Raw genomic sequence first — 56623 nt, forward strand, 5'->3', positions numbered from 1 at the left:
CCAATGAGCACCGATCTTTCAGGCATCGAAAGTTTTCTCGCACTGGCCGAGGCCGGAAGTTTCCGTGCGGCCGCCGAACGGCTTGGCGTGTCGCGCCCGGCGGTCAGCCTGGCCCTGCGGCGGCTGGAAGACCGCTTGGGCTTGGCGCTCGTGCGGCGCACGACACGCAGCGTCAGCCTGACGGAAGCGGGGCGCGAGCTTTACGAGCGGGTCGCACCCGCCATCGCGGAAGTGACGACGGCGCTCGAAGCCGCGAGCGACAAGCCGAAGCGGCCGAGCGGCACCTTGCGCCTCGCCGTGTCATCGATTGCCGAGCGCTTCGTCTCGGGGCCGCTGCTCGCCGGCTTCGCGGAAGCATACCCTGCCATTCGGATCGACGTGACGGTAACGGATGAGGCGTTCGACATCGTCGCGCGCGGCTTCGATGCCGGCGTGCGCTTGGGCGAAGTGCTGGAACAGGATGTGATCGCGGTGCCGGTGTCAGGCGACCAGCAGCAGCTGGTGGTCGCAGCTCCCGCCTATCTCGCGCGCCATGGAAGGCCTGCGCATCCGCGCGATCTGGTAAACCATCGCTGCATCGGCTGGCGGCCGGCTCCGGAAGTCGTGCCCTATCGCTGGGAGTTCACCGAAGAGGGACGCGATTTCGATGTGGCGGTCGCGCCCACGATCACCACCAACGATATGTGGCTGATGCTGCGCACGGCTCTTGCCGGGGGCGGGTTGACCTTCGGCGTGAGGGAAACCTTCCAGCCTTATCTCGACAGCGGTGCGCTGGTGGCGCTCCTGGAAGAGTTCTGTCCGCCTTTTCCGGGCTTTTTTCTCTACTTCCCCCAGCGCCGCAACCTCGCTCCCAAGCTGCGCGCGCTGGTGGATCATGTGCGGTTCAACGCACGCGGTTAGCTCGGCTTGGGACCGCGCGGCTTATGGCGGGGCTTTTTCGATGCGGCACCCTCGAATGAGCCCTTGCCGCCCCTCGGGCGGTCCTTGAAGCGCTCCTTCGGGCCGTCCTTCTTCCACTCCTTGGGCTTCCAGTCCTGCTTCGGCTTGCCCTTGAATGCCGGCTTGGAGGTGCGCGAGGAGGTGTCGCCCCCTTGTGTGATGCGCACACCCTTTTCCAAGCCTTCGCCGCTCTTCACCTGCTCGGCGAAGCCTTGAGCCTTGTCGGCTGCGATCTCGAACACCGTTTCTGTGTCGTGGATGCGGATGGCGCCCACATCGCGACGCCCGACGCCGCCAGCCTTGCAGATCATCGGCAAGAGCCATTTCGGATCCGCACGCTGCTTGCGCCCCAATGACAGGGTGAAGGCAACGCCGCCTTCCATGTCTGGCCCGCGTGGCTCGCGCGGTTCGCGGGGTTCCCGCTCCTCCCACTTGTCGCCCGCGCGCTTCTCGCGGCGGGGGCGGGTCGTGTCGATCGAAACGGGTGAGACTTCTTCTGGCACGGGCCGCGCAGCAAGCTGCGCGCGCAGGAAGGCGGCGGCGATCCGCTCGGGCGAGGCCTCGGCCAGCAGCGCGGCCACGAAATCCTTTTCCGCGTCTTCCGGCTCAGGCGTGGTCTGTGCCGCTTCCAGGATCTGCGTGCGGTAGCGCGCTTCGATCTCGCCGATATCGGGTGCCGCGCAAACCACGGCGTTGAGATTTGCGATGGAAAGCACGCGGTCGGCTGCACGGCGGCGGTTTTCAGGCACCACGAGCACGCAGACGCCCTTGCGGCCAGCGCGGCCGGTGCGGCCCGAGCGGTGCAGAAGCGTTGCCGGATTGCTCGGCACGTCGGCGTGAATCACGAGGTCGAGGTTGGGCAGGTCGATGCCGCGAGCGGCGACGTCGGTCGCGACACAGACGCGGGCACGGCCGTCGCGCATCGATTGCAGCGCATTGGTGCGCTCGCCCTGCGCCATTTCACCGGAAAGCGAAACCACCGCAAAGCCGCGATTGGCAAGGCGTGCCGTCAGATGTCGCACCGCTTCGCGGGTGTGGCAGAACACGATGGCGCTCTGACTGTCGGAGTTCAGAAGCGTGTTGATCACGGCCGGTTCGCGCTCGTCGCGGCGCACCAGCATCAGGCGGTATTCGATGTCCGCATGCTGCTCGCGTACCGCACCGGCTGCGACCCGCACCGCGTCGCGCTGATAGGTCTTGGCGAGTTCGGCGATGGCACGCGGCACGGTTGCCGAGAACATCAGCGTGCGGCGGTCCTCAGGCGCGGAGGCCAGAATGAATTCGAGGTCCTCGCGAAAGCCCAGATCGAGCATTTCGTCGGCTTCGTCGAGCACGACCGCGCGCAGATCGCTCAAGTCGAGCGCGCCGCGCGTGATGTGGTCGCGCAGGCGGCCCGGCGTGCCGACCACGAGATGCGCGCCGCGCTCGAGCGCCCGGCGCTCGTTGCGAATGTCCATGCCGCCCACGCAGGTCGCGGTGTGGATGCCGGCCTTGGCGTAAAGCCAGTTCAGCTCGCGCTGGACCTGAAGGGCGAGCTCGCGCGTCGGCGCGATTACCAGCGCCAGCGGCTTGTCGGATGGGCCGAAGCGCTCGGCGTCGCCCAGAAGCGTCTTGGCGATCGCGATGCCGAAGGCGACCGTCTTGCCCGAGCCGGTCTGGGCGGAAACCAGGAGATCGGCATCCTGATGCGCGTCTTCGAGCATCATGGTCTGCACAGGCGTCAGCTGCGAATAGCCCTGCGCTTCGAGTGCCGCGGCAAGCGCAGAGTGGATCGTGTCCGGCAGGGTTGCCGGCGAGATGTCTGTTTCGGTGGTCATGGTCGGGGTCTCAATCGGAGCCGTTTGTGGTGAACCCGCTCACCGGAACCGCCCCATCTCTTTTTGTTTGCCGCAAGCCCACGCGAAACCGTTTCACGTTTGGAGCGGAAATCTTTCAGGAAGCGCCGCATACCCCTTATCGGCGCTTCCCACCAGCCCTGCTTTGCCTGAAGGCCGTTCAGTCGCCGTAGGGAATCCAGATATTCTTCACCTGCACCGCGTGGTGCAGGAACAGCCGGCCCTCACCGGACGCCGGATCGAGCCAGTCGGTTTGGAGCCCGTGGTCCACCAGCATGCGCTTGAGATTGCCGACGGACAAGCGCTCGGCAGTGGCCGACAGGTCCTTGCCGCCGAACACCCAGAGCCCGTCGAGGTCGTCGTGCGACGCGAGGTCCTTGACCAACGCCTTCGGCTCGCCCGTCACGATGTTGACGACACCAGCCGGCAGGTCGGAGGTTTCGAATAGCTGATAAAGATCGGTCGCGATCAGCGGATATCGCGCGCTCGGCACCACCACCGTGCGGTTGCCCATCGCGATCAAGGGAGCGACAAGGCTGACCAGCGACAGAAGCGGCATCTCGTCGGGTGCGATCACGCCCACCGTGCCGAGCGGCTCGTTGATCGCCAGCGCCAGCCCGCGCAAAGGCGGGGAGTGCACCGCGCCGTCGAACTTGTCGGCATAGGCGCCATAGGTGAAAAGGCGGCTGATCACAGCTTCCACCTCGCGCTCCGCCTCGCTCGAACCGACGCCCGTAAGCCTGGCGATGCGCGCGGCGAATTCGGGCCCGCGCGCGGACAGGTTTTCTGCGAGATAATAAAGGATCTGCGCCCGGTTATGCGTGGAGGCGCGGCTCCAGCCTTCCGCCTTGCGCGCGGCTTCCACGGCGTTGCGGATGTCCTTGCGATTGCCTTCGCCGACCTCGCCCAGAACCGTGCCGTCGGCACCCACGACAACGCGTGAGCCGTTTCCATCGGGCCGCGCCTGCTTGCCGCCGATGAAGAGCTTGGCCGTGCGGTCGAGCACGGGCAGGCCGAAGCCGGAGGCGGAAGATTTGGGCTCGGGTTGGGCCGGCAGCTCTTCACGCGGCTTGCGCTTGGCCCAGGCATCGGCTTTCAGATATTCGTAAGCCCCTTCGCGCCCGCCCTCACGCCCGAAGCCGCTTTCGCGATAGCCTCCGAAGCCGACGCCCGCATCGAATAGGTTGGTGGCGTTGACCCAGACGACGCCAGCCGCCAGCTTGGGCGCGATGTCGAGTGCGAGCCCGATCGTCTCGCTCCAGATGCTCGCCGCCAAGCCGTAGCGCGAATTGTTGGCGAGCATCACCGCCTCGTCGGGCGTGCGGAAGGTCATGGCGACCGCGACGGGGCCGAAGATTTCCTCGCGCGCGACGGTCGCCGCCGGGTGCACATCGGTCAGAAGCGTGGGCGGAAAGAAAGAGCCTGTCTCGGGCACGCCCGCTTCCGTCTGGAACAATGTCGCGCCTTCCTTGACGCCGAGCTCGACCAGTTCGCGAATGCGCGCAAGTTGCACGGGATCGACGATCGCCCCCATGTCGATCGCCTTGTCGAGCGGCTGGCCGACGCGCAAGGTTTCCATGCGCTTCTTAAGGCGGGAAAGGAAAATGGGCGCGATGCCTTCCTGCACCAGGATGCGCGAGCCCGCACAGCAGACTTGGCCCTGATTGAACCAGATCGCATCCACCACGCCTTCCACCGCCGCGTCGAGATCCGCATCCTCGAAGACGATGAAGGGCGACTTGCCGCCGAGTTCCAGCGTCAGGCGCTTGCCCGATCCGGCGGTGCGTTCGCGAATGCGGCGGCCGACCTCTGTCGAGCCGGTAAAGGCGATCTTGTCGATGCCCGGGTGATCGACGATGGCCTCGCCGGTTTCGCCGCCGCCCGTCACCACATTCAAGACGCCCGCCGGCAGGCCGGCCTCCGTCGCGAGTTCGGCAAAGAGCAAGGCGGTCAGCGAGGTATATTCCGCCGGCTTCAGCACCACCGTGTTACCGAGCGCCAAGGCCGGGGCGATCTTCCAAGCCAGCATCAGAAGCGGAAAGTTCCACGGGATGATCTGGCCGACCACGCCGAGCGGCGAATAGCCGGCGAACTCGGCGTCCTGAAGCTGCGCCCAGCCGGCGTGATGATAAAAATGGCGGGCGACGAGCGGCACGTCGATGTCGCGCGTTTCGCGAACCGGCTTGCCATTGTCGATGGCTTCCAGAACCGCCAGCAGCCTTCCGTGCCGTTGCACCATGCGGGCCAAGGCATAGAGATGCCGCGCGCGGCCATGCCCGCTGAGCTTGGCCCAAGGCTCCTGCGCGGCACGCGCGGCAGCTACGGCCTCGTCCACATCCGTTGCCGTGCCGTTGGCGATCCGCGCCAGAATCTTGCCGGTCGCCGGCTCGAACGTGTCGAAGCCCTCACCCTCTTTCAGCGGTTTGAATTTGCCGTCGATGAAATGGCCGAAGCGGTTGTCGTGGCGCGCCAGCCATTCGCGCGCGGCACTGTCGGCTTCGGGGGCAGGGCCGTAATCCATGGAGTCGAAAAACTGCTGCACGTTCATGGGATCACCCCGCCGCATGCCGGTTGAAGGCCGAATAGCGGCCGGTCACATGGTGCTCGAGCTGGCGCTCGATGTCGGACAGGAGGCTCGACGCGCCGACGCGAAACAGGTCCGGCTCCAGCCAGGGGCGGCCCAGCTCCTCCTTCATCAGGATCTGGTAGTTGAGCACGTCCTTGGCCGTCGAAATGCCGCCCGCCGGCTTGTAGCCCACCTTGGATCCCGTGCGCTCGTGGTAGTCGCGAATGGCGCGCAGCATCACGAGCGTCACGAGCGGCGTGGCATTCACGCCTTCCTTGCCGGTCGAGGTCTTGATGAAATCGGCGCCCGCCATCATGCAGACGAGTGACGCGCGCGCCACGTTGCGCAGGGTCTTGAGGTCGCCCGTCGCAAGGATCGCCTTCACATGCGCCGCCCCGCAGGCCGCGCGGAAATCGCGCATCTCGTCGTAAAGCGCCTGCCAGTTGCCCGTCAGCACATGCTCGCGGGTGATGACGATATCGATCTCGGAAGCGCCGTCGGCCACCGAAGCCTCGATCTCGCGCAGCTTCACGTCATGGGGTGCCAAACCCGCCGGAAAGGCGGTGGACACGGCTGCGACCGGCACGCCGCTGCCCTGGAGCGCATCGACGGCCGCTGCGACGAAACGGTGATACACGCAGACCGCGCCCGTCGTTATGCCGCGCTCGCTCATGCCGAGCGCTTCGAGCAGGTCGTGCCGCACCGGGGTCACCGCCTTGGCGCAGAGCCGGCGCACGCGGCCTTCCGTGTCGTCGCCCGATAGCGTGGTAAGATCGATGCAAGTGATGGCCTTGAGCAGCCAGGCGGCCTGCGCATCCTTCTTGACAGTGCGTCGTCCGGGCAGGCCCGCCACCCGGCGCTCGGCAGCTGACAAGTTGACGCGTACGCCGCCCAGCCAGCCGAGATCGAGCGGCATGCCTTCATTGCGCGGTGCGTTGCCGCCATGGGCCGGCACGCTGCGTTCTTTTTCGTCGCGCGGGGCGACAGCCTGAAGCTGCATCCGCTTTTTTCCTCACACATGCCTCATTGCGCCAGAGCGCAGATGCCATCTCTACTTGATTGTGTGAAGCGACGATACCGATGGCCGGAAAGCGGTCCTGAGCGAAGGGGCCGCAATCCGGGCGAAAGGAGCTCCCCTTATCGCTCGTCCCGATTTGCGGTTTCACGGCTGAGCTGATCCACCACCGCATAAAGCGCGTCCCGATCCGAGCCGGGCTCGCCATTTCCGGCGGCATGACGCTGGAAGGTCGCGATCTGCATGTCTGCGCTTGTTCCCCGTTCCGCGATCGACCGTGCGCCTTCCACTTCTCTCACGCAGCCAAGGGCTTGGACGTCCTCGGCGACGAGGGCAAGCAGGGCTGCAAGCGTTTCGGAAAACGGCAGAGCGCGTTCCTGTTTCTCGTTGATGAGTTCCGCCTTCGCACCATCGGCCTGTGCGCGAAAAAGGTTCTCGGCCACCACGCCGCGTGAAGCGCCCGATAGCGCGCGATTGATCTCGGGCCGACGGCCGACGAGACGCACGAGGCAGCGGTAGAGTGCTGCGATCGTGATCGCATCGTCGAGGTTCGTGCAGCTGTCGGCCACGCGCAGTTCGAGCGTCGGATATTTGAGTGAGGGCCGGATCGTCCACCAGAGATAGGACGCGTCCTTGACCGCCCCGGCCTGCGTCATGATCCGCACATAGCGGGCATAGTCGTCGGCATCGGCGAACAGGTCCGGCAGGCCGGTGCGCGGCAACTCGCCGAAGGCCGAAAGGCGATAGCCCTTCAGTCCCGTCAGCCGCCCCTGCCAGAAGGGGGAGGAGGTGGAGAGTGCCAGAAGCACCGGCATGAAGGGCAAAAGCCGGTTCATCATCTCGACGCGGCGTTCGGGCTCAGGAACCTCCACATGCACGTGCATGCCGCACACCACATTGCGGTGGCCCAGCATGCCGAGCTCCTGCATCAGCTGCTGGTAGCGCTCGGCCTTGGTCGCCGTCTGCCGGCGCCAGCGTGCCACCGGATGCGTGCCTGCGGCAAAGACGCTGATGCCGTGTTGTGCACCGATCTCGGCAAGCGATGCCCTCAAATTCCCGAGCGTGTCGCGCGCCTCGGCAAAACTGGTCGAAGGAGGCGACGAAATCTCCACCTGCAGCTGCAGGAGCTCGGGTTCGACCCGTTCCAGCTTCCGCGCCGCCGCCTTGTGAAAGGCCACCGCCTTGTTCCCCGGCGTGCCTCGCGTTCGGGCATCGGCAAGAAACAGCTCTTCCTCGATGCCAAAGCGATAAGGAAAATCGGCCATACAGAAGTCCGGATCAGGCGGGCGTTGAGCTCCATAACCAGCGGCTCGGCCAAGCGTTGCGTGGAGACGTTCTACTCTCGATGCTGAATAAAAAATATGCGTTTGGCCGATCGCCTAAAAAGTGTGCAAGAGTTCTATTCTGACGGGCACATGCGTGCACTCACCTTTGGCGCTCAACTTCGTCCTGCCGGGATTTTGCGGCCATATGGCCTTCTTGCTTGTCTGGCACAGCTCTTGCAGCGCCCCTCCTGTATCGACAAGGAGGGTGGGACCCCATGCACCGTATTTCGAAATCGCTCACGGCGCTCGCGCTTGCCGCCGGGCTGAGCTTCGGCAGCGCCTATGGCGCGCTGGCGCAGGAAGACACGATCAAGATCGGCATTCTCCATTCGCTGTCGGGTACGATGGCGATCTCCGAGACCACGCTGAAAGACGCCATGCTGATGCTCATCGACGAGCAGAACAAGAAGGGCGGCGTGCTCGGCAAGAAGCTCGAGGCGGTCGTGGTCGATCCGGCTTCCGACTGGCCGCTCTTCGCCGAAAAGGCGCGTGAGCTGATCTCCAAGGACAAGGTCGCCGCCGTGTTCGGCTGCTGGACCTCGGTGTCGCGCAAGTCGGTGCTGCCTGTCTTCGAGGAACTCGACAACATCCTCTTCTATCCCGTCCAGTATGAGGGTGAGGAAAGCCAGCGCAACGTGTTCTATACGGGCGCCGCGCCCAACCAGCAGGCCATTCCGGCCGTCGATTACCTGATGAGCGAGGACGGCGGCGAAGTGAAGCGCTGGGTGCTCGAAGGCACCGACTACGTTTACCCGCAGACCACCAACAAGATTCTTCAGGCCTATCTCGAGAGCAGGGGCGTGGCCAAGGAAGACATCATGGTCAACTACACGCCGTTCGGCTTCTCCGACTGGCAGACCGAAGTCGCGGCCATCAAGAAGTTCGGCTCGGCCGGCAAGAAGACGGCGGTCGTGTCCACCGTCAACGGCGACGCCAACGTTCCCTTCTACAAGGAACTCGCCAACCAGGGCATCAAGGCCGAGGATATCCCGGTCGTCGCCTTCTCGGTGGGCGAGGAAGAGCTTGCCGGCATCGACACCGCGCCGCTCGTCGGCCACCTGACCGCCTGGAACTACTTCCAGTCCGTCGATACGCCTGAGAACGCAGCCTTCATCGATGGCTGGAAGAAGTTTATCAAGAACGACAAGCGCGTCACCAACGACCCGATGGAAGCCCACTATATCGGCTTCAACATGTGGGTGAAGGCGGTCGAAAAGGCAGGCACCACGGAGCCGGACAAGGTGATCGACGGAATCGTCGGGGTATCCGTGCCGAACCTGTCGGGCGGCTTCTCGACCATGATGCCGAACCACCACATCACCAAGCCGGTGATGATCGGTGAGATCCAGGCCGATGGCCAGATGGAAACGGTGTGGCAGACACCCGGCCTCGTGGTCGGCGACGAGTGGTCGGACTACCTCGCCGACTCCAAGGATCTCATCGCCGATTGGCGCGCCCCGATGTCCTGCGGCAACTTCAACGTGAAGACCGGCAAGTGCGGCGGCAAGACCACCAACTGATCTGAACCGGGCGTCGCGCGACCGAGCCGCGCCCGTGTCAATGGCCTCCGGGTGGAATACCTCCTCCCTTCCGCCCGGAGGCTGCTTTCACTTCTCTCTGGACGTCAACGATCTTGGCTGACCCGAACCTCCTTCCGGCTTGCGCAAAGCCGCTTTCCTTTCGCGAGGCGGACGAGAGGAAGGGTATTTCGGTCATCCTCGCCTTCCTTTCCCTTTTCTTCCTCTTTCTTTCTCCCGCCCAGGCCGCCGAAGCGCAATTGCGCACGATCCTGGCCAAACTCGCGGATGCCAAAGGCTTTCCCGCCGTCGAAGCGGTGGTTCGCGAGCTCGGTGCGACCGGTGATCCCGCCGTTTCAGGTCCGCTCGAAGCACTTTCCGCCGGCGATCTTTACTTCGCCAAGGCCGACAAGAGCATCGCGATCCTACGCGACGGCGCGATTCTCGACCCGCTGAGCGGCGCAAAGACGAGAGAGGGCGCCACGAGTGCGTTCACCAAGATCCGCGTCAACAACGGCTTGCGCGGCGCGATCCGTGACGTTCTGGGCTCGCTCACGCTTTCCGCGCCCGATCCGGCCGTGCGGTTGAGCGCGGTCGCAACCATCTTCAACCGTCCCGATCCGGAAGCGATACCTGCGCTCGATGCGGTACTTGCCAAGGAAACCGACGCCACCGTGAAGGCAAGGATGGAGGAAGCGCGCGCGGCGGCCGTGCTCGCTTCCGACCTACCCGAAGACCAGAAGCGCGCTGCCATCGAAACGCTCGGCGCCCGCGGCGACCGCGCCGCACTCACGCTGCTTTCGAATTACGCGCAAAGTGCTCAGGGCTCGCTGCGCGATGCGGCGGCAAGTGCCGCTGATCGTATCCGCACCGTGCTCGCCGGCTGGGATGTCGCGCAGAATGTCTGGTTCGGCCTGTCGCTCGGCTCCGTGCTGCTTCTTGCGGCCATCGGCTTGGCTATCACCTTCGGCGTGATGGGCGTCATCAACATGGCCCATGGCGAGATGGTGATGCTCGGCGCCTACACGACATTTGCCGTGCAGGAGGCGATCCGCGCTTCGGCCCCCGGCCTGTTCGACTGGTCGCTTGCGATCGCATTGCCGGCCGCCTTCCTCGTCGCGGGCGCGGTAGGTTTTGCCATGGAGCGCGGCATCATCCGCTTTCTCTACGGCCGCCCGCTCGAGACGCTGCTGGCCACTTGGGGCGTCTCGCTGATCCTTCAGCAGGCCGTGCGCGTGATCTTCGGGCCCAACAATCGCGAGGTCGGCAATCCGACCTGGATGTCGGGCTCCTTCGAGATCGGCCAGATGGCCATCACCTGGAACCGGCTCTGGATCGTGCTTTTCGCCGGCGCGGTTTTTCTGGGCCTGCTTTACGTCATGAAGCGCACGCCTTGGGGATTGCAGATGCGCGCGGTCACCCAGAACCGCCGCATGGCTGCCTCCATGGGCATCCGTACGCCTTGGGTGGATGCCTTCACCTTCGCGCTCGGCTCAGGCATTGCCGGGATTGCGGGCGTGGCGCTCAGCCAGATCGGCAATGTCTCGCCCAATCTCGGCCAGAGCTACATCATCGACAGTTTCATGGTGGTGGTGTTCGGCGGCGTGGGCAACCTTTGGGGCACGCTGGTGGGTGCCTTGTCGCTGGGTGTGCTCAACAAGTTCCTTGAACCTTACGCGGGGGCGGTGCTCGGCAAGATCATCGTGCTCGTGCTCATCATCCTCTTCATCCAGAAGCGGCCGCGCGGACTTTTCGCGCTCAAGGGCCGGGCGGTGGAAGCATGATCACGCAACGCGTCTTCGGTGCGGGTTTTACGCCCCGCGTGCAACTGGCTCTGGCGCTGATTCTTTTGGGCGGCGTGCTCGTGCCGTTGTCGAACCTCCTGCTTGCGCCCAGCAATCCGCTGCATGTGCCGTCTTATGCCCTGGCGTTGTTCGGCAAATATCTCTGCTATGCCCTGCTCGCTCTCTCGCTCGATCTGGTCTGGGGCTATGTCGGCATCCTGAGCCTCGGACACGGCGCGTTCTTCGCGCTCGGCGGCTATGCGATGGGCATGTATCTGATGCGCCAGATCGGCGCGCGCGGCGTCTATGCCAACCCGGAACTGCCTGATTTCATGGTGTTTCTGAACTGGAGCGAACTGCCCTGGTTCTGGCTGGGCTTCGACCGGTTCTGGTTCGCGTGCCTGATGGTGCTGCTCGTGCCCGGCCTGCTCGCCTTCGTGTTCGGCTGGTTTGCCTTCCGCTCCCGCGTGACGGGCGTCTATCTCTCCATCATCACGCAGGCCATGACCTATGCGCTGCTGCTCGCCTTTTTCCGCAATGACATGGGCTTTGGTGGCAATAATGGGTTGACCGATTTCAAGGATATCCTCGGCTTTCCCGTTCAGGCGGCGGGCACGCGCGGGGCACTTTTCGCGGCAAGTGCGCTGGCGCTGGCAGTCGGCGTCGCGGTCTGTGCGGCGATCGTCGGCTCGCAGTATGGCAAGCTGATGATCGCGGTGCGCGACGCGGAAAGCCGCACGCGCTTTCTGGGCTGGCGGCCCGAAAACGTGAAGCTCTTTGCCTTCACGGTGTCGGCCGTGATGGCCGGCATCGCGGGTGCGCTCTACGTGCCGCAGGTCGGCATCATCAATCCGGGCGAGTTCGCGCCGGCGAATTCTATCGAGGTCGTGGTTTGGACGGCGGTCGGCGGGCGCGGGACCATCGTGGGCCCCATCATCGGCGCGCTTCTGGTCAATTCCGCGAAAAGCTGGTTCACCGGTGCGCTACCCGATTTCTGGCTCTTCGCGCTGGGCGGGCTGTTCGTGTTCGTCACGCTTTTCATGCCCAAAGGCATCCTGGGCCTCTGGGACCAGTGGCAGAACAGGACGATGCGGAAAAAGCCCGCTGATGATCCTATAGAGCCTAGCACGGCACCGCTGCCGCAGCCGGCTGAGTGAGCGCCATGACCACCAAAGCCGGCACCATCCTTTATCTCAACGGCGTCTCCGTTTCTTTTGACGGCTTCCGCGCCATCAACGACCTCTCGCTCGTGCTCGACAAGGGCGAGATGCGTGCGATCATCGGTCCCAACGGGGCGGGCAAGACGACGATGATGGACATCATCACCGGCAAGACCCGGCCCGACAAGGGCGAGGTCTTCTTCGACGGCAATATCGACCTCACCCGCCATGACGAGCCCGGCATCGCGAATCTGGGCATCGGCCGCAAATTCCAGAAGCCGACCGTGTTCGAAAGCCACACGGTGGAAGACAATATCCGCCTGTCCCTGAAGGGCGAGCGCTCGGTCTTTGCGGCGCTTTTCGCCAAGAACAGCGTGGCGGATGATCGGCGCATCACCGAAATCCTCGAAACCGTCCGCCTCGATGGCCGTCGCGATGCACTCGCGGCGAACCTGAGCCATGGCCAGAAGCAATGGCTCGAGATCGGCATGCTGCTCGCTCAGGATCCCAAGCTTCTGCTCGTGGACGAGCCGGTGGCCGGCATGACGGATGCGGAAACGGCCGAAACCGCGCGGCTTCTGAAAGACATCGCCCGCGAGCATTCGGTGATCGTGGTCGAGCACGACATGCATTTCGTGCGCGAGCTCGACGTGAAGGTCACCTGCCTGCACGAGGGCTCGGTGCTGGCCGAGGGACCGCTGGACCATGTCGCGGCGGACCAGCGTGTGGTCGAAGTCTATCTGGGACGGTGAAGACGATGTGGCGGGTTTGCTGGGATCGCGTGGCGCTTGAGCGGTTGCCGCAAAAGACGGCGAAGGGGAATGGGTCGATGCGCTCTCGACCCCCGGCGGGCCGGTTCGAGCTCGCGCGCTGGGAAGCGCGAGCCCAGGAGCAGCTTCTCCATCCCAGGCTTGAGATCACTCGCCCGGCGGGCCTTTTGCCATGCTGACTGTTTCCGACGCCACGCTTCACTACGGTGCCGCGCGCGCCTTGCGCGGGGTATCTCTCGATGTTCCCTCGGCCAAGATCACCTGCGTGCTCGGCCGCAACGGTGTGGGCAAGACCAGCCTGATGCGCGCCATCGTCGGCCATCAGCGCCTCTCGGGCGGCACCATGGCGTTCGAGGGCAAGCCGCTGGGCAATCGCGCGCCCTACGATCGTGCGCGTTCGGGCATCGGCTTCGTGCCGCAGGGGCGCGAAATCTTTCCGCTTCTCTCCGTGCGCGAAAATCTCGAAACCGGCTTCGCCCCACTCAAGCGCGGGGACCGCACCGTGCCGGATTATGTCTTCGAGCTTTTCCCGGTGCTCAAACAGATGCTCAACCGGCGCGGCGGCGATCTGTCGGGCGGTCAGCAGCAGCAGCTCGCCATCGGCCGCGCGCTGACCATGCGCCCCAAGCTCCTGATCCTCGACGAGCCGACCGAGGGCATCCAGCCCTCCATCATCAAGGAGATCGGCCGCGCGATCCAGTTTCTGCGCGATCGGATGGGGCTGACCATTCTCCTCGTTGAACAATATCTCGACTTCGCCCGCGAGCTTGCCGACCATGTGGCCATCATGGATCGCGGCGAAGTGGTCTATGCGGGCGACACGGCAGGGCTGGACGATCCCGACGTGCGCCGCCACCTCATGCTGTGAGCGGCAATCCGATATTGAACGGGATCGACGCCTCTCCCATGCACAGCTTCACGCTGCGGGTAGATGCCGGAAGAGTGATCATTTGATGCCTTCCGTGATCCCCGGAACGAGCAACCAAAAGAGGGGTGGGACGCTTCTTGCTGCGATCGTCCGATCGGACTGATCCAAACGGGAGAAATCACCATGAAATTTCGGATTATTGCTGCCGCCGCTCTGGCATTTGCCGCGACCGGCGCGATGGCTCAGACCGATCAGCAATCGACACCCACCGATTCCCAGTGGCCCCAAGCATCGCGCGCTGCGGTGGCACCATTCTACACGGACAGCTCGATGAAGACGATGCGCGACGAGGCTGGCTTCACCGCCGCCATGAAGAACCTCAAATCCGAGGATCGCGAGGCCATCAAGAACGAGTGCGCCAATCGCAACACCATGAACACCAGCTTCTGCGACCAGTACGACAAGAACAGCGCGATGTGATCGGGTCGAACTGGCAAAGGTGTGATGCCAGCCGGTTCGTTACTCACTCTGATCTGAGATTTAGTGAGCCCGCCTCCATGAATAGGCGGGCTTTTTTAGGCGTCGGATGAGGTCCGAGCGCTTCGAGAGAGCATAAAGCGGAGGCTCGTCGTTCTCGTCCGGATTGGGGTTGGGCTGCTCGTCAGGCAGTTCATCCGGCTCCGGCTCCTCGATGACCGGGGTCCATGCCGGCGCCGGATTGGGCTCTTCCTCGGTCGGAATGTTCGGAACGGGTTCCTTTGGCATTTCGCGTCTCCAGGCGTGGTGGGGGATCGGCTGCGAATGGCTTCCCGACCGGACTAGCCGATCAGGCTTGCGGCTTCGACGATATCCTCGGGCCGGTACGGCTTGGTCACGAAGCCGATCGGTTGGATATCGAGTGCCATGGCGCGCACCCGAAAGTCGGTGCGGTCGGTCAGAAAGACCCCGGGCACGCCGAAATCCTTTGAAAGCTGGTCGGCGGCATCCAGACCGCTCTCGCCATTCCCCAGATCGACATCGAGAAAGGCCAGTTGCGGTTTGCTTTTCCTCGCAAGCTTCAAGGCATCGCCGACTGTCTTCGCGATGCCCACCACCGTGTGGCTGGCCTCTTCAAGGATGTTTCTGATGTCCTCGGCCACGAAGGTCTCGTTCTCGACGACCAGAATGCGGAGCGATGCCATATGTCCGTGTTCCTTGGCAGGTCTCTTCAGAGGACCCGCAGATTGCCAGCGGACATCTTGCCCGAGCGCTTGTCTTGAATGAGTTCGTAGGACAGTTTCTGGTTCTCGGTCAGGCCCTGCAGGCCCGAGCGCTCGACCGCAGAGATATGCACGAAGGCGTCCTGGCCGCCATCATCGGGCTGGATGAAGCCGAAGCCCTTGGTTGCGTTGAACCACTTCACTGTTCCGGTCGGCATGGTGTTTCTCTGAAGTTTATGGAGGATGAGGCGTCGACTTCGGCGGAAAGGGTATCGGTCCAGCCCCAGGAAGCGACGGCTGCGATATGGGGCTTGGAGCTGCACCGACAAGGCGTCATGCCGTGAAAGGGAAGCGGCCTATTCCGATGACTGCGACGAGGTTTCAGCGCCGACTCCCGTCGGGCCGTCCGCGACGCGACCGCTGGCGAAAATGGAGATGGCTGCGATTCCCGCCGCGATGAACAAGAGAAACAGGACGACGGCGACGCGGCGGTTCATGGCAGGGAACTCAATGGGGAAGAGGGGAAGAGGCGACGCGAGTCTTTGAAGGCGTCACGCGTTCCCACATATCTGACGCACGCTCGGCCATTATCCAGTCATAGGATGGCGATCATGTTTCGTGATCGCGAGACGTTCCGGCAGTTGGCCGGCACCGCAGGACGCGTGTCCTGCGGTGCCGGCCCGACCGATCATGTTACAGCGCGGGGAGGATCGCGATGTCGCGCACCGCGCCCTCGACGCCGGTGATGGTGGCGGCTTCGGTGGCGGCACCCGATGTGAGATCGACGCTGTAAAGTTTGGCGCCATTCATCAGCCAGGCTTCGTTGCCGCCCTTGCCGTCGGACAGGATGTCGAAGGCGACAGGACCGTCGAGAGCGACATTGAGCTTGCCGACCGACTTGAGGGTGCCGTCGTTCGGCGGATCCTGCTGGACCAGCGCGCCCGCGGTGCCGTCGATGTTGTAAAGCGCGGTCTTCTCGGTGCCCGCATAGGAATTGGTGTAGGCGCCGGCGACGATGTCGGGTGTCGCACCCTTGTTCATGTCACCGTCGCCAAAGGTATGACGGCCGTCCTCGGTGACCGCACCTTGGGCGAACTTGGTGCGCAGCGACGTGCCATCCGAACCCATGATGCGCAGCGCATCCGCCGCCGGGTTGAAATCGACCGTGACCGTCGCATCGGTAGGCGGCACCTTCTTCAGCGTATCGACCTTGGTGGCAGCACCCGTCGCAGGGTCGATGGTGGCCACCGTGCCATCGGCGAAGAGCCCGTAGAGCTTCTTGTCCGAGGGGCGTACATCGATGCCGAGCAGCTTGCCTTCCACACCGCTGACGGTTTGCGTGCCCGTCGCGGCCTTGGTTTCGGTATCGACCGTCACGAGCGTGTTGTCGCCAGTCAGGGCCACGACGGTGGCGGCGTTGGCGGTGGAGGCCCAGAGAGCGAGCAGTGAGCCTGTGGCAGCGAGTGCGATGGTCTTCATGGAATGCATCCTTCCGTTTGTCGGACAGGCCCGGCTTGGACCTGAAGCGGATACACGGCAGGTTGGCGAACGGATGCGGCCCGGATGCGATTTTCTTGAGGCCCTGCATCCGGCCGGCTTTCTCGCGTGTCTTCACATCGTGATGGACGGCAGGTTGAGGAGATGCTTAGCAGCTTGAACGGGACGGAGACCCACCACCTCATGCAGCCACGCGACCGCGCGAGCGCTTTTGACCATGCGGACGCGATCCGCCGCTGTGCCAGGGGCGACAAGGGCGCGCTGCGGCAGCTTTATGAGCAGGAGGCCGGCGCCATGCTGGGTGTCGCGATGCGGATCCTGAGGCGGCGCGAGCTGGCGGAAGAAGCGGTGCAGGATTGCTTCGTGCAGGTGTGGCGACGGGCAGCAAGCTTCGATGCCACGCGTGGGGCGGGCCGGGCATGGCTTTTCACCATTCTGCGCAATCGGGCGCTGAACATCCTGCGCGACGGCTCGCGTGAGGAGACGACCGGCGCCGACCTCCTGGCGGACGAACCCGACGACCGGCCGAGCCCTGAATCCATCGTGGTCCTGCTCGATGAAACGAGCCGGTTGAGGCGCTGCCTCGAACAGCTCGAACCGCTGCGACGTAACGGGCTGGTGCTGGCCTATACGCGAGGCTTGAGCCATGGCGAGGTGGCGTCCGAACTGAAGGTGCCGCTGGGCACAGCGAAATCGTGGATCAGGCGGGCCTTTCTCCAGGTGCGGGAGTGCATGCAATGAGCGCCTCGCGGGATGACCGTGTCGCCGACTACGTGCTGGGGCTGATGGAAGCCGCGGAGGCGGAGGCTTTCGAGCGCGAGCTCGCACAGGATGCCGATCTCGCTCGGATCGTCGCAGAGAGTGCGGCCCAATTCCACGAACTCGATGCAACCGCTGAGCCGCGTCCGCCAAGAGACGAGATCTGGCGCGGGATCGAAAGCCGGTTGGGCACGCAACGGCCACCGGTCGCAGTCGTGCGGCCGGAGTGGGCAGCGATATGGCAGAGCCTCCGGTTCTGGCGCTGGACGGGTTTCGGTGGTCTGGCAACAAGTGCTGCCCTGGCTGCCGCGCTGGTCGCCTTCGTGGCGCGGCCCGCGCCCGCGCCGCAATTCGTTGCGGTGCTGGTGCCGGCCGACAGCACCGCGCCGGGTGCGATCGTGGAGATCGATGCCCAAGGCGCCGCGCGTCTTATCACGCTCAAGGACATCCCCGTGCCGGAAGGAAGGGCACTCGAAGTCTGGACGCTGCCGAGTGTTGAGCGCGGGCCGGTCTCGATCGGTCTCATGCCGCGCGCCCAGAGCAGGGGGCTTTCGCTCACAGCCGTTCCGCCGACCCATTCCGACCAGCTCTTCGAGATCACGCTGGAGCCCGCTTCCGGCTCACCAATCGGACGGCCAACGGGACCGGTGCTCTACAAGGGCCTGACCGTGCAGGCGCTTTGAACGGTCAAGCGCGTCTTCTCGTGGGGCGCTTTCCGTGGCGGTTCGTCGATTGTCAGCGTCGGTGACGAAGCTGCGCGATCATCGATCATGCCGGGACCGAAACCGGAATTTCACGCCAGTGTCTGAAAGATTTGGACCTCCTCGAAGGCGCGGCGAGGGAGGTGAGTTCAAGGGCTGGCCACCTCGTCAGAGACCGTTCGTGACATCTTGGTCCGGCAACTGGAGCGAGCTCTGATGTCGATTTGGCTTTCGCACCTTCGAACGAGACATCCAACCTGCATCGCGAGTTCGATCCTCTGTTGATGTATCGTTCGGCCATGCGACCCAAAAATGAGAGGGCTCGGCACAGCACGAAAAGGCTCCTGCCGGATCAGACCAGCTGCCGCTCGTTCCTGATGAGGTCCGCACCCTTTTCGGCGATCATATAGGTGGCCGCGACCGTGTTGGCGGACACGATTGTCGGCATGATCGAGGCATCGATCACCCGCAGGCCCTCCAAGCCGTGAACGCGCAGCGTTCGAGGGTCGACCACCGCGCGCTCGTCACCTCCCATTGCGCAGGTGCCGACCGGATGGAACAGCGTGCCCACACGTTCGCGGATAAAGGCATCGAGCGCACCATCGCTCTGGACCTCCGGTCCAGGGTCGATCTCGGCATCGAGATGCGGCTCGAAGGGCTTCTGCCTCATGATCTCGCGCGCGAGCCGGATGCCGCGGCGCAAAGGCGCCATCGTGCTTTCGCCGCGAAAGAAATTATAGATGACCGAAGGCTTCTCGCCGGGGTCCGCACTTTTGAGTGACACGCGCCCCAGGCTGCCTGGCCGCAGTTCGCAGACATGCATCAGAAAGCCATGGCCGGTGAAGCCCGAGGCGTTCTGTGTGTTCGCGCGGCCGGTGCAGAAAAAGACCTGAAGATCGGGCCGCTTGGTGGCCGGATCGGACGACATGAACCCGCCGCCTTCGCCGGTGGTGGACGAGAAAAGCCCGCGCTTGCGAATCAGCCAGTCGGCGACATGGAGCATGTTGCGCGGCAGCGCCTTCCATGAAATGCCGTAAGGCGCAACGGATTTGGCGCGGTATTCGAGCGTGACGTCAAGATGGTCCTGCAGGTTCTCGCTCACGCCGGGAAGATCGTTGACCACGGCGATGCCATGCCGGGACAATTGCTGCGCGGGACCGATCCCGGACACCATCAGGAGGTGCGGCGAGGCGAAGGCGCCGGCTGCGAGGATCGTTTCGCGCGCGAGCGCTTGGCCGCTTTCGCCCTCACGGCGCCACGCGACCCCGACTGCCTTGCGGCCTCTGAACAGAATGCGCTCCACCTGGGTGTCGGGGATGACGGTCAGGTTGGGTCGGTTCCTGACCGGATCGAGATAGGCACCCTCGGCCGTGACGCGCTGGCCGTTCTTCTGGGTGAAGGTATAGAGGCCCACGCCGTTCTGGCGCGCGCCGTTGAAATCCGGGTTGAGGTCATGGCCGGCGAGTTGCGCGGCCTCGAGATAGGCACGCGCCATCGGATTCACGCTTCGCAACGGCGCGACGTTGAGCGGGCCATCAATGCCGTGCAGACCGGGATCGATGTTCTGATCGAGGCGCGTCTTGCCGAGCCGCAAATGCCTGCCCGAACCGGGTTCGGCCAAAAGCTCGAAACGTTCGAGCTTGCGGAAAAAAGGCAGCACGTCGTCATAGCCCCAGCCAGCTGCGCCACGCGCCTGCCAGTCGTCGAAATCCTCGCGCTGGCCGCGCATGAAGATCTGGCCGTTCACATTGGTGCTGCCGCCCGTTCCCCGTCCGCGCGGCAAAGCGATGGTGCGGCCTTGCAAGCCAGGTTCGGGCTCGGTCTCGTACCACGACATGAATTTCGGGCCGCCGAGAAAAGCGAGTGCGGGTGCCATGAAGCTGACCATGGCGAGAGGCACGCGCACGATGGCGCGCTGAGCGTTTCGATCCTGTCCGGACTCGACCAAGGCGACCCGCACGGTCGGGTCTTCGCTCAGCCGGTTCGCCAGAACGCAGCCGGCGGCTCCTGCGCCGACGATCAGAAAGTCGAACGGGCCCACGGGGTCAGATGTCCTGATTTTGGGGCAGGATCACCAGATCGCGGATGGTGACATTGGCAGGCCGCGAAAGCATGTAGATGACGGCATCGGCCACATCCTCGGAACGCAGGCCCTCGCGCGTAGCAACCTTCCCGGCAATCTTCTCCTCGCTCGAATAGCCCCACAATTCGTTGAGCACCACGCCGGGCGCCACGGCACCCACTCGGATATTGTGCTTCATGACCTGCCGCCGGAGACCGTGCACGAAGGACTGGATCGCGTGCTTGGAGGCCGAGTAGATCGGCTCCCACTGGATCGCCTGATGGCCCGAGATGGAAGAGGTGACGACCACATGGCCGCTTTCACGTTCGATCATGCCGGGCAGCGCGGCGCGAACGAGGCGGAAGACGCTGTTGACGTTGATGGCCATCAACGCGTCCCAGGTGGCCGGATCGCCTTCCGCCACATCGCCGGGGATGTAGAGGCCTGCATTGGGCAGGAGGATATCGATCGAACCGAAATGACCGAGCGTTGCCTCCACCACGCGTTCAACCTCGCCGGCTCGGGTCTGATCGGAAGCGAGAACGAGCGTTTCGGTTTCGATCGTGCCTGCGACGGCTTCGAGGCGCTCCTGCGACCGACCGACCAGCGCGAGTTTGACGCCTTCCGCGCCGAGCCCATGCGCGAGTGCGCGGCCGATGCCGGAACTGGCGCCCGTCACCAGTGCGACCTTGCCGCTCAGATCCTGCTTCATGGTCTTCTCCTCCAGTCCTGTTCCGTTGCCGCCTCTTCCGTGAAGTGCAGTGCGGCGGCACCCACCAGTCCGCTATCCTCTCCCAGTCCGGCCCGGCAAAGGATGGTGTCGCGGAATGCCGGCATGGCGTTGGTTTGCAGACGCTGGCGGATGAACGGTTCGAGCAGGTCGAAACCGTTCGACACACCGCCGCCGAGAATGACGGCTTCCGGGCTGAAGAGGTGGACGAGGCTCGCAATGCCCAGCCCAAGGACGTCGCCCTCCTCGGCGACCAGTGCGGCGGCGAGATGATCCCCCGCGCGGGCTTCGGCGAAGACTTCCGCCGGGCCGGCATCGGCGGCAAGGGCGGAACGGCTTTCCATGGCGACCCTTTGGCGAATGTTGCGGGCAAACGCCGTGCCCGAGGCATAAGCTTCCCAGCATCCCCGCGTTCCGCATGAGCAGAGCGCGCCGTCGCGTTCGATCCCCATATGGCCGATATGGCCAGCCAGTCCCTGCCGCCCGTGCAGGAGCCTGCCGTCCAGCACTACACCGCCACCGATGCCGGTGCTGACCGTGACATAGACGAGATGGCGCAGGCCGCGTCCGGCACCGAAACGCCATTCGCCGTGGGCTGCGGCGATGCCGTCATTTTCGAGCCGGACAGGCAGGTTGAGCGCATCGCCGATCATCCGCGCGATCGGCGCACCATCCCAGCCGGCAAGCGTCGGCACGCCGAGAGCGATGCCTTCTTCCGTGTCGATGGGACCGGGCGAGCAGACGCCGATGCCGGCAACCTGCCCGCGCGGTGCATGGGCGGAAACGATCGCCACGAGCTCGCGGATCTGCGAGACCACGGCTTCCGGCCCGTCCTTGGCGGCCGTTCGCACTTCCTGTCGCGCATGGAGCCGCCCCGTCCGGTCCACGAGTGCTGCCCGCAGGCGCGTGCCGCCGATGTCGACCCCGATGGCGAGCGGCTCGCTCATTCTAAAGCGCGTGGAGCCAGCGCATGCGGGCGAGCAGGTCGTCCGCTCCGAAGGCGAGCGAACCCATCACCACGGTTTCGGCACCTGCCTGGCGCAGCAGAGGCACCGTATGCTCGCGGATGCCGCCATCCGCTGCCAGCACGATGCGACGACCGCTCGGCTCGATCAACCGTCCCGCTTGTTCCAGCCGATCCGTCGCACTGGGATCGAGGCCTTGGCCCTTCACGCCGATGGCGGTGCCGAGAAGCGTCAAAAAATCGAGCCGGGACAGGAAAGGCTCGACCTGCGGAACCGGCGTCTCGACGCGCAAGACCATGCCGGTGGTGCACCCGCGCGTTCGGATCAGCTCAAGCGCCTCGCCGGCATTGGCATTCTCGGCATGGATGCTGATGAGATGCGCGCCGGCATCCGCGAACTGCCCGATCTGTTCAAGAAGAATATCGTCCGCGCACATCAGGTGCACGTGGATCGGGACATCGGTGACTTTGGCGATAGCGGCGACAAGATCGGGAAAGAACAGGAGAGCCGGCGCAAAATGACCGTCGGCGACGTCGATATGGAGCAGGTCGGCGTGGGGTGCGATGCGGGCGAGATCGTCGGCGAGGCGCAAGAGGTCGGCCGACCACAGGGAATATTCGGCGAGAAGCCGGTGGGCGGGAAGCTGCGCAAGCCAGTCGGATGGGGCGGCCATGGTCAGAAATCCTGCAGAAAGGTTCGCAGCGCACGGTGGAAATCGGCGATATAGGCTGCGCGGTCGCGGGCCTTGGGCGTCAGCATTTCGAGCTGCGCGCCGGGGATGAGTGCCGCAAGCTTTTCGGCGTGGTCGAGAGGATGGATGAAGTCCTCTTCCGTGCCGAGAACGAGGGTCGGGATGGGCAGCGCCGCGAGTTCCGCTTCCGTGATGCCGGGTCCGTCGGCCGCGATTGCTGAAAGGAGGTTCGCCGTTACGGCCAAGGGCTCACGCGAAAAGAAGCCTTGCAGCGATTGGAGATTATCCGGCGAACGAGCGGACAAGCGGCTGAAGGTTTCACCCCGTTCGAACACCGCCTGCGCTTCGTCGGGCGATAGCCGTGCGAGAAGCACGCCGACTTCGGCATTCGGTTGCATGTTCTTCGGGCCTGTTTCGGTTATCCAGGCCGGCCGGGCAAAGATCAGCCCGCGCACCAGTTCGGGTCGTTTGACGGCCAGTCGGCTGGCGATTGCCGCGCCCATCGATATGCCTCCGATCATCACCGGTCCGAGCCCGAGAAAGGTGATCAGCGCAGCCACGTCATCGGCAAAGGTGGCGATGGAATGTGTGCCATCCGTTTCTGACCGACCGTGCCCCCGGCACTCCAGCGTGACGAGGCGGAAGGTTCTATTGTCGGGAAAGGCTTCCGCCACCTGCCGCGCGTCGCCGCAAAGGCCGTGCTGGAAGACGACAGGCAGCCCGTCGCCGCCTGCATCATATGCCGCGAGCGCGAGGCCGTCGCGTTGGAACGTGAAGGCTTCGAGCGCTTCGAGGTTCACGCCAGCAACTCGCGAAGAAAGCGCGCGGCGCGCGGCGCCTCATCCGCTGAAAGTCCATGCGTGACGAGATCGCCGTCGAAACCGGCACGTTTCAAGCAACCGATGTAATGCGGATAATTCAGCACGCCTCGTCCGGCCGCCACGAAGCTGCCATCCGCGGTGCGGTCCTTGGCGTGGCCCATCGCGATGCGGTCGGCAAGCAGGTCGATGGCCTTCGCCACCGTCTGCCGCTGTTCTTCGAGCGTCGCCTGCTCGAACAGGTTCGCCGGGTCGAGCACCACGACGAGGCGGGGGGAGGCGAGTTCATCGATCAGCTGTCGCGCACGTCGTGCGCTGTCCACCACATTGGCGAGTTCGGGCTCGATGCCGAGGCGGATGTCGTGCGCCTCGGCAATCGCCAGAGCCTTTTCCATCTCCCCGCGCATGTCGCTCCAGGCTTCCGGCGTGGCGTTGTCGGGGTGATGGCGCCATTGGTCGTCCGGATCACGCGTGCCGGTGCAAAGTGTCACGAGATCGGTGCCGATCCTCTTGCAGGCGCCGGCTATGACTTCGAGCCGGCGCAGGCCCTCCGCCCGCACGGCTGGGTCGGGATGCACCATGTTGTAGGTGCCGGAAACGGCTGCGATCCGAACTTCGTGCGCCTGCGCGGCATCGGCTACCGCTCGGGCGGTGTCGGGCGAAATGGCGTCGGGCATCGCGGGCAGGCCGGAACAGGCCATGTTGTATTGAGCCGCCGCAAAGCCGGCTTCGCGCACCGCTCTGAGCACGGCATCGGGGTCCTGGCCCGGAAATGTCTTGGCGAAGATACCGAGCCGCATCAGACTTCGCCTGAAACCTGGTCGAGGCGCACCGGCTTGCCCGTTTCCACTGAGCGGGCAATCGCCACCATGGCACGCACGGAGGCAACACCGTCCTCGATCGACGCCCCTTTCATCGGCGCGCCATGGAGGATCACATCGGCGAAGCCTTCCAGTTGCCGGCGATAGAAGTGTCCATCCGCGCCTAGCACACGGTGCGTCGCGCCATCCGCCTCGCGGAAGATATCGACCTCGCTCGTCTTATAGTACCAGGGGTTATAGGTCCTGCCGAGAACCGAGCCGTTCTCGCCATAGATATGGAAGCCCTCGTGCCAGTCCATGCGGACGGCGACCGTCAGATCGAGATGGCCGAGTGCGCCGCTTTCGAACTCCACATCCACGAACCAGCACCGCATGCCGCCACGCCGCGACTGCCGCGCCTCGACCGCCTTGATAGGACCCGCGAAGAAACGCGCCGTGTCCACCAGATGACTGCCATGGGCGAGCATGTAGTAGCGGTCGAGATCGGCCTTGGGGTCGCCGGAAGGTTTCTTGGCGTGCTTGCTGGATACCATCAGCGGCTGCACGGCATCCGTCATCGGGTAGCGATGGGTCGAATCGCAGTACCAGGCTTTCAGGGCGGCCAGCTCGCCCATTTCACGGGTGATGAAATCATGCGCCGCTTCGAGCCCGGCATCGAAGCGCTTCATATGTCCGACCTGCAGGACCCTGCCGCTTTGCCGGACGGCTTCGGCGAGTTTTTCGGCCTCTTCCACGCTGGTCGCCGCCGGCTTCTCGCAAAGGACGTGCTTGCCTGCTTCCAGCGCCCGGATGCTGGCGGGAACGTGGAAGGCGTCGGAGGTGGCGACGACTACCGCATCGAGATTGGGATCGGCCAGCATCGCGTCATAGTCCGCGAAGCTTTTCTCTGGCGCATGGGTCCAGGCCATGCGCTCGCGCAGATCGTCAGCCACGTCGCAGATGGCGTAGAGGTCGGCATTGCGCGCCTTGGTGCAGCTTTCGAAATGCGCGGCCTGTGCGATGGGACCGCAACCAAGCACGCCCACACGCAGTCGCCGCTCTTCCTTCTTCGGCAATCGAGTTTCTCCTTGAAGGTCAGCCGCCCACCATCAGCTTGACCACTTCGTCATGCGTGGTTTCGCTGATCTTGCGCTCGCCCGCCGTCACCCCGCGGCGCAGCACGACGATGCGGTCGGACACGGCGAAGATATCCTGCAGGTTGTGCGAGATGAAGATCACGCCGCGTCCCTGCGCCTTGAGCTGATGGATCAGCGAAATGACCTTGCGCTGTTCGGGCACGCCGAGGGCGGCCGTCGGCTCGTCCATGATGAGGATCTGCGCATTCCAATAAACGGCGCGGCCGATGGCGACCGCCTGCCTCTGGCCACCCGAGAAATTGCTGACCGGCGCTTCCATGCGTGACACGTGGAAGTCGAGCAGCGCCATGGTTTCGCGCGCGGCCTGCGCCATCTTCGGGCGGTCGAGCACGGGCAGAACGCCCAAAATTCTTCGCATCGGCTCGCGGCCAAGGAAGATGTTGCCACCGATGGTCAGATTATCGGCCAGAGCCAGGTCCTGATAGATCGTCTCGATGCCCTTGTCGCGCGCCTCCTGCGGCGTAGAAAACGAGACCGGCTCGCCTTTCAGCCTGATCTCGCCGGCGGTCGGCTTGTAGACGCCCGAGATCGCCTTGATCAGCGTGGTCTTGCCCGCACCGTTGTCACCGGCCAGCGCCACCACTTCGCCGGGGCGGATCTGCATCGAGAAATCGCTCAGCGCACGCACCGCGCCGAAATGCTTGGACAGGTTCTGGACTTCGAGAAGCGGCTGCACGGCTTCACTCATCGACGCGACCTCCGCTGAACCGGCGCTGGGCCTGATCGATCAGCACCGAGATGATGATGACGACACCCACGCTGATGAACTGCCAGAACGGCTCCACATTCACGAAAACCAGCCCGTACTGGATGACGGCGATCACGAACGCGCCGGCGACCGTGCCGAGGATCGTGCCCGAACCGCCGAACAGGCTCGCGCCCCCGATCACCACGGCGGCCACACAATCGAGCAGCAGTGGCTCGCCCGCCTGTGCCGCGCCGGCATTGAATCGTGCCGAATAGAGAACTCCTGCCAGCCCTGCGCAGCAGGCGGAAAGAATATAGAGGCGCAGGAGATGCCTCTTGATGTCGATCCCGGCGCGGCGCGCGGCCTGAACATTCGCGCCGATGGCGTAATTGTGCTGTCCGAAGCGGGTCTGGCTCAAGACATAATGCATGATGAGCACGAAAGCGGCGGTGATCCAGACGATGATCGGGACGTTCAGGAAGCGCCCATTGCCGAGATAAGCGAAGAAGGAATTGCTGATCGGCACGGTGGTGCCGCCCGCAAGCAGGAACGCCACGCCGCGCGCCACGCCGAACATGCCGAGCGTGCCGATAAAGGGCGGCACGCGCAGGCGCGACACCAGAAGCCCATTGATGATGCCCGGAACGCTCGCGACCAGAACGGCCGCGACAAAGCCTGCCATCACCGCGGCCGGCATGCCGATGCCAGGTGTCAGGCCGTTGATCACATGCGCCGCGACGACCGCCGCGAGGCCCATGATGAAGCCCATGGACAGATCGATGCCACCGGAGATGATCACGTAGGTCTGGCCAATCGCGAGCAGGAGCGGGGCCACAGCGAAGATCGCGATGGATTGCAGGTTGAACGGGTTGAGGATGAAGGTGCCGCTGAAGGCGGTGCGTGCCCAGATTTCGAAGCCGAGGATCAGCGCCAGGAGAAACAGCCATGCGCGCAGATCGGCGATGCGCTGGACGACTGTCTTGGCCGTGTCCGAATGGTCGGCCTGCGGTTTGACGTGCGGCGTCGGCGCGTCTGCGACGGTTGGCGGGGAAGAAACGCTCATCGGGTCACCTGCGTGAGGCCAATCATTGGTGGGTGCCGCGAAACGGTGCGGCATCGCATGGCCGGCATCCGGATTTCATCACGGATGGGAGAGGGAGCCGGCCTCTGTGATCGGCGAGGCCGGCACCGGTTCTCAGTCGGAGTAGACGTACTTCGCGACGTTCGGGTCATCGACATTGCTTTTGTCGATGATGGTGAAGCCCGTGCCGATCGAAACGGGGATCGACTGTCCGCTCAAATGCGCAAAGGCCGACACGACACCGTAATAACCGATCTCGGCAGGGTGCTGTGCGATGGCCGCATCGACCAGCCCGTCCTTGATGTTGGCAACGATCGAAGTCGGCGCATCGAAAGCGATGACCTTGATGTTGCCGGTCTGGCCCGCCTGCTGCACGCCGTTGCCCGCACCGAGTGCCGAGAACAGGTTGGCGCCGAACACGCCCTTGAGATCCGAGTTGCGGGCATAGACGGCCTGCAACTGGCTTGCCGCCTTGTTGGCGTCGTTCTCGTTGAACTGCGTGTCGAGCACGGTGATCTTCGGGAACTCCTCGGCCATGGCGGCCTTGAAGCCTTCTTCACGCTGGTCGGTGGTGGAAATGCCGGGCTTCACGTTCGAGACGTAGACCTTGCCTTCCTCGCCGATGGCCTTGGCAAGCGCGCGTGCCGCCATGCGGCCGCCCATGACATTGTCCGACGCGATATAGGAAAGCGGGAAATCGGCATCGCCCGAGCCGGTCTGATATTTGCCCTCACCGATGAAGGTGTCGACGGTGATCACCGGAATGCCGGCGTCCTGGGCCTTGCGCAGGGGTTCGACCAACTGCGTCGTGTCGGTCGGTGCGATCAGGATGGCGTCCGGCTTGCGGGCGATGATGGCATCAAGCACCGGCACCTGGACGACCGGATTGAACTCGGGCCCTCCCTGGAACACCAGTTCCACGCCGAGCGCGTCGGCCGCGGCCTGCGCGCCCTTGCGCATGGTGATGTAGAAGGCATCGGTGGTCAGGCCCGGAATGAGGGCCACGGTGTATTTCTTGTCCTGCGCGTGCGCAGGCAGCGATGCGACGCCGGTGCTGGCAAGAATCGCCAGCGCGGCCGCAGTTTTCAACAGTGAACGGCGCTTCATCAGTTCCTCCCTGGATGAGCAGTTCCTCAACACGCTCATGAGCGGCTGATGAGGCTGCTCACGGAACACATGATTGTTGCGGCACCTTCACTCGTCAAGCGCAATTTTTTGCTGAAATGAATTTCAGATGGGAGGGTATGAGTGGGCCAAGCTTCTCAGGCCTCTTCAAGAATGGCTTCCGCAGTTTGGGTATCCGTCACCAGCGCTGAAATCAGGCCGGCACGTGCCGCGCCGCATATGCCAGCGCTTTTGGACGGGCCGACGGCAACGCCGATGACGAGCGGCGTCTGGCGCAACTGTTCAGGCCTCATGGCGATCATGCGACTTTCGCCTTCCCAGTCGATCAGTGAGCCGTCGGAGCGGAAATAGTGCCGGATCACGTCGCCTGCGGCCTCGGTGATGGCCTGTTCGTCCGGCGTCGCGACACGCGCTTCCGGTGCGGTGATCGATGGCGATACGCCGATGCCGACGATGGCTGCATCCACCTTGTTCCAAAGTGCCACGTTGCGGGCGATCTCGGGGTCGGCCAGGAATGCCGCGCGGCTTTCGCGCGATGGCAGATAGGGGGCGTGAATGAAACGCGGCATGCCGCCGGTTTGTTCGGCCGCCTGACGGACGAATTCGTTGACCTGAAAGTGCAGCGCGTGCTGCTGCATGCCGCCATTGGCCGACACGGTGGTGACCGAACCCAAAGGCGGCAGCCCGGCTTCGATCACCGCGCGAACCGCACGGCCCCAGCCGATGGCGAGAACCGAGCCGGACTGTATATTCTGCTCGCGCAGCATGTCGCCGACCGGCTTGGCGAGGCTTGCCAGCGCGCCGACCGTGCCCGGCGTCTCGACGACCGCCGCTTTCTTGAGCCCGAGCTTCTCGACGAGCCCTTCGACCAACATTTGCGGCGAGGCCAGGTCGCGCACCTCGATCCGCACGATGCCTTCGGCACGGGCGCGCTGGAGTAGCCGGGAAACGGTCGCGGCGGAAAGCCCGAGCCGTTTGGCGACGTCGGCTTGCGTCATATCGTTCTCGTAATGGAGCTTCGCCACCGTGTGGAGAAGTGCGCGGGACGCAGATTGATCGCTGCTGGACACGGCTCTATTGAAATTCCTTTCTGGAAGATGTTACATAGCCTGCGATGAAGGCAGGACACAATGCGTCCGCCTACCATGTTTGCATTCCCTGCATCCATCTGGAGGTTTCCCATGTCCCGCATGACCACGGCCGAACTGCGCGGCTATCACCAAATCTGCGGAGCCGACGGAGCGATGATGGTGATCGCCTGCGACCAGCGCGGCGGCATGCGCACGCTTCTGGCCAGCGATCCTGGCGAGCAGGCGAAGATTGGTAATGATGTGCTGGGCCAGACCAAGGCCGACATCACGCGATATCTCGCCAGCCAGGCAAGCTGTGTTCTGGTCGATCCGATCTGCGCCGTGCCTCAGCTTGTGGATGACGGCGTGATCGACCGCAACACGGCCCTTCTGATCGGGCTCGATGCATCGGGCTGGGACACCTCGCCCGAAGGTTACCGCCTGTCCAAACTGGTGGAGGGCATCGATGCGCGGCGTGTGCGTGCGCTCGGCGGCACGGGCGGAAAGATCATGGTCTATCTGCGTTCGGACGTGCCCGCGGCCAACACGCACAATATCGAGATCCTGCGTGACGTGATCGCGGATTTCGCCAAGGAAGACCTGCTGCTCGTGGTCGAGTTCCTGACCTACGCCCTCGAAGGCGAGAGTGAGGAGGATTACGCGGCGAAGATTCCGGAGCTGATCCAGGGCGGCACCAAAATCTGCCTCGAACTCGGTTCCAAGCTGTTGAAGCTGCCTTACCCGGGCTCGCCCGAATCCTGCGCGGAAGTCACCCGTCTTGCGGGCGATGTCCCATGGGCGGTTCTGTCCGCCGGCGTCGACCACAAGACGTTTCTCGGCCAGGTCGAACATGCCATGGCGAATGGTGCGTCCGGTGTGATCGCGGGCCGCTCGCTTTGGAAGGATTGCATCTCGCTCGATCGCAATGTCACCCGCGAAAAGCTGCAAGGCACCGCTGTGCCGCGTTTGCGCGAGATCCAGGCGGTTGTCGCGCGCTACCGCCAGCCGGCAGCGAAAGTCGCCTGAACGCCTATGCCACGCACCGCGATCGGCGTCGATATCGGCGGCACCCGCCTGCGGGCCGCGCGCGTGGCGGAGGACGGTGCGATTCTGGCACTCGCCAAAACGGCGAGTTCACCCGACCCGCAAACGGTACTCGAGCGCATCGAGTCACTGATCGGCCAAGTCGATGACCCCTCGGTGGAAGGCATCGGCATCGGCGTGCCGGGCCGCGTCGATTTCGAACGGCGCATCGTTCTGTCCGGCGGCTATGTGGATCTCTCCGCAGTCCCGCTTGCGCAGGCCATCGAACGGCGTTTCGGGCGTCCCGTCCTCATCGACAATGACTGTGCGATGGCGCTGGTCGCCGAGCAGGCCTGTGGCGCCGTGAAGAGGGCGCGCGATGTGGTGATGCTGACAGTCGGCACCGGCATCGGCGGAGCCATTCTCGAGGGCGGCCGAATGCTGCGAAGCCGGGGCACGGCCGGCCAGCTCGGCCATCTCGTGGTCGTGCCCGATGGGCGCCGCTGCGCCTGTGGTCGAAGCGGTTGTGTCGAAACCGAAAGCTCGGGCACCGCACTCGGTCGTCACATCTTGGAAGCAGGCTTGTCGCCGCACACAACGGTTGCAGACCTTTTCGAAGCCGAGCGAAATGGCGACGCAATTGCGGCTCACGTTCTTCAGGCTTGGGCTGCGCCCTTGCGCGCGGCCATCGACAGCCTTCAAGCGGTTCTCGATCCAGAACTCGTGGTGCTCGGCGGTGGCCTGGGCGAGGCGGCGGTCAGCGCCTTGGCGAGATTGGCTGAGATCCCGTCCTGGTATCCGACGCGGGTTCTGGCAGCGCAGCTCGGCGACGATGCCGGCGTGGTGGGCGCGGCGCTGGCCGCCTTGCCGCACAATGCACCCAAGCGCCTCGTCATGGTCAACGGCGTCCCGGCCAGCGGCAAAAGTTCGGTGGCGCAGGGCCTGTCCGCGCTGACGGGCTGGCCGGTCTTCTCGCTCGATGCGGTCAAGAACCCGTTTCTCGAAGAGATTGAGGGTGTCGATCGCCCGTTCAATCGCAAGCTCGGCCGTGCGAGCATGGTAGCAATGTTCGCGCTGCTCCGCGACGCGCCAGCGGGTTCGAGTGTGATCATGGATGCCTGGTTCGGCTTTCAGCCGCGCGAGTTTGTTCTCCCGCTGTTGGCCGCTTCAGGGGTGACCGCGATCCACGAGATCTGGTGCGAAGCTGCGCCGGAAACGGTCGGCGCGCGCTATCGCGCCCGGGCCGCCTCCCGGCTGCCCGGCCATCCCGGCCCGGACTATGCCGGTGAGCTCGAAGCGCTCGCCAGACGCGCCGAGCCGTTCAGGGCGGGTCCGCTTCTGACGGTCAGCACGGAGAGCATTGTCGATCTCCACGCCGTGAAGGCATGGCTCGACGGAACGTTGGAGCTGGCATCACGGCCTCCCCGCTGCGATGCGGCCTGACCAGCTCTCGTCTCAGAGATCGAAGCTCTGGGGCAGGATGACGAGGTCGCGGATCGTGACATTGCGCGGCCGCGTCAGCATGAAGAGCACGGCTTCCGCCACTTCTTTCGGCTCGATCAGGTTGCCGGCCTCGAGCGCTTTTTTCAGGTTCTCCTTGGGCCAATCGTCGAGTAGGGGCGTCACCACCGGGCCGGGCGCCACGGCGCCGACGCGAATGCCCTGCTTCGCCACCTGCCGCCGCACGGTATGCACGAAAGCCTGCACCGCATGCTTGGAGGCTGTGTAGACCGGCTCCCAAACGACTGGAATGAAGCCGGCGACCGAACTGGTGATGATCACATCACCCGTCTTGCGCTCGATCATGTGTGGAAGCACGGCATGGACGCCGCGAAACACGGCATTGACGTTGAGGTTGAGCATCCGGTCGAAAGCGTCCGGGTCGCCGTCCACAAGGTCGCCGCCGATATAGGAGCCGGCATTGGCGTGAAAGACGTCGAGCTGTCCGGCCTTTTCCAGGATCTGCGGCATCATGGTCGCGACGCTCGCAGGGTCGGTCAGGTTGATTTTCAGCGGAATGGCATTGTCGCCGATTTCGTGGACCGCCGCATCGAGCTTCTCGTCGTTGAAATCGACCAGCACCACGCGCGCGCCGGCCTCGGCCTCCCGCTTCGCGCATGCAAGGCCGATGCCCGAAGCGGCGCCCGTGATTGCCACCACCTTGCCGTCCAGTTCATGTCCCATGGTTTCCCTCCTCAAGAACTCGGGTTTCAGCGTGTGAGATAGCCGCCGTCGATCAGAAGCACGGATCCGGTCACATAGCTGGCGGCAGGCGAGCACAGGAACAGCACGCAGTTCGCCACTTCCTCGGCCGTGCCATAACGGCCCATCGGCGTCTGCCTGCGCCAGACCGGATCCCAGTCCGGATTGGAAAAGCCGCCGCGTGACATGTCCGTGTCGATATAGCCGGGTGCAACCGCGTTCACCCGGATGTTCTCGGCGGCGAATTCGGATGCCAGGCTCTTGGTCATCATGTGGACCGCCGCCTTGGAGCCGTTATAGGCGACCTGGTTCTGCGGGATGTTGGTCGCCATGCCCGACATCGAGCCGACATTCAGGATCACGCCTTCACCTTGGTTTCGCATTGCGGGTAGCGCCGCGCGTGAGAAGCGGAAGACCTGCACCACATTAGTGGAAATGATCTTTTCCAGCCTCTCGTCATCGAAGTCGGGTGTGTCGCCATGCACGGCCACGCCCGCATTGTTGACGAGGATGTCGATACGCCCGAACCGGTCGAGCGTGTGCTGGACGATGCGCTCGGGCGTTTCCGGATCGGTGGCGTCAGCCGAAACGAAATCGAACTCGTAGCCGGCATCACGCAGAAGCGCGTCGCCTTCCGGATTGCTGCGGCGTGCGGTGAGCACTGATTTCGCACCCGCTTCGCCGAATATTTGGGCCACCGCGAGCCCGATCCCGCGATTGCCGCCAGTGATGAGTGCGACTTTTCCGTCCAGTCTGAATTGGCTGAGCGACATGGTTCCTCCCTTTTCGCTTCGCAGCCGTCCGGCCGCGCTCTTCTCGAAGTTCCAGTCCGCTCAGCCGTCTCCTCAGTCGGCAAAGCGGATTTCGACCACTATCCTCCCGCCCCGGCCGAAGCGCCGTTGGTTCTGGATGCTCTGCTTGAGCGGTGGCCCGAAGCGGATTTTTCCTCCTGGGCTCCCTCATCGGCGAAGCGACGGTTGTCGAGCGAAAGATAGCGCTGGTGCATCATGCAGGCGGCACCGAAGGCGGAGCCAAGGCTGGCGCCCTCGTTGAGCACGATCGTGGGCAGAGGAAAGCTCGAATCCTGGCACGCAGCGAGATGGGCGGCCACCCGGGCGGAGACGAGCGGATAAAGAGCTGCCACCGAGCCGCCGAGCACGATCTGTTCCGGGTCGATCAGGCGGCAGGCCTGTGTGATGCCGAAGGCAAGCGCCTTGCTCCAACCTTCCGCCACCGTCACGGCTTCAGGTACCCGGTCCTGCACATCGGCCAGAAACTGACTCAAGGCCGTTATCTTGCCGGTGACATGGCGATAGCCCGATAAAAGCGCTTCCAGACCGATTAACTGCTCGAGGTCGCGCCCGTCTCCCGCCATGCGCAGGTGGCCGATCTCGCCCGCGAGCCCGTTGCCGCCGCGAAACAGCGCGCCATCCACCGTGATGCCGCCACCGACACCCGTTTCCATCACCAGAAACAGCGTCACGCCGCGCCGCGCCGTTTCGCGCGCATAAGTGGCGCCGATCGCGAACGCATTGGCGTCGTTTTCCACCCAGATCGGCACGGCGGCCGGCAGCAGGGGACGGATGATGTCGGCCGGATAGAAGTCGCGCCAGCCGAGCAAGGGCGCCAGTCGCACGAAGCCGCTGCGTCCCATTTGCGCGGGCAGTGAAACTCCCACTCCTTCGCAGCGGGCCCATTTCTCGGATGGCAGGGCCTCGATCGCAAGCGTCACGGCGCGCGCGAAAGCTTCTTCGCGCGGTACGACCGAGCAGTCATAGGCTTCGATCGTACTCGCAACGACGTTTCCGGCCAGATCGAGCTCGACGAAGCTCAGATGTTCGACGCCCACCTCGATGCCCAGAAAGGTGCCGGCTTCGGGCGCGAGTTCGAGCATGATGCCGGGACGGCCCGCGCGCGGCTGGCCCGATTGGAGAACGCTGCCGCGTGGTGGGATGCTTGCATTCACTTCGCGCACGAGGCCGCTTGTGGTCAACCCGGCGATGATGTGACCCGAAGATGACCGGTTGAGCTTGAGCCGGCGTGCGAGCTCGGCGCGGCTCATGGGACCGAAGCGATGCAGCGCGCTGAGTGCTGCCACCTCATTGGCCTGCCGGATGCGCCGGGGGGAGCTTGCGAGGGAAACCGGGTCGGGCACGTGGTCCTGTTGCTTGAAAGATGAAGTTGCGCCGCCTCTATCACGCCGCTTCGCATTCCGGCGAACGCGTTTCCGCGAGGCGCCTGTGCCTCAAGGGCGCGCATTGGTTTCGCGTCGCCGACGGGCTTCCTCCTGCTTGAGTTCGATGAAGCGCTTGGCGTGGCGGGCGAGCGGCATGTTCTCGGTCCAGGTGTCGCGCCAGATGGCGCAGGCGAGCGTCAGCCCTTCGTCTACCACGGCGCTCGAAAAGGATTCGAAGGTGATGTCGCGCTGGTAACCCACGTCGAGCAGGGCATCGAAGATGCGATCGAAGTCGATCACGCCATCGCCCAGATAGCCGCGATTGCTTTCACCGATATGGAAATAGCCGATCCTGTCGCCCGCGAGGCGGATGGCGGCGGCCGGGTTCGCTTCCTCGATGTTCATATGGAACGTGTCGAGATGCAGTAGCACGCGATCCGAGCCGGTCGCTTCCGCGAAGCTGAGGGCCTGCGCCGTGGTGTTCAACAGGTTGGTCTCGAAGCGGTTGACGACTTCGAGCACGATGTCGATCCCGGCACTTTCCGCATGCTCTGCCGTTTTGGCGATAGCCGCGATGCTGTTTTTGCGGCCCCGGTCGGTGGGAACCGACGCGTATTTCGTGTGGGCCGAATAAAGAATGCCGCCGAGCTTGGTGCCGCCGATATCGCGCACCGCCTTGACCGCGTTGGCGAGCATTTCTTCGCCGGCCTTCACGGCGCTCGGGTCTTCGCTGGAAACATCGGCATGGAGCGGCAGGCCCATGGTCACCGCGATGGCCACGTCGAGCCCCTGGGCCTTCTTCGCCAGCCGGTCGAGGTCGAACTTTTCGGGGCGGAGATAGGCGAATTCGATCAGGCGATAACCGCATTCGGCGGTCTTTTCGAGCGCGGTTTCGAGATCCTCCTGCGTGGCGCCACCCGTCCACACGAATGAGTGGATACCCAGCCGACCCATAGCACTCGCCCTCCCAAGCGTTTTTTGTTGTGTTCAACAACGAATACGTCTGCGGTGAATGATGTCAAGTGCCGTCCGAGTTGTCCCGAAGCGACGGTCTCGAGGGCCTCCACGCCATATGAACAAGCACCGACTGCTTCCCAAAGGTCGAAGTCGTTGCTCGCCAGAAAGGAAATTTGATGTGAAATGCAACAAACATTGCGCGGTTGAAAACTTTGCGTTACGCCTTGAAGGGAAGACGCGCCGCGACCGCTTTGAGGAGAGCCCGCAGCAAAGGTCTTCAGTGGGAGAATCCGCGCGACGCTTTGAAGGCCGGGCGCGGGCACAAGGAGGAACGAGGCGCGAAGCCCGACCGGCGCTCCGCCTCATGGAGGAGACTGGACATGAAGCACAGAGTGGGAACCAGCCTGCTCGCGCTCGGTCTCGGCCTGATGGCCGGGCTCGGCGCGGCGAGGGCCGACTTCTGGTCGGACGCGGGCGCGAAATACAAGGGCGTCACGCTGCATGGCGTGACCGAGAGCACGCCGCCGTCCAACTATGTCAAGGACGTGCTCGCCAAGGAATTCGAGGAAAAGACCGGCATCAAGGTCGAGATGGAGACCACCTCCTGGGACCAGATGTACGACAAGGCCATCAAGGACATGGAAGCCAAGACCGGCATCTATGACATGGTCTATATCGAGCAGGACATCATCTACGCCTATCTGGCCCGCAATTTCCTGGTCAACACCTCCAAGATGCTGGCCGACAATCCGGCTCTGAAGGCCCCCGAATACGACGAAAAGAACTTCACCACCTTCGCCGACTACTTCAAGGGCGACGATGGCGGGCTTTACGGCGTGCCGATGGAAGCCTTCATCAAGATCTATCTCTACCGAACCGATCTTTTCGGCGACAGTGCGATCAAGGAGGCTTTCAAGCAGAAGACGGGCAAGGATCTCGCGCCCGCCAAGACGCATGAGGACTACACGCAGATTGCGGAGTTCTTCACCCAGTACGGCAAGGACAAGGGAGAGGAACTCTGGGGCACGACCTCGCAGGCCCATACCGGACACCCCGCCTCGTGGTACGAATATGTCGAGTCCATCCTGCCGACCTTCGGCGTCTACAACTGGGGCATCGACGCCAGCAAGAACTACGCGGCCAGCGTCGCCAATGGCGGCACGATGAACAGCGACAAAGCCAAGGCCGCGATGAAGTACCTGCTTCACCTGCGCGACATCGCCCCGCCGGAATCGGCGTCGAGCACCTGGACCGAAGTGGCCACCACCTTCGCCGCCGGCCGTGCCGCGCAAGGCCTGGTCTATGGCGAGAACGCCGCCTGGATCGCATCCGACGCGTCGAAATCCAAGGTGGTCGGCAAGGTCGGCGTGGCGCTGCCGCCGCTGTCCGAGGGCGTGATGGCCGATGCTGAGTCCGGCAAAGGCTATATCGGCTATTATGACGGCGGCGCCTTCGGCATTCCCGTCACGTCGAAGAATCAGGAGGCCGCCCTCCTTTTCCTTGAATATATCGGCCAGAACTCGGTTCAGCCCGGCTGGGCGGTGGCGGCGCCTCGCATCACCAACACCGCGACCTATGACGACCCGCAGGTCAAGGAGATGGATGGCAAGCTCGGCGGCTACTACACCATGCTGAAGAATGACGGGAAGCTCTTCGCAGGCGCGCCGAAATATCCGTTCCACGCGCAGGTTCGCGAAGCAGTGGCCCCGATCTTCTACCGCATCCTGACCGGCGAAGTCGGCCCCGACGAGGGTGTCGACCAGATGGCGGCGGCGGCAGAGGCTGAACTGACCAATCTCGGCTACCGCAAGTAAACGCCGAGCCATGCCGGGCCGCCGCCTGACTCCCTCGGCGGCCCGAACCTTCGCCACATCGCGACACATGCCCTCGGGGAGAGTGGACTGATGCGTTCAAACAAGGTCGGCTGGCTCCTGCTTGCCCCGACGATCGTGGTGCTGGCCCTGTTCGGGATCGTGCCCTTCATCTACGTGCTTTATGTCGGCTTCCACCAATGGAACCCGTTCGGCGCGAACCCCTCCATGATCTACAACGGCGCCAACAATTTCCGCCGCCTGGTGTTCGACGCCGAGTTCCTGACGGCGATCTGGTATACGCTGAAATTCGCGCTCTTCGCCGTGCTGAGCGAGGTCGTGATCGGCTATTTCCTGGCGCAGCTCTTCATGCGCGAGTTCCCCGGCAAGGGCTTCTTCCGCACCATCCACACGCTGCCGCTAATCGTCGCCCCCATCGTGGTCGGCTCGGTGTGGCGGCTGATGACCACGCCTTCGATCGGCGTCATCCCGTATTACCTGCGCACATGGTTCGGCTTCGATCTCAATATCGGCCGCGATCCGAACGCCGCCTTCATCCTGACCGTCATCATGGACATCTGGCACTGGACACCGCTGGTCACGCTGACGCTGCTCGCGGCCCTCGTTTCCTTGCCCAAGGAGCCTTTCGAGCAGGCCGAGATCGACGGCGCGAGCCGCTCGCAGATCTTCTGGCACATCACGCTGCCGATGATCCGGCCTGCCATCCTCGCCACCGTCTTCATTCGGCTGATGGATGCGCTTCGCACGGTGGACGAGGTCTGGATGCTGACCGGCGGCGGTCCGGGTGCGGCGACCCGCTATATCGGTCTTCATATCTGGAAGGTCGTCTTCCCCAAGACCGATTACGGCTACGGCTCGGCCATCTCGCTGATCGTACTTTATCTGACCCTCGTGATGTGCTGGCTTCTCTATGTGGCGCTCGTCGCACCCCGGCGCGACGCGCGGAAGGTGGCCTGATGCGTAAGGACCGGCCTGTTCTCACCGTCGTGCTGTGGCTGCTTCTAAGCCTCGCCACGCTGTTTCCCATCTACTGGTTGTTCGTGATCTCGGTGAAGCCGGCGGTCGATCTCTTTTCAACGCCGAGCCTGATCCTCGATCAGGCCTTCTGGGGCAACTATGCCAAGGTGCTGACCGACGACACGCTCCGTCGCTACATGATCAATTCGGTGATCATCTCATCGGGCAACGCGCTGCTCGTGACCGTGCTCGCCTTCATGGCCTGCTACGCGCTCTCGCGCTATGATCTCGCGGGCAAGGAGAACATCTTCTTCTGGACCATCACCAACCGCATGGCGCCGGCGGCGGTTTTCCTTCTGCCCTTCTTCCTGCTTTTCACGCAGGTTTTCGTGATCGGTGAGTTCCGGCTCTACGACTCGCGGATCGGCATGATCCTGCTCTACTGCACCTTCAACCTGCCTTTCGCCATCTGGACGCTTAGGCCCACCATCGACGGCATCCCGAAGGAACTGGACGAAGCCGCGACCGTGGATGGCGCGTCCACATGGCAGGTGATCCGCGAAGTGGTGTTCCCGCTCGCAAGGCCGGGGCTCGCGGTGACGCTGATCCTGACCTGGGTCTTCGCCTGGAACGAATTCCTTCTGGCCGCGACGCTGACGAGCTTCAATGCGCGCACGATCACCACCGGCCTGTCCGAATATGTCACCACGACCGGCACCGAATGGGGCATGATGGCCTCCGTCGCCATCATCACGCTGATCCCGGCACTCATCGTCTTCGCGGTGGTGCAGCGCCACATCGTGGCAGGCCTCACCTTCGGCGCGGTGAAGGAGTAGGGCGGATGGAGCAGTCACCCAATCTCGACGTGCCCGTCGATCTCGATGCGGTGGACGAGGAGGCGGCGCTGAAGGCTGCCAAGCCACAGCGGCGCGGCTTCCTGCCCATCGTCACCAACTGGTTCGACCGGCTCTTCATCGGCATCTACCTGTTCGTGGCACTCGAACTCTTCTGGATGCGCTTTCTCGAACAATCGATCCCGCTGACGGTCTGCCACGTGGTCGCCGTGCTGCTCGGCGCGCTGATCGTGTGGAAGGGCTGAATTGAGATCTTTCGGAATGGAGCAGGAAACGTGAAGGCACTGGTGCTCGAAGAAAGGATGAAGCTCGCCCTGCGCGACTTCCCCATCGAAAACGATGAGGCGGTCGGCCCGCGCGACGTGCGCATCAAGCTGCACACGGTCGGCATCTGCGGCTCGGACGTGCACTACTACACGCATGGCGGCACGGGCGTGTTCCAGGTGAAGGCGCCGATGATCCTCGGCCACGAGGCTTCCGGAACGGTGGTCGAGACGGGCGCCGAGGTTTCGACGCTGAAAGTCGGCGACCGCGTCTGCATGGAGCCGGGCATTCCCGACCCCAACAGCCGCGCGACACGCATAGGCCTATACAATGTCGATCCCGCCGTGCGCTTCTGGGCCACGCCGCCGATCCATGGCGTGCTGCGCCCCACGGTCGTGCACCCGGAAGCCTTCACCTTCAAGCTGCCCGACAACGTCTCCTTTGCCGAAGCCGCCATGGTCGAACCGCTCGCGGTCGGCGTTCATGCGGCGACCAAGGCGCAGGTGAAGCCCGGCGATCTGGCGCTGGTGATCGGTGCCGGACCCATCGGCCTCGTCACGGCTCTGTCGGCACTCGCAGCGGGCTGCGCACGGGTCTTCGTCAGCGATGTGGACGACGCCAAGCTCGAACTGGCAGCCAAGCTCGGGCCCATCACGCCGGTCAATGTCGCGAAGGAAGACCTTTCGGCAGCCATCATGAAGGCGACAGACGGTTGGGGCGTCGAGATCGTGTTCGAATGCTCGGGCCACTCCAAGGGTGCCGAAGGCGTATTCGACCCGCTCTGCCCCGGCGGGCGCGTGGTCTTCATCGGCTCGCAGGTTCACGACATCCAGTACAATGTCGGCAAAGCCATGGTGCGCGAGGCGCGCGTCGAGCACGTCTTCCGCTACGCCCATGTCTTCCCGCGCTGCGTCGCCATGCTGTCGTCGGGCGCCATCGACGTGAAGCCGCTGATCACCCGCGAGTTCGCCTTCGAGGACAGCGTGCACGCCTTCGAGGTGGCGGCCTCCGCGCCCAAGGGCGAGGTGAAGATGCAGATTCTGATGCCGCAATAAGAATAGGCAAAGAGGGGGAGGAGACAGGCCATGGCGGAAGTGACGGTCCGGAACGTAGTGAAGCGCTATGGCACCGCGCAGGTGATCCACGGCGTCAGCGTGGATATCGCCGATGGCGAGTTCGTGGTGCTGGTCGGCCCATCGGGCTGCGGCAAGAGCACACTTCTTCGCATGATCGCGGGGCTCGAAGCCATCTCGGACGGCACGATCAGCATCGGCGGGCGCGTGGTCAACGATGTGCCGCCCAAAGAGCGGGACATCGCCATGGTGTTCCAGTCCTACGCGCTTTATCCGCACAAGACGGTGGCCGAGAACATGGGCTTCGCGCTCAAGATCAAGAACCGACCCAAGGCCGAGATCGAGGCCAAGGTGCGCCAGGCGGCCGACATTCTCGACCTCGGCAAGCTTCTCGACCGCTACCCCAAACAGTTGTCGGGCGGCCAGCGCCAACGTGTCGCCATGGGCCGCGCGATCGTGCGCGAGCCGAAGGTGTTTCTGTTCGACGAGCCCTTGTCCAACCTCGACGCCAAGCTGCGTGTCGCCATGCGCGTCGAGATCAAGCAGCTGCATCAGCGGCTGGGCACGACCATCGTTTACGTGACCCACGACCAGATCGAGGCCATGACCATGGCCGACAAGATCGTGGTGATGAAGGATGGCCGCGTCGAGCAGATCGGACGCCCGCTCGATCTCTACGACAATCCCGGCAACGTCTTCGTCGCAGGCTTTATCGGCTCGCCCTCTATGAATTTCGTCAAAGGACGGATCGACACGCGAAACGACCGGCAGGTCTTCATGTCCGACACCGGTGCCGTGCTGCCCGTCAGTGGCGGGAGGGCTCAGAACGGGCAACCGGTGATCTACGGGATCAGGCCGGAGCATATCGATATCGGCGAGGGCGGCGTGCCGGCGCGTGTCGCGGTGCTGGAACCGACAGGCTCGGAAACGCAGATCTTCGCGCGGGTCGGCGAGGACGCGCTCGATGCGGTGGTCAAGGACCGCATCGAAGTTCGGCCCGGCGAGGAGGTGCTGTTCCGCATCGATCCGCGCCGCGCGCATATCTTCGACCGTGAAACGACGACGCGGCTCTGAGGGGCGATCATGGATTTCTCGGGCAAGCGCGTGATCGTGACGGGTGCCGGCAAGGGAATCGGCCGCGCGACCGCACTCATGCTGGCACGGCGCGGCGCCACGGTTATCGCCGTCACGCGGTCGGCCACTGATCTCGAAACGCTGGCCGGCGAGATCGCTTGCGAGACGATTGCGGTCGATCTGGCTGACGCTGACGCCACTCGCGAGGCGGCGCGAAAGGCACTGCCCGCCGATCTTCTCGTCAACTGTGCGGGCACCACCGAGCTGGAATCCTTTCTCGACGTTTCGGTCGAGAACTTCGACCTTCTTTATGCCGTCAACACCCGTGCTCCGATGATCGTGGCGCAGGAATATGCGCGCGAGCGGGTGGAGCAGGGGCTCGGCGGGGCCATCGTCAACGTGTCGAGCGTCGCGGCATTTGTCGGCATCCCCGACCACGCCGCCTATTGCGCGTCCAAGGCCGGCCTCGACGGGCTGACTCGTGTGATGGCGAAGGAACTGGCGCCCAAGGGTATCCGGGTGAACGGTGTGCATCCCACCGTCACGTTGACGCCCATGGCGGTGAAAGCCTGGAGCGATCCCGACAAGGCGGCGGGCATGATGGCACGCATTCCCGTCGGCCGCTTCGCCGAGCCGGACGACATCGCCGAAGTGATCCTGTTTCTCCTGTCCGACGAGGCGGCCATGGTCAACGGCCTCTCCATGCCGGTGGATGGCGGCTACATGATTGCCTGACTCCGCCGCGCATAGGGAAATGGCGAGGGAGGAGCCGAGCCTGTGAAGAAGCTGATCAACGCGCCGCATAGCGTCGTGCCCGACATGCTGGCAGGGCTCGTGGCACAATCGCCAGACCTTGCCCTGATCGCCGCAGACAATGTCGTTCTGCGCCACCCGCTGCCCGAACCGGAACGGCGATCGGTCGCGCTCGTTTCAGGCGGCGGCAGCGGGCATGAACCGGCGCATGCGGGCTATGTCGGCGCAGGCATGCTGACGGCGGCGGTCGCGGGCGACGTCTTTACCTCGCCCAGCACGGATGCCGTTCTCAGCGCGCTGCGTGCCTGTGCCGGACCGGCCGGCGCGCTTCTAATCGTCAAGAACTACACGGGTGACCGGCTCAATTTCGGCCTCGCCGCCGAGCTTGCGCGCAATGAAGGCATTCCGACCGAGATCGTGGTGGTCGCCGACGACGTGGCCTTGCGCGACACGGTGGAGCCCGCACGACGGCGCGGCATCGCGGGCACGGTTCTCGTCCACAAGATCGCAGGTGCCGCGGCGGAAAAAGGAGCCTCGCTCAGTGAAGTGGCGCGCTTGGCCAGCCTCGCGGCCTCGCGCATAGGCTCCATGGGCGTCGCACTGGGCGCCTGTACGCTTCCTGCGGTCGGCCATCCCGGCTTCGCGCTCGGTGAAAACGAGATCGAATTGGGGCTTGGCATTCACGGCGAGGCAGGCGTGTCGCGCGCTTCCCTGCGCACGGCAGCGGAACTTGCGGAACTCATGATCGGCACGATCGCCGACGACCTTGCCCTCGCACCGGCAAGCCGGGTCGCACTTCTGGTCAACGGGCTTGGTGCCACCCCGCCGATGGAGCTCGCGATCATGGCCGGTGAGGCGCTCGGCGCGCTTCGCCGGCGTGGCATCGGTGTCGAGCGCGTTTGGACCGGGACCTTTCTGTCTGCACTCGACATGCCGGGCTGTTCCCTTTCGGTGCTCGCGCTCGATCCCGAATTGTTGCCGCTTCTCGATGCTCCGACCGAAGCCCCCGCTTGGCCGCGCGGCGGTGCAACCGCACCGTATGGCGGGATCAACCTCGAAACACCCCGGCATTCTGGGGAGGCTTTAGCCGAACCGACCCCGGCAGTTGGTACGGCAAGCGGCGAGGCTGTGCGACAGGCGGCAATCGCCGCCGCCCACGCGCTGATCGAAGCGGAAGCCCTGCTTGCCGATCTCGACGCCAAGGCAGGTGATGGCGATCTCGGCAGCAGTCTCGCACGCGGTTCGCAAGCCGTGCTTGCTCTTCCTGCTTCCAGCTGGACCACGCCTTCTGCTGCCCTTTCGGCAATGGGACAGGCCTTGCGTCGGGCGATCGGTGGCAGTTCGGGGCCTTTCTATGCCACTGCCCTCCTGCGTGCCGCGCGTGCGCTCGAAGGCGCAAGCGACCCCTCGCCACGCGATGTCGCAACGGCGTTCAGCGAGGCGGTGGGTGCAATCGCCACGCTCGGCGGCGCACGTGTCGGCGACCGCACCATGCTCGACGCGCTCCAGCCCGCAGCAGATGCTTTCAGTGCTACTGTTGAAAGCGGATCAAGCCTGACTGTTGCGTGGGAAAACGCGGCGCGGGCTGCGGAGGACGGCGCCGCCGCGACAGCCTCCATGCGCCCTCGGCTCGGCCGCGCCAGCTATCTCGGTGAACGCGCGCTCGGCATCGAGGACGGGGGCGCCCGTGCCGTCGCGATCTGGCTTGCCGCTGTTGCCGAAACCACATCCGCCGATGTCACACTCGGCTGAGATAGCCTCCACGCAGGCTTCGCCACGCTGCTTGGTTTTCGACCTTGGCGGCGGCTCGGCACGGGCCATGCTTGCGCAACTGGAGGGCGGAACGATCCGCCTGACGGAGCTTCACCGTTTCACAGGCTACCAGACGCGGCTCGCCGACGGCCCGGCTCTGGACGTCTCGGCACTGCTGCGCGGCATCGATGCGGGGCTCGAAGCTGCGGCGGCGGCAGGTGGCGTGGATTCGATCGGGGCCGATGGCTGGGGCGTGGATTTTGTTCTGCTGGATGAGCGCGGCATGCTCCTCGATCAGCCGCGCACGCATCGGCATCCGCGTGGACAGCATGGCTTGGCAGCGCTGACGGCGTCCGAACTCGAACGCATCGCAGAGAGCACCGGGATCCAGCTTCTGCCGATCGTTTCGCTGTTCCACCTGTGCGACTGGGCGAAAACCCATCCAGAGCTTGCCCGCAAGGCTGCACGCTTTCTGATGATCGCCGATCTCGTGGCATTACACTTATCAGGTGTTGCGGCTTGCGAATGGACACTGGCCCGCACATCGGGCCTCTTGTCCGCCAAGACCGGTGGCTGGGACAGGGCGATGCTTGCTTTTACGGGACTGCCGGAACAGGCTTTCGGCCCTCTTGTCGCTCCCGGCACGGTGCTGGGACAACTCAGCCCGGCGCTTCAGTCTCGAACAGAATTGTCCGCCGCGCGCGTCGTCGCGGTCGCAGCCCACGACACCGCGAGTGCCGCCCTTTGCCTGGCACCTGCCGAGGACGAAGCGTTTCTTGTTTGCGGGTCGTGGATCCTCGTCGGCGCCGAAATCGCCGACGGCTCGATGCCGCTGGACGCACAGCAGCAGGGCTTCGGTCTCGAGGGCGGTGTCGAGGGGCGAGGCCTGCTGGTGCGATCACTGCAGGGCATGCATCTTCTTCGCGGCCTGCGTGACGCATGGGCACGCCGCACGGGCACCGAGCCGAGCTTTCCTGATATCGCCGAAGCAGCCGATAGGGCGAACCCTGCGGCCCCCGCCATCAATCCGTCAGACCCTCTTTTCGTCGATGCCGTCGACATGATCGAGGCTCTTCGAGCGCATTGCCCCAAGCTGAACCATGACGATCTGGGAGAGTTGGCCCGTGCCGTCTATGTCGGGCTTGCCGCCGAGGTGACCATATCGCTCGACCGTCTCGAAGAGCTCACCGGGCGACCCATCCGCCGCATCAGGCTGGGCGGCGGCGGTGCGGATGATCCGGTGCTTTGCCGGACGATTGCGAACGCGAGCGGCCGCGAAGTGCTGGCGGGTCCTGTCGAGGCGAGCGCGATGGGCAATGCCATGGCGCAATTCACCGCGCTTGGCGCCTTTGCATCGATGCGAGCCGCGCAGGCTCGCGGTTCTGCGGGCTGCGACATCCGCTCCTACCCGCCGAGCACATTCCGGCCGACCGCCGAACCTTCCATGCCGTACGAGAAGGGCTTCTCATGAAGGATACAGCCGAACTGCGTCAGGCGATCTGCGATATCGGGCGCCGGGCCTGGGACAAGGGCATGGGTGCCGCCAATGACGGCAACATTTCCGTCCTGCTCGATGACGACACGCTGCTTTGCACTCCCACCGGCGTGTCCAAGGGGTTCATGACGCCCGACATGATCTGCCGCATCGACCGTAGAGGCGAGCCGCTGCCCGGCAACAGCACGAGGCCCTCGACCGAGACGCGCATGCATCTGTGCGTCTACCAGAGCCGCGAGGACGTGCGCGCGGTGGTTCATGCGCACCCGCTTTACGCCACGGTGCACGCCATATGCGGCAAGCCTCTGGTCCAGCAGATTATGCCGGAATCGACGATGTTCCTGGGCGAAGTGCCGCTGAGCCCCTATGCGCTGCCGTCCTCCGAAGCCTTGGCCGATGCGATCCGCCCTTATTTCGCGCGCCACGATGCGATCCTGCTCGAAAACCACGGCGCGCTGTCTTGCGGCCACGACCTGCAATCTGCGTGGTTCAAGATGGAAGCGCTCGATTACTATGCCAAGGTCGTCTACCTCGCCGCCAATTACGGCGGCGCGCGCGAGTTCGACCAGAACCAGATCGACAAACTGATCGCCCTGCGTCGCGAGCGCTTCGACGCACCCGGCCGGCATCCTTTCATCGACCGCTGAAACGTATCGGGAGAACCGGCTCAATGTACGCAAATAAGTTCAGGCTCGACAACCGCGTGGCCGTGGTCACCGGCGGCGGGCGCGGGATCGGGCTCGCCATCTGCGAAGCCTTGGCCGAATTCGGCGCGGAGATCGTGATCGGCGACATCGATCCGGCGGTGGGCCGCGCTGGCCGGCAAAAGCTCGAAGCCAAGGGATACAAGGCCACCGACCACGAGGTCGACGTTACCAAGCCGGACGATGTCGAACGCTTCGCCCAAACCGTGATCGGCAGGCATGGGCGCGTGGACATCCTCGTCGCCAATGCCGGCATCGCGCGCTCGGGGACCGCTGCCGAGGATGTCACAGACGAGCATTGGCTTCATGTGAACGATGTGAACTACAACGGCGTGTTCTGGTGCAACCGCGCTTTCGGCCGCCACATGCTGGCGAACGGCGGCGGCGCAATCGTCAATATCGGCTCGATGTCGGGCATCATCTCGAACCGGCCTCAGAAGCAGACCTACTACAACGCGTCCAAGGCCGCCGTACACCAGCTGACTTCCTCGCTGGCGGCCGAATGGGCGGATCGCGGCGTGCGCGTGAACGCGGTGGCGCCGACCTATATCGAAACCGAGATGACGAGCTACCGCAACGACAATGACGGCATGATCGACGTCTGGCTGCGCGACACGCCCATGCACCGCATGGGCCAGCCCGACGAGATTGCGTCCGTGGTCCACTTCCTCGCGTCCGATGCTTCGAGCCTGATGACCGGCACGACCGTCGTTGCCGATGCCGGCTTCACCTGCTGGTGACAGAGGGACACATCGGGTAGCGCGAGTGCGCTGATACGGAGCAGGGCTGCATTGCGTTCCCTGCGGCCGCCATGGAGAAGGGGGAGCATGAAGAAGCTTTTGACCGTCGGCGAGATCCTGGTTGAGATCATGGCGACCGAGCAGGGGTTCGGCTTCCGCGAGCCGATCACACTGGTCGGCCCATTCGCGTCGGGCGCGCCTGCCATCTTCATCGATCAGGTCGCTCGTTTCGGCCAGCCCTGCGCCATCATCAGTGCGGTCGGCAAGGACGATTTCGGCACGCTCTGCCTCGACCGGCTGCGCGGCGATGGCGTGGATGTTTCAGCTGTTTCGCAAGACCCCGAGCGGCCCACAGGCAGCGCCTTCGTGCGCTATCGCCCCGATGGCCAGCGCGATTTCGTGTTCAATATCCGCCACAGCGCCAATGCGTCCATTGCCGCGACAGAAGAAACCGAGCGCTTAATCGCGGGGTGCGATCATCTCCATGTCATGGGAACCGCACTCTTCTCGCAAGCCGTGATCGATCTCGTGCTGGACGCCGCGCGCCGCATCCGCGCGCGGGGTGGTACGATCTCGTTCGACCCCAATATCCGATCCGAACTCCTGCACCTGAGCGGCCTGCGCGAAGCGCTCGAAACCGTCTTCGCGATGGCCGATCTCTTCATGCCGAGCGGCAACGAGCTTTTTCTTTTCACCAAGGCGCAAACGGAAGAGGCGGCGATCCGCGAAATCCTCGATGGCGGAACGAAGGCCGTGGTCATCAAGCGCGGGCTCGAAGGCGCGAGCTGGTTCAGCCGGGATGGTCATGTCTCCGTTCCGGCCTACAGGGTCGAGGAGATCGACCCGACTGGTGCGGGCGACTGCTTTGGGGCCACTTTCGTTTGCTGCTGGCTGCGCGGAATGGCACCTGCCGAGGCCCTTGCCCTTGCCAATGCCAGCGGCGCGCTCGCCGTGCGGAAACGCGGACCGATGGAAGGGGCTGCAACTGCCGATGAGATCGCCAGACTGGTTCGGTCGGCATCACGGCTGTGAAGCTTGGTCGCACAACCGGGTTCAGGTGATCAGCCCCGCGCTGGTGGATCGGGTTGATGATAACCGATCGAGGTAATGATCCGATGCCAGTCCTTGCGGCGGTTGACCATGATCTCGATGCGGTTGCGGCCTTTGTCGTGGCGCTTGCTCCAGCGTTTTCGCCGATGGTGCCGCTTTGCGGGGCCACCGTTCCCTTCAAATGAGCGGGCCATCTGCCTGTGCGCGAGCCAAAACAGGTCGCGCATATCCAGTTTCCTCGCGGAGCCTGAAACAGAGCGTACCCCTCATATCAATGGTCGTCTCCTTGCTTGCTGAGAAAAGCTATTCTTCCAAGATGATATGGTGGGGCGAATGGACTGGCTGAGTTTCAGGTCGATTCAGGGCGCGATAGCCTCAGACTGCATCGAGAATGGTCTTTGGCTGCTGAGTGAACCTGCGTTGAAGCCGGATTGCCGAGGCCACTTCTACGCTCTTGAGTGCCCCGATGGCATCGTCCTCATCGATGCAGGGTGGGGCTTGGCGCATGACGCGCTCGATCTCGCAATCAACGGGCGTCCCGTCATCGCAGCAATTGCCACGCACAGTCATTCGGACCACATCGGTGCCCTCCATCTTGTCGCTCGAAGATACGGCCATGAGGCAGAGGCAAAGATTTTCGCGGATCCCAGTCCATATGCGACACAAGCTCGACCTTGGATCGACGACCTGGACTTCACAGCGGACGGAACGCCGATCGATCCCCATACCTTTCTGATCGAACCCTGCCCACTCACGCAGGTCGTTCGGGACGGCGATGTTCTCGATTTCGGCGGTGGCCCTCTTCACATCCTCCACACGCCCGGCCATTCGCCCGGGTCGATCTGCATCTACGCTGAGCGCGAAGGCTGGCTGTTCTGCGCCGATACCGTGCATGATGGGCGTATCCACGACGATATCCCGGGTGCCGACGCCGAAGCGCTGGGCCTCTCACATTCTCGCCTTCTCGATGTCGATTTCCGCTTAGCGCTGCCTGGCCACGGCGCGATAATGTCGCGACCAGCTTTCAGGATGCGCATCGAGCGCTACAGGCGAGAGAAGGGCTGGAGTATTTGACGCAGAATGCCTTGGTGCTCGTTTACGAGCGAGAGCAGGATTGTCTGGCCCGCCTGTTGGCCGAAGGTATAGCTCCGGCCCGCGCCGAGGAGATCGCTTCCTATCTTGCGCAATCGACCGACCTTGCGGCTGAGTTTTCCGAGATCGAAGCCGAGTGTTCCAAGGTTGATATACGGTTCGAACCGGTAACACTTGATAAGTTCGCCGTGGACCGTCGGCGTTTCGATCCCGCGCGCAGTCTCGTCTGGACGCTGACGGATGGGATCGCCTATTTTGCCGGGAGCTTGGCGCCAAGCCTTGCACGCCTCGAGGGGTTCAAACGGATCGGCGCGGAAGATGCCCTGTTTGCACTTTGTCAGGACAAGTTCAGAAGTGGCGCGGTCCTTCATGCTCTTGGCATCCAAACCCCGACCACGGTCCTGGCACGTGATGGCGTGCTGCTTTCTCCGCAACGCCTCGATGCTGAGAGCTACTTCGTCAAGCCGAACAGGCTGGGAGCCAAGATCGGCATCTACAACACATCGCACTGCTCGTCGTTCAGCGAAGCCCTGAACTTGTCCCGGCGCGTCTTTGCAGAGTTCGGTGATGCGGTTGTCATCCAAGGCTATGTGCCCGGCGTGAATGTTCGAGCCAGCTGGCTCGACCTTGATGGCAGTGAGGATCTGGATCGGCTCGGCATTGTGCGCGTCGACAGCCAAAGCGACTTCCAGACGATGGCTGACAGCATGGCATTGTATGGAGATACCGGTGAGGCAGCGAAGGAAGCGGGCCTCTACTCCGAACCGTCACTCGTTGATCTATCCGTTGAAAACCCGCGGGCGGCCGATCGCATCAAAGAGGTGGCTGCGGTTCTCATGCGTGGGTTGGGTCTCAAGGACGTCTTCTCTCTGGATTTCCGGGTCGGTCCAGACGGTGCGGTGACACTCTTGGAGTTTGAGGTTTGTCCCGGGCTTCCTTGCTTTGACTTTCGGACCTATGTCAGACAGCAGTGGCAGCGCTCCTTACCGAGCGCAATGGCCGCGACCGCACAGAGGCACTTGAAGAATTAGTCTCTTGAGACATCGCGCGCCTAGAGCGCTTTGCGGAAGCAGGACCTCCGGCCACTCCGTCCAGAAGAACCAGTCGTAAGCAATGCTCGGCAGGATCGCAGTGTACTCAAAGGGCGCGGCAGTGCAGGCTGGGGCGTTGCGACAGGTGACCGAAGCCGGCTGGATATTGGCTTAGATACTGTGACGGTGGCGCTCGGTTATTGATGGGTATCTTGCGATCACAGCCCGCCGAGCGCCACATATTTGAGTTCGAGATAACCTTCGATGCCGTGATGGGAGCCTTCGCGACCGAGGCCTGATTGCTTGATGCCACCGAACGGTGCCATCTCGTTGGCGAGTGCGCCGTTGTTGACGCCCACCATTCCTGATTGCAGGGCTTCGGCAACGTTGAAGATGCGCCTCATGTCGCGCGCATAGAAGTATGCCGCCAAGCCGAACTCCGACGCATTCGCCATGGCGATCACATCCGCCTCATCACGGAATGCGATGATCGGAGCAAGCGGCGCGAAGGTTTCTTCCCGCGTGACGATCATGTCCTGCGTGACGCCCGAAAGAACGGTCGGTTCGAACAGCGTGGGCCCGAGCGATGAGCGCCTGCCACCCGACAGGATCTTCGCGCCTTTCGCGGTCGCGTCCGCCAGATGCGCTTCCATCTTGGCGACTGCGCGCCCGTCGATCAGCGGGCCCATCGTCACGCCGGCCTCCGTGCCACGTCCGAGCTTGAGCGTTGAAACGCGGCTGAGCAGCTTTTCCGTAAAGGCCTCGACCACGCCTTGTTGCACATAGATCCGGTTCGCGCAGACGCAGGTCTGGCCGGCATTGCGGAACTTCGAGACGAGCGCGCCATCGGAGGCTGCATCCAGATCGGCGTCGTCGAAGACGATAAAGGGCGCGTTGCCGCCGAGTTCGAGCGAGAAGCGCTTGATCGTGTCCGCGCCCTCGCGCATCAGCCAGCGCCCCACGGGCGTCGAGCCGGTAAACGTGATCTTGGCAACGGTGGGGTTCTTGGTGACTTCCAGGCCGAAGCTCTTGGCATCCGTCGTGGTGATGACGGAAAATGCGCACTTCGGTACGCCTGCTTCTTCGGCGAGTGCGGCAAGGGCCAGAGCCGACAGCGGTGTGAGTTCGGACGGCTTGAGCACCACCGTGCAGCCGGCGGCGAGGGCGGGACCGACCTTGCGCGTGATCATGCCGTTCGGAAAATTCCATGGCGTGATCGCCGCACACACGCCGATGGGCTGCTTGAGAACCAGAATCCTCTGCGATGGATGAGCGCCAGGAATGATCTCGCCCTCGATGCGCTTGGCTTCCTCGGCGAACCATTCGAGATAGGCGGCGTTCGAAATGATCTCACTCTTTGCTTCGCCGAGCGGTTTGCCTTGCTCCGCAGTGAGGATCGTCGCCAGATCGTCGGCATTCGCAATCACGAGATCGAACCAGCGCTTCAGCACGCCCGCTCGCTCCTTGGCCGTGCGCTTGGCCCATTCGGGTTGAACCCTTGCCGCGGCATCGATCGCCCGGCTGGTTTCTTCCAGTCCAAGATCGGGAAGCGTGGCGATCGTCTTCCCGTCGAAGGGGTCGCAAACCTGGAATGTCGCACCCGATGCCGAGCGCGCGAGCCATTCGCCTGCGACCAAAGCCGCCTGTTTGAAAAGCGGGCTGCTCGAAACAGGGTTCATCGGTGCCTCCGGGGCGAGTTCGCTCATTCCGAGCGAATGGGAGTTGACATCAGCAGTTTTGGCATACCATGATACGGGATATCAAGTCAGCTGGCGGGAACGGCTCATGGAAATCCGAAAAACCCTTCTGCAGGTCGAGACAACCCTGATCGAGGGGAGCAAGGTTGCCCCGGTGCCGCTGAAGCTTTTTTCCGCCATTGCGGTGGTTCGGAATCCTTGGGCGGGCCAAGGCTTCGTGGAGGATCTGAAGCCGGCGATTCATGCCGGCGCTCCGGTTCTTGGCGAGCTTCTTACCCGCATGATCCTCGATGCGGTCGGATCGGGCGAGGCGGTGGAAGCCTATGGCAAGGCCGCTGTGGTGGGGCTGGACGGCGAGGTCGAGCACGCCTCGGCGCTGATCCATACGCTGCGCTTCGGCAATCACTATCGCGAGGCGGTCGGCGCGAAGTCCTATCTCGCCTTCACGAATACGCGCGGGCCCGCCAACGCGCCGGTGATGATCCCGTTGATGGACAAGAACGATGAGGGGCGTCGCTCCCACTACCTGACCATCCAGACCTCGATCCCGGATGCACCGGCGGCGGATGAAATCCTGGTCGCGCTGGGTGCTTCCGTCGGCGGGCGTCCGCATCACCGCATCGGCGATCGCTATCAGGACCTCAAGGATCTCGGCCGCGATGTTGGCAACCCTGCAGCGGTCTAAGACGCGCCGGGGCGCGTCCTATCGCGAGGTCGGGCAGGGCGAGCCGCTCGTTCTGATTCACGGCGTGGGCATGCGTCTGGAGGCCTGGGAGCCTCAGATGGCTTCACTGTCGGAAACACACCGCGTGATCGCTGTCGACATGCCGGGACACGGCGGAAGCGTGGCCTTGGATCGAGGCTCGCTTCTCCCGGAGTTCGTCGGGTGGCTGGGCGGTGTGCTCGACGATCTTGAACTCGATGCGGTCAATGTCGCGGGCCATTCCATGGGAGCGCTGATTGCGGGCGGCGCGGCTGCAAGTTTCGGTTCGCGTGTTAGCCGCGTGGCTCTCCTCAACGGTGTTTATCGTCGTTCTCCGGAGGCTCGTGCTGCCGTTTCCGCGCGGGCGAGGGAAATCGCAGAAGGCGGTCAGGTCGATTTCGACGGTCCGCTGCGGCGCTGGTTCAGCGAAGGGGCGGAAAACGAGACCGCCTATCGGCTGACGCGAAGCTGGCTGTCGAATGTTGATCCGTTCGGCTACGCGACGGCTTACGCGGCTTTTGCTCAAGGCGATGAGACCTATGCCGATGCCTGGGGGCGCGTCGATTGCCCGGCTTTGTTTGTGACCGGCGACGGCGACCCGAATTCGACCCCGGCCATGGCTGCGGCGATGGCAAAGGCCGCGCCCAAAGGTGAATGCGCGATCATCGAAGGCCACCGCCACATGGTCAACCTGACGGCGCCGGAGCAGGTCAATCGTCTGCTGGCGCATTGGCTGCGGCGCTGACCGAAAGCTTTGGGAGGAGCGACATGACAGCATTCGACCCCCGCGCCCTGCGCGATGCCTTCGGCGCCTTCGCGACCGGCGTGACCGTGGTGACAAGCAGGCTCGCCGACGGAAGCCGGATCGGCTTCACCGCGAACTCCTTCGCGTCCGTCTCGCTCGACCCGCCGCTGCTCTTGATCTGCCTCGCCAAGACGTCGCGCAATTATGCCAACATGACGGGCGCGCAAGGTTTTGCGGTCAACATTCTGGCCGAAGACCAGAAGGACGTGTCCAACACCTTCGCCAAGCCGGTGGAGGACCGCTTCGCTGCCGTCCTGTGGCAGGATGGGCCGGCAGGCTCGCCGGTCTTTCCGGGTGCCGCCGCATGGTTCGACTGCACCACCGACAAGATCGTGGATGCGGGCGATCATGCCATTCTGATCGGTCGCGTCGCCGGCTTCGAGAATTTCGGCCGCAACGGACTGGGCTATGTGCGCGGCGGCTACTTCACCCCGTCACTCGAAGCCAAGGCGATCCGCGCTGCAAATGACGCGGAGGCGCGCATTTCGGTCGTGCTCGAACGCGACGATGAAATCCTGCTGCTGCCGGTCGAGGGAGGGGGCTTTGCGCTGCCGAGCACGATCCTCGGCGACCGCGACCCTTTGGAGGCGATGGAGACCGACCTTCAGAGGCAGTGGGGCATCGAGATGACGGGCGGCTACCTGTTCTCGGTCTTCGAAGATCGCGCCAGCAAGCAGCAGAACATTGTTTACCGCGCGAGCGCCGAAGGTGGCGCGCCGCTCGAAGGCCGCTTCTTCGCCCTCGATGCATTGCCGATGGAGCAGCTTGCGACACCGCAGACCGCCGACATCCTCAAGCGCTTCGTGGCAGAGCGCAGTCTCGGCAATTTCGGTGTCTATTTTGGCAACGAGACGGAGGGCCACGTGCATCCGATCGCTAGAAAGGCTTGACCGCCATGAAGTTCTCGCTCTTCGTCCACATGGAACGCCTCGACGCCGATCAGCGCCAGGAGGATCTCTACGAGGAGTTCCTCAAGCTCTGCGAGATCGCGGACCGTGGCGGCATGCATGCGATCTGGACGGGCGAGCATCATGGCATGGACTTCACGATTGCGCCGAACCCGTTCGTGACGATCGCCGATCTCGCCAACCGCACGCGCAATGTGCGTCTGGGCACCGGCACCGTGATCGCGCCCTTCTGGCATCCGATTAAGCTTGCCGGCGAAGCGGCGATGACCGACTTGATTACCGGTGGCCGTCTCGACATCGGCATCGCGCGCGGCGCCTACTCCTATGAATATGAGCGCTTGCTTCCCGGCCTCGACGCCTGGGGTGCCGGGCAGCGGATGCGCGAACTCATTCCCGCGGTGAAGGCGCTATGGCAGGGCGATTACACGCATCAGGGCGAGTTCTGGAACTTCCCGTCCACGACATCCGCGCCCAAGCCCGTCCAGCAGCCGGGGCCGCCGATCTGGGTCGCCGCGCGCGACCCCAACAGCCATGAATTCGCGGTCGCCAATGGCTGCAACGTGCAGGTCACGCCGCTTTGGCAGGACGACAGCGAAGTGCGCACCCTGATGGAGCGCTTCGAGGCGGCCTGTGCAGCGAATACGCAGCAGGCACGACCGAAGATCATGCTCCTGCGCCACACTTATGTGGGCTCGGACGAGGCCGATGTGGCGGAGGCTGCACGCGAATTGTCGGTCTACTACAATTACTTCTTCGCCTGGTTCAAGAATGAGCGGCCTGTCAGCCAGGGCTTGATCGAGCGCCTGTCGGAAGAGGAGCTCAAAGCCAACGCGATGATCTCTGCCGAGGCGATGCGCGCCAACAATGTGGTCGGCGATGCCGCCACCGTGATCGACCGCATCAAGGCCTATGAGGCGATGGGTTACGATGAATACTCCTTCTGGATCGACACCGGCATGACCTTCGAGCGCAAGAAGGCGTCGCTCGAGCGCTTCATCGCCGAAGTCATGCCGGCATTCGGGGCCTGACGCGATGCGGCGCTTCCAAAGCTATATCGACGGCGCGTTCTCGGATGGCGAAGCGCGCTTCGAAAGCCTTGATCCGGCGACCGGCGAAGCCTGGGCCGAGATGCCCGAGGCGCGTGAGGCCGATGTCGATCGGGCCGTGCGTGCCGCGGACCGTGCGCTCCTTGAAGGCGAATGGGCGCGGCTGACGGCATCCGCGCGGGGAAAGCTGCTCGGTCGCCTGGCCGATCTCGTTGCCGAGAACGTGCAGACACTGGCCGAGCTCGAAACGCGCGACACCGGCAAGATCATTCGCGAGACCTCAGCGCAGATCGCCTATGTCGCCGACTACTATCGCTATTATGCAGGGCTCGCCGACAAGATCGAAGGTGCGGTGTTGCCTATCGACAAGCCCGACATGGAAGTGTGGACACGGCGCGAGCCGGTGGGCGTGGTGGCGGCCATCGTGCCCTGGAACAGCCAGCTCTTTCTCGCGGCCGTCAAGATCGGTCCCGCTTTGGCGGCGGGCTGTACGCTGGTGGTGAAGGCCTCGGAAGACGGTCCCGCGCCGCTTCTCGGATTCGCACGCCTCGTGCATGAGGCCGGCTTCCCGGCTGGCGTGGTCAATATCGTCACGGGCTTCGGCCCGTCCTGTGGCACGGCGCTCACGCGCCATCCGCTGGTTGCCCATGTGGCGTTTACGGGTGGCCCGGGAACGGCGCGCCATATCGTGCGCAACTCGGCGGAGAATCTTGCTTCCACCTCGCTCGAACTCGGCGGCAAGTCGCCCTTCATCGTGTTCGCCGATGCGGATCTCGAAAGTGCGGCCAACGCGCAGGTCGCCGCCATCTTTGCCGCGACGGGCCAATCCTGCGTCGCGGGCTCGCGGCTGCTGGTGGAGCGCAGCGCCAAGGATCGCCTGCTCGAAATCCTGAAGACAAAGGCCGAAGGCGTTGCGATCGGCGCGCCGCTCGACCGGGCGACGGAAGTCGGCCCGCTCTGCACCCGGCGTCAGCGCGACCATATCCAGGCCTTGGTCGACCGCACCACGCAAGCCGGTGCCCGGCTCGTCACGGGCGGGCAGACGCCGGAGGGGCCCGGCTGGTTCTATCCGCCAACGATCATCGATTGCGATGGCACGGCCTCGCCCGCGCTTGCAGAAGAGTTCTTCGGGCCTGTCCTCTCGGTGGTGTCGTTCGAAACCGAGGCCGAGGCGGTCAGGCTCGCCAACGACACGAATTACGGGCTGGCCTCGGGCGTCTTCACCACCAGCCTGACGCGCGCGCATCGCATGATCCGCGCGATCCGGGCGGGCGTCGTCTGGGTCAACACCTATCGCGCCGTTTCGCCGATAG

The 56623-nt window shown here is 64.0% G+C and carries 56 protein-coding genes (1 of these 56 cut by a window edge); 30 read left to right on the plus strand and 26 right to left on the minus strand.

The features are described 5' to 3' along the window. Positions 1-3 precede the first annotated feature (3 nt). Positions 4-900, plus strand: a complete 897-nt coding sequence (locus NGM99_RS05140; RefSeq protein ID WP_252816651.1) for a LysR family transcriptional regulator — start codon at positions 4-6, stop codon at positions 898-900. Here the strand turns inward: NGM99_RS05140 and NGM99_RS05145 are convergent. The 4 genes from NGM99_RS05145 to NGM99_RS05160 all read right to left on the minus strand — a co-directional run bounded on the left by NGM99_RS05145 (position 897) and on the right by NGM99_RS05160 (position 7620). Then, the gene (locus NGM99_RS05145) at positions 897-2756 is read right to left on the minus strand and encodes a DEAD/DEAH box helicase (protein WP_252816653.1); all 1860 of its coding nucleotides are present in this window, start codon (positions 2754-2756) and stop codon (positions 897-899) included. The genes NGM99_RS05140 and NGM99_RS05145 overlap by 4 nt on opposite strands. A gap of 178 nt (positions 2757-2934) precedes the next feature. Next, entirely contained in the window at positions 2935-5322 is a 2388-nt protein-coding gene (locus NGM99_RS05150; protein ID WP_252816655.1) for an aldehyde dehydrogenase family protein, read from the minus strand. 4 nt (positions 5323-5326) lie between these two features. After that, positions 5327-6256 (minus strand): deoxyribose-phosphate aldolase, encoded by a 930-nt coding sequence (gene deoC / locus NGM99_RS05155; RefSeq protein WP_252816939.1) that lies wholly within the window; start codon positions 6254-6256, stop codon positions 5327-5329. A 221-nt stretch (positions 6257-6477) separates the two neighbouring features. Then, on the minus strand, positions 6478-7620 hold the full coding sequence (locus NGM99_RS05160; RefSeq protein WP_252816658.1) for a carboxylate-amine ligase: 1143 nt from the start codon (positions 7618-7620) through the stop codon (positions 6478-6480). 275 nt (positions 7621-7895) lie between these two features. Between NGM99_RS05160 and urtA the strand changes: the two genes are divergently transcribed. From urtA to NGM99_RS05190, 6 genes are all read left to right on the plus strand, one after another. Next, complete coding sequence (urtA, locus tag NGM99_RS05165; RefSeq protein WP_252816659.1) at positions 7896-9200, plus strand: urea ABC transporter substrate-binding protein; 1305 nt, start codon at positions 7896-7898, stop codon at positions 9198-9200. Positions 9201-9385: 185 nt separating this feature from the next. Continuing rightward, a complete protein-coding gene (gene urtB / locus NGM99_RS05170; RefSeq protein WP_252816942.1) occupies positions 9386-10981 on the plus strand; it encodes an urea ABC transporter permease subunit UrtB in 1596 nt (531 codons plus the stop codon). Beyond that, on the plus strand, positions 10978-12138 hold the full coding sequence (gene urtC, locus NGM99_RS05175) for an urea ABC transporter permease subunit UrtC (protein WP_252816661.1): 1161 nt from the start codon (positions 10978-10980) through the stop codon (positions 12136-12138). The genes urtB and urtC overlap by 4 nt, the downstream gene beginning before the upstream one ends. A 5-nt stretch (positions 12139-12143) precedes the next feature. Then, on the plus strand, positions 12144-12893 hold the full coding sequence (urtD, locus tag NGM99_RS05180; protein ID WP_252816664.1) for an urea ABC transporter ATP-binding protein UrtD: 750 nt from the start codon (positions 12144-12146) through the stop codon (positions 12891-12893). 190 nt (positions 12894-13083) lie between these two features. Beyond that, complete coding sequence (gene urtE, locus NGM99_RS05185) at positions 13084-13779, plus strand: urea ABC transporter ATP-binding subunit UrtE (RefSeq protein WP_252816666.1); 696 nt, start codon at positions 13084-13086, stop codon at positions 13777-13779. Positions 13780-13962: 183 nt separating this feature from the next. Further along, positions 13963-14259, plus strand: a complete 297-nt coding sequence (locus NGM99_RS05190) for a hypothetical protein (RefSeq protein ID WP_252816668.1) — start codon at positions 13963-13965, stop codon at positions 14257-14259. A gap of 60 nt (positions 14260-14319) precedes the next feature. Here the strand turns inward: NGM99_RS05190 and NGM99_RS05195 are convergent, their stop codons facing one another. The 5 genes from NGM99_RS05195 to NGM99_RS05215 all read right to left on the minus strand — a co-directional run bounded on the left by NGM99_RS05195 (position 14320) and on the right by NGM99_RS05215 (position 16457). Beyond that, a complete protein-coding gene (locus NGM99_RS05195) occupies positions 14320-14544 on the minus strand; it encodes a hypothetical protein (protein ID WP_252816670.1) in 225 nt (74 codons plus the stop codon). A 53-nt stretch (positions 14545-14597) separates the two neighbouring features. Then, complete coding sequence (locus NGM99_RS05200; protein ID WP_252816672.1) at positions 14598-14960, minus strand: response regulator; 363 nt, start codon at positions 14958-14960, stop codon at positions 14598-14600. Between the two features lie 26 nt (positions 14961-14986). Next, positions 14987-15196, minus strand: a complete 210-nt coding sequence (locus NGM99_RS05205) for a cold-shock protein (RefSeq protein WP_252816673.1) — start codon at positions 15194-15196, stop codon at positions 14987-14989. A gap of 138 nt (positions 15197-15334) precedes the next feature. After that, complete coding sequence (locus tag NGM99_RS05210) at positions 15335-15475, minus strand: hypothetical protein (protein ID WP_252816675.1); 141 nt, start codon at positions 15473-15475, stop codon at positions 15335-15337. Positions 15476-15671: 196 nt separating this feature from the next. Next, positions 15672-16457: a DUF4394 domain-containing protein gene (locus tag NGM99_RS05215; protein WP_252816677.1), complete on the minus strand. Its 786-nt coding sequence runs from the start codon at positions 16455-16457 to the stop codon at positions 15672-15674. Between the two features lie 201 nt (positions 16458-16658). On the opposite strand from NGM99_RS05215, the gene NGM99_RS05220 reads away from it, so the two are divergent. Together NGM99_RS05220 and NGM99_RS05225 are read left to right on the plus strand one after the other, a co-directional pair. Further along, positions 16659-17216: a sigma-70 family RNA polymerase sigma factor gene (locus NGM99_RS05220; protein ID WP_252816679.1), complete on the plus strand. Its 558-nt coding sequence runs from the start codon at positions 16659-16661 to the stop codon at positions 17214-17216. Continuing rightward, the gene (locus NGM99_RS05225; RefSeq protein ID WP_252816682.1) at positions 17213-17917 is read left to right on the plus strand and encodes an anti-sigma factor; all 705 of its coding nucleotides are present in this window, start codon (positions 17213-17215) and stop codon (positions 17915-17917) included. The genes NGM99_RS05220 and NGM99_RS05225 overlap by 4 nt, the downstream gene beginning before the upstream one ends. A 370-nt stretch (positions 17918-18287) precedes the next feature. On the opposite strand, the gene NGM99_RS05230 is transcribed toward NGM99_RS05225, so the two are convergent. The 11 genes from NGM99_RS05230 to NGM99_RS05280 all read right to left on the minus strand — a co-directional run bounded on the left by NGM99_RS05230 (position 18288) and on the right by NGM99_RS05280 (position 29122). Beyond that, positions 18288-19976 carry a GMC family oxidoreductase gene (locus NGM99_RS05230; RefSeq protein WP_252816684.1) on the minus strand — a complete coding sequence of 563 codons (1689 nt, stop codon included), beginning with the start codon at positions 19974-19976 and terminating at the stop codon, positions 18288-18290. Between the two features lie 4 nt (positions 19977-19980). Further along, positions 19981-20709, minus strand: a complete 729-nt coding sequence (locus NGM99_RS05235) for an SDR family oxidoreductase (RefSeq protein ID WP_252816686.1) — start codon at positions 20707-20709, stop codon at positions 19981-19983. Further along, positions 20706-21674 (minus strand): ROK family protein, encoded by a 969-nt coding sequence (locus tag NGM99_RS05240; protein ID WP_252816688.1) that lies wholly within the window; start codon positions 21672-21674, stop codon positions 20706-20708. The genes NGM99_RS05235 and NGM99_RS05240 overlap by 4 nt, the downstream gene beginning before the upstream one ends. Position 21675: 1 nt before the next feature. Next, positions 21676-22365, minus strand: a complete 690-nt coding sequence (locus NGM99_RS05245; RefSeq protein WP_252816690.1) for a ribulose-phosphate 3-epimerase — start codon at positions 22363-22365, stop codon at positions 21676-21678. Between the two features lie 2 nt (positions 22366-22367). Continuing rightward, positions 22368-23183, minus strand: coding sequence for an alpha/beta fold hydrolase (locus NGM99_RS05250; protein WP_252816692.1), 816 nt, complete (start codon positions 23181-23183; stop codon positions 22368-22370). Continuing rightward, a complete protein-coding gene (locus tag NGM99_RS05255) occupies positions 23180-24001 on the minus strand; it encodes a sugar phosphate isomerase/epimerase family protein (protein ID WP_252816694.1) in 822 nt (273 codons plus the stop codon). Before NGM99_RS05255 ends, NGM99_RS05250 begins: the two co-directional genes overlap by 4 nt. Then, on the minus strand, positions 24001-25077 hold the full coding sequence (locus tag NGM99_RS05260; RefSeq protein ID WP_252816696.1) for a Gfo/Idh/MocA family protein: 1077 nt from the start codon (positions 25075-25077) through the stop codon (positions 24001-24003). The genes NGM99_RS05255 and NGM99_RS05260 overlap by 1 nt, the downstream gene beginning before the upstream one ends. Positions 25078-25096: 19 nt before the next feature. After that, positions 25097-25846, minus strand: coding sequence for an ATP-binding cassette domain-containing protein (locus NGM99_RS05265; protein WP_252816698.1), 750 nt, complete (start codon positions 25844-25846; stop codon positions 25097-25099). Further along, positions 25839-26909: an ABC transporter permease subunit gene (locus NGM99_RS05270; RefSeq protein WP_252816719.1), complete on the minus strand. Its 1071-nt coding sequence runs from the start codon at positions 26907-26909 to the stop codon at positions 25839-25841. Before NGM99_RS05270 ends, NGM99_RS05265 begins: the two co-directional genes overlap by 8 nt. A 132-nt stretch (positions 26910-27041) precedes the next feature. Then, a complete protein-coding gene (locus tag NGM99_RS05275) occupies positions 27042-28034 on the minus strand; it encodes an ABC transporter substrate-binding protein (protein ID WP_252816721.1) in 993 nt (330 codons plus the stop codon). A 155-nt stretch (positions 28035-28189) separates the two neighbouring features. Continuing rightward, positions 28190-29122, minus strand: a complete 933-nt coding sequence (locus NGM99_RS05280; RefSeq protein ID WP_353937376.1) for a sugar-binding transcriptional regulator — start codon at positions 29120-29122, stop codon at positions 28190-28192. Positions 29123-29233: 111 nt separating this feature from the next. Here NGM99_RS05280 and NGM99_RS05285 point away from each other — a divergent pair, with 111 nt between their 5' ends. Both NGM99_RS05285 and NGM99_RS05290 read left to right on the plus strand, forming a co-directional pair. Next, complete coding sequence (locus NGM99_RS05285) at positions 29234-30148, plus strand: tagatose-bisphosphate aldolase (RefSeq protein ID WP_252816723.1); 915 nt, start codon at positions 29234-29236, stop codon at positions 30146-30148. Between the two features lie 6 nt (positions 30149-30154). After that, positions 30155-31588 (plus strand): ROK family protein, encoded by a 1434-nt coding sequence (locus NGM99_RS05290; protein ID WP_252816725.1) that lies wholly within the window; start codon positions 30155-30157, stop codon positions 31586-31588. 12 nt (positions 31589-31600) lie between these two features. On the opposite strand, the gene NGM99_RS05295 is transcribed toward NGM99_RS05290, so the two are convergent. The 4 genes from NGM99_RS05295 to NGM99_RS05310 form a co-directional block, all read right to left on the minus strand. Then, positions 31601-32329 carry an SDR family oxidoreductase gene (locus tag NGM99_RS05295; protein WP_252816727.1) on the minus strand — a complete coding sequence of 243 codons (729 nt, stop codon included), beginning with the start codon at positions 32327-32329 and terminating at the stop codon, positions 31601-31603. A gap of 26 nt (positions 32330-32355) precedes the next feature. Continuing rightward, positions 32356-33120: an SDR family NAD(P)-dependent oxidoreductase gene (locus NGM99_RS05300; protein WP_252816728.1), complete on the minus strand. Its 765-nt coding sequence runs from the start codon at positions 33118-33120 to the stop codon at positions 32356-32358. A 98-nt stretch (positions 33121-33218) separates the two neighbouring features. After that, positions 33219-34502: an ROK family transcriptional regulator gene (locus NGM99_RS05305; RefSeq protein WP_252816730.1), complete on the minus strand. Its 1284-nt coding sequence runs from the start codon at positions 34500-34502 to the stop codon at positions 33219-33221. 90 nt (positions 34503-34592) lie between these two features. After that, positions 34593-35477, minus strand: a complete 885-nt coding sequence (locus tag NGM99_RS05310; RefSeq protein ID WP_252816732.1) for a sugar phosphate isomerase/epimerase family protein — start codon at positions 35475-35477, stop codon at positions 34593-34595. Between the two features lie 383 nt (positions 35478-35860). Between NGM99_RS05310 and NGM99_RS05315 the strand changes: the two genes are divergently transcribed. The 12 genes from NGM99_RS05315 to NGM99_RS05370 all read left to right on the plus strand — a co-directional run bounded on the left by NGM99_RS05315 (position 35861) and on the right by NGM99_RS05370 (position 48010). After that, entirely contained in the window at positions 35861-37294 is a 1434-nt protein-coding gene (locus NGM99_RS05315) for an extracellular solute-binding protein (protein ID WP_252816733.1), read from the plus strand. Between the two features lie 90 nt (positions 37295-37384). Further along, positions 37385-38269 (plus strand): carbohydrate ABC transporter permease, encoded by an 885-nt coding sequence (locus NGM99_RS05320; protein WP_252816735.1) that lies wholly within the window; start codon positions 37385-37387, stop codon positions 38267-38269. After that, positions 38269-39105 (plus strand): carbohydrate ABC transporter permease, encoded by an 837-nt coding sequence (locus tag NGM99_RS05325; protein WP_252816737.1) that lies wholly within the window; start codon positions 38269-38271, stop codon positions 39103-39105. Before NGM99_RS05320 ends, NGM99_RS05325 begins: the two co-directional genes overlap by 1 nt. A 5-nt stretch (positions 39106-39110) precedes the next feature. Beyond that, positions 39111-39368 (plus strand): DUF2160 family membrane protein, encoded by a 258-nt coding sequence (locus NGM99_RS05330; RefSeq protein ID WP_252816739.1) that lies wholly within the window; start codon positions 39111-39113, stop codon positions 39366-39368. A gap of 30 nt (positions 39369-39398) precedes the next feature. Further along, positions 39399-40442, plus strand: a complete 1044-nt coding sequence (locus NGM99_RS05335; protein WP_252816741.1) for an NAD(P)-dependent alcohol dehydrogenase — start codon at positions 39399-39401, stop codon at positions 40440-40442. A 30-nt stretch (positions 40443-40472) separates the two neighbouring features. Further along, on the plus strand, positions 40473-41534 hold the full coding sequence (locus tag NGM99_RS05340; RefSeq protein WP_252816743.1) for an ABC transporter ATP-binding protein: 1062 nt from the start codon (positions 40473-40475) through the stop codon (positions 41532-41534). 9 nt (positions 41535-41543) lie between these two features. Next, a complete protein-coding gene (locus tag NGM99_RS05345) occupies positions 41544-42269 on the plus strand; it encodes an SDR family oxidoreductase (RefSeq protein WP_252816745.1) in 726 nt (241 codons plus the stop codon). A gap of 42 nt (positions 42270-42311) precedes the next feature. After that, a complete protein-coding gene (locus NGM99_RS05350) occupies positions 42312-44039 on the plus strand; it encodes a dihydroxyacetone kinase family protein (RefSeq protein ID WP_252816747.1) in 1728 nt (575 codons plus the stop codon). Next, positions 44023-45510, plus strand: coding sequence for a rhamnulokinase (locus NGM99_RS05355; protein WP_289852341.1), 1488 nt, complete (start codon positions 44023-44025; stop codon positions 45508-45510). Before NGM99_RS05350 ends, NGM99_RS05355 begins: the two co-directional genes overlap by 17 nt. Beyond that, positions 45507-46181 (plus strand): class II aldolase/adducin family protein, encoded by a 675-nt coding sequence (locus NGM99_RS05360; protein WP_252816750.1) that lies wholly within the window; start codon positions 45507-45509, stop codon positions 46179-46181. The genes NGM99_RS05355 and NGM99_RS05360 overlap by 4 nt, the downstream gene beginning before the upstream one ends. Before the next feature lie 23 nt (positions 46182-46204). Continuing rightward, positions 46205-46978: an SDR family NAD(P)-dependent oxidoreductase gene (locus NGM99_RS05365; protein WP_252816752.1), complete on the plus strand. Its 774-nt coding sequence runs from the start codon at positions 46205-46207 to the stop codon at positions 46976-46978. An 87-nt stretch (positions 46979-47065) separates the two neighbouring features. After that, on the plus strand, positions 47066-48010 hold the full coding sequence (locus NGM99_RS05370; protein ID WP_252816754.1) for a tagatose kinase: 945 nt from the start codon (positions 47066-47068) through the stop codon (positions 48008-48010). A 29-nt stretch (positions 48011-48039) separates the two neighbouring features. On the opposite strand, the gene NGM99_RS05375 is transcribed toward NGM99_RS05370, so the two are convergent. Further along, positions 48040-48255 carry a hypothetical protein gene (locus tag NGM99_RS05375; RefSeq protein WP_252816756.1) on the minus strand — a complete coding sequence of 72 codons (216 nt, stop codon included), beginning with the start codon at positions 48253-48255 and terminating at the stop codon, positions 48040-48042. Between the two features lie 106 nt (positions 48256-48361). Between NGM99_RS05375 and NGM99_RS05380 the strand changes: the two genes are divergently transcribed. Continuing rightward, positions 48362-49102: an MBL fold metallo-hydrolase gene (locus tag NGM99_RS05380; RefSeq protein WP_252816758.1), complete on the plus strand. Its 741-nt coding sequence runs from the start codon at positions 48362-48364 to the stop codon at positions 49100-49102. Next, entirely contained in the window at positions 49099-50151 is a 1053-nt protein-coding gene (locus tag NGM99_RS05385) for a D-alanine--D-alanine ligase family protein (RefSeq protein WP_252816760.1), read from the plus strand. The genes NGM99_RS05380 and NGM99_RS05385 overlap by 4 nt, the downstream gene beginning before the upstream one ends. 218 nt (positions 50152-50369) lie before the next feature. On the opposite strand, the gene NGM99_RS05390 is transcribed toward NGM99_RS05385, so the two are convergent. Continuing rightward, on the minus strand, positions 50370-51830 hold the full coding sequence (locus tag NGM99_RS05390; RefSeq protein ID WP_252816762.1) for an NAD-dependent succinate-semialdehyde dehydrogenase: 1461 nt from the start codon (positions 51828-51830) through the stop codon (positions 50370-50372). 106 nt (positions 51831-51936) lie between these two features. Between NGM99_RS05390 and NGM99_RS05395 the strand changes: the two genes are divergently transcribed. The 5 genes in view from NGM99_RS05395 to NGM99_RS05415 are tightly spaced (at most 23 nt apart) and all read left to right on the plus strand, a layout consistent with a single transcriptional unit that may run on beyond the window. Continuing rightward, entirely contained in the window at positions 51937-52533 is a 597-nt protein-coding gene (locus NGM99_RS05395) for an amino acid synthesis family protein (RefSeq protein WP_252816764.1), read from the plus strand. Next, entirely contained in the window at positions 52508-53296 is a 789-nt protein-coding gene (locus tag NGM99_RS05400; protein WP_252816766.1) for an alpha/beta fold hydrolase, read from the plus strand. Before NGM99_RS05395 ends, NGM99_RS05400 begins: the two co-directional genes overlap by 26 nt. Positions 53297-53319: 23 nt before the next feature. Then, on the plus strand, positions 53320-54246 hold the full coding sequence (locus NGM99_RS05405) for a flavin reductase family protein (RefSeq protein WP_252816768.1): 927 nt from the start codon (positions 53320-53322) through the stop codon (positions 54244-54246). A 5-nt stretch (positions 54247-54251) separates the two neighbouring features. Beyond that, positions 54252-55292: an LLM class flavin-dependent oxidoreductase gene (locus tag NGM99_RS05410; protein ID WP_252816770.1), complete on the plus strand. Its 1041-nt coding sequence runs from the start codon at positions 54252-54254 to the stop codon at positions 55290-55292. Between the two features lie 4 nt (positions 55293-55296). Then, positions 55297-56623, plus strand: the 5' portion of a protein-coding gene (locus NGM99_RS05415) for an aldehyde dehydrogenase (protein WP_252816772.1). The gene runs 137 nt beyond the window's last position; 1327 of the gene's 1464 nt are visible here — the first part of the coding sequence; it begins with the start codon at positions 55297-55299; its stop codon lies off the right edge, out of view.

The sequence above is a fragment of the Mesorhizobium liriopis genome (genome assembly GCF_024053505.1).
Taxonomy (GTDB): domain Bacteria; phylum Pseudomonadota; class Alphaproteobacteria; order Rhizobiales; family Rhizobiaceae; genus Mesorhizobium_B; species Mesorhizobium_B liriopis.

Coding starts and splice junctions, on each gene's coding strand:
- NGM99_RS05390 (WP_252816762.1), bottom strand. CDS start 51,830: ATGAACCCTGTTTCGAGCAGCCCGCTTTTCAAACAGGCGGCTTTGGTC.
- NGM99_RS05360 (WP_252816750.1), top strand. CDS start 45,507: ATGAAGGATACAGCCGAACTGCGTCAGGCGATCTGCGATATCGGGCGC.
- NGM99_RS05265 (WP_252816698.1), bottom strand. CDS start 25,846: ATGAGTGAAGCCGTGCAGCCGCTTCTCGAAGTCCAGAACCTGTCCAAG.
- NGM99_RS05345 (WP_252816745.1), top strand. CDS start 41,544: ATGGATTTCTCGGGCAAGCGCGTGATCGTGACGGGTGCCGGCAAGGGA.
- NGM99_RS05315 (WP_252816733.1), top strand. CDS start 35,861: ATGAAGCACAGAGTGGGAACCAGCCTGCTCGCGCTCGGTCTCGGCCTG.
- NGM99_RS05380 (WP_252816758.1), top strand. CDS start 48,362: ATGGACTGGCTGAGTTTCAGGTCGATTCAGGGCGCGATAGCCTCAGAC.
- NGM99_RS05300 (WP_252816728.1), bottom strand. CDS start 33,120: ATGTCGCTCAGCCAATTCAGACTGGACGGAAAAGTCGCACTCATCACT.
- NGM99_RS05205 (WP_252816673.1), bottom strand. CDS start 15,196: ATGCCGACCGGAACAGTGAAGTGGTTCAACGCAACCAAGGGCTTCGGC.
- urtA (WP_252816659.1), top strand. CDS start 7,896: ATGCACCGTATTTCGAAATCGCTCACGGCGCTCGCGCTTGCCGCCGGG.
- deoC (WP_252816939.1), bottom strand. CDS start 6,256: ATGCCGCTCGATCTCGGCTGGCTGGGCGGCGTACGCGTCAACTTGTCA.
- NGM99_RS05370 (WP_252816754.1), top strand. CDS start 47,066: ATGAAGAAGCTTTTGACCGTCGGCGAGATCCTGGTTGAGATCATGGCG.
- NGM99_RS05355 (WP_289852341.1), top strand. CDS start 44,023: ATGTCACACTCGGCTGAGATAGCCTCCACGCAGGCTTCGCCACGCTGC.
- NGM99_RS05140 (WP_252816651.1), top strand. CDS start 4: ATGAGCACCGATCTTTCAGGCATCGAAAGTTTTCTCGCACTGGCCGAG.
- NGM99_RS05410 (WP_252816770.1), top strand. CDS start 54,252: ATGAAGTTCTCGCTCTTCGTCCACATGGAACGCCTCGACGCCGATCAG.
- urtE (WP_252816666.1), top strand. CDS start 13,084: ATGCTGACTGTTTCCGACGCCACGCTTCACTACGGTGCCGCGCGCGCC.
- NGM99_RS05225 (WP_252816682.1), top strand. CDS start 17,213: ATGAGCGCCTCGCGGGATGACCGTGTCGCCGACTACGTGCTGGGGCTG.
- NGM99_RS05195 (WP_252816670.1), bottom strand. CDS start 14,544: ATGCCAAAGGAACCCGTTCCGAACATTCCGACCGAGGAAGAGCCCAAT.
- NGM99_RS05325 (WP_252816737.1), top strand. CDS start 38,269: ATGCGTAAGGACCGGCCTGTTCTCACCGTCGTGCTGTGGCTGCTTCTA.
- urtD (WP_252816664.1), top strand. CDS start 12,144: ATGACCACCAAAGCCGGCACCATCCTTTATCTCAACGGCGTCTCCGTT.
- NGM99_RS05215 (WP_252816677.1), bottom strand. CDS start 16,457: ATGAAGACCATCGCACTCGCTGCCACAGGCTCACTGCTCGCTCTCTGG.
- NGM99_RS05255 (WP_252816694.1), bottom strand. CDS start 24,001: ATGCGGCTCGGTATCTTCGCCAAGACATTTCCGGGCCAGGACCCCGAT.
- NGM99_RS05245 (WP_252816690.1), bottom strand. CDS start 22,365: ATGGCCGCCCCATCCGACTGGCTTGCGCAGCTTCCCGCCCACCGGCTT.
- NGM99_RS05150 (WP_252816655.1), bottom strand. CDS start 5,322: ATGAACGTGCAGCAGTTTTTCGACTCCATGGATTACGGCCCTGCCCCC.
- NGM99_RS05210 (WP_252816675.1), bottom strand. CDS start 15,475: ATGAACCGCCGCGTCGCCGTCGTCCTGTTTCTCTTGTTCATCGCGGCG.
- NGM99_RS05220 (WP_252816679.1), top strand. CDS start 16,659: ATGCAGCCACGCGACCGCGCGAGCGCTTTTGACCATGCGGACGCGATC.
- NGM99_RS05375 (WP_252816756.1), bottom strand. CDS start 48,255: ATGCGCGACCTGTTTTGGCTCGCGCACAGGCAGATGGCCCGCTCATTT.
- NGM99_RS05295 (WP_252816727.1), bottom strand. CDS start 32,329: ATGGGACATGAACTGGACGGCAAGGTGGTGGCAATCACGGGCGCCGCT.
- NGM99_RS05190 (WP_252816668.1), top strand. CDS start 13,963: ATGAAATTTCGGATTATTGCTGCCGCCGCTCTGGCATTTGCCGCGACC.
- NGM99_RS05310 (WP_252816732.1), bottom strand. CDS start 35,477: ATGGGTCGGCTGGGTATCCACTCATTCGTGTGGACGGGTGGCGCCACG.
- NGM99_RS05270 (WP_252816719.1), bottom strand. CDS start 26,909: ATGAGCGTTTCTTCCCCGCCAACCGTCGCAGACGCGCCGACGCCGCAC.
- NGM99_RS05365 (WP_252816752.1), top strand. CDS start 46,205: ATGTACGCAAATAAGTTCAGGCTCGACAACCGCGTGGCCGTGGTCACC.
- NGM99_RS05240 (WP_252816688.1), bottom strand. CDS start 21,674: ATGAGCGAGCCGCTCGCCATCGGGGTCGACATCGGCGGCACGCGCCTG.
- NGM99_RS05400 (WP_252816766.1), top strand. CDS start 52,508: ATGTTGGCAACCCTGCAGCGGTCTAAGACGCGCCGGGGCGCGTCCTAT.
- NGM99_RS05145 (WP_252816653.1), bottom strand. CDS start 2,756: ATGACCACCGAAACAGACATCTCGCCGGCAACCCTGCCGGACACGATC.
- urtC (WP_252816661.1), top strand. CDS start 10,978: ATGATCACGCAACGCGTCTTCGGTGCGGGTTTTACGCCCCGCGTGCAA.
- NGM99_RS05285 (WP_252816723.1), top strand. CDS start 29,234: ATGTCCCGCATGACCACGGCCGAACTGCGCGGCTATCACCAAATCTGC.
- NGM99_RS05405 (WP_252816768.1), top strand. CDS start 53,320: ATGACAGCATTCGACCCCCGCGCCCTGCGCGATGCCTTCGGCGCCTTC.
- NGM99_RS05235 (WP_252816686.1), bottom strand. CDS start 20,709: ATGAAGCAGGATCTGAGCGGCAAGGTCGCACTGGTGACGGGCGCCAGT.
- NGM99_RS05200 (WP_252816672.1), bottom strand. CDS start 14,960: ATGGCATCGCTCCGCATTCTGGTCGTCGAGAACGAGACCTTCGTGGCC.
- NGM99_RS05275 (WP_252816721.1), bottom strand. CDS start 28,034: ATGAAGCGCCGTTCACTGTTGAAAACTGCGGCCGCGCTGGCGATTCTT.
- NGM99_RS05330 (WP_252816739.1), top strand. CDS start 39,111: ATGGAGCAGTCACCCAATCTCGACGTGCCCGTCGATCTCGATGCGGTG.
- NGM99_RS05395 (WP_252816764.1), top strand. CDS start 51,937: ATGGAAATCCGAAAAACCCTTCTGCAGGTCGAGACAACCCTGATCGAG.
- NGM99_RS05320 (WP_252816735.1), top strand. CDS start 37,385: ATGCGTTCAAACAAGGTCGGCTGGCTCCTGCTTGCCCCGACGATCGTG.
- NGM99_RS05340 (WP_252816743.1), top strand. CDS start 40,473: ATGGCGGAAGTGACGGTCCGGAACGTAGTGAAGCGCTATGGCACCGCG.
- NGM99_RS05290 (WP_252816725.1), top strand. CDS start 30,155: ATGCCACGCACCGCGATCGGCGTCGATATCGGCGGCACCCGCCTGCGG.
- NGM99_RS05160 (WP_252816658.1), bottom strand. CDS start 7,620: ATGGCCGATTTTCCTTATCGCTTTGGCATCGAGGAAGAGCTGTTTCTT.